At 71.7% G+C, this 57,314-nt stretch carries 49 protein-coding genes and 2 riboswitches (1 of these 51 only partly in view); of the genes, 15 read left to right on the top strand and 34 right to left on the bottom strand.

Annotated elements, in window-relative coordinates; genetic code table 11:
- Nucleotides 1-26: 26 nt before the first annotated feature.
- The 12 genes from ABGB17_RS16860 to ABGB17_RS16805 form a co-directional block, all read right to left on the bottom strand.
- The gene (locus ABGB17_RS16860; protein WP_347630418.1) at nucleotides 27-4,352 is read right to left on the bottom strand and encodes a caspase family protein; all 4,326 of its coding nucleotides are present in this window, start codon (nucleotides 4,350-4,352) and stop codon (nucleotides 27-29) included.
- 17 nt (nucleotides 4,353-4,369) lie between these two features.
- Nucleotides 4,370-4,753, bottom strand: a complete 384-nt coding sequence (locus ABGB17_RS16855; protein WP_347630415.1) for a hypothetical protein — start codon at nucleotides 4,751-4,753, stop codon at nucleotides 4,370-4,372.
- A gap of 203 nt (nucleotides 4,754-4,956) precedes the next feature.
- Nucleotides 4,957-6,564, bottom strand: a complete 1,608-nt coding sequence (locus tag ABGB17_RS16850) for an ABC transporter permease (protein WP_347630413.1) — start codon at nucleotides 6,562-6,564, stop codon at nucleotides 4,957-4,959.
- Nucleotides 6,561-7,481 carry an ABC transporter ATP-binding protein gene (locus tag ABGB17_RS16845; protein WP_347630411.1) on the bottom strand — a complete coding sequence of 307 codons (921 nt, stop codon included), beginning with the start codon at nucleotides 7,479-7,481 and terminating at the stop codon, nucleotides 6,561-6,563. The genes ABGB17_RS16850 and ABGB17_RS16845 overlap by 4 nt, the downstream gene beginning before the upstream one ends.
- Nucleotides 7,459-8,163: a helix-turn-helix domain-containing protein gene (locus ABGB17_RS16840; protein ID WP_347630409.1), complete on the bottom strand. Its 705-nt coding sequence runs from the start codon at nucleotides 8,161-8,163 to the stop codon at nucleotides 7,459-7,461. The genes ABGB17_RS16845 and ABGB17_RS16840 overlap by 23 nt, the downstream gene beginning before the upstream one ends.
- 71 nt (nucleotides 8,164-8,234) lie before the next feature.
- Nucleotides 8,235-8,744, bottom strand: coding sequence for a flavin reductase family protein (locus ABGB17_RS16835; RefSeq protein ID WP_347630407.1), 510 nt, complete (start codon nucleotides 8,742-8,744; stop codon nucleotides 8,235-8,237).
- Nucleotides 8,741-9,268, bottom strand: coding sequence for an NAD(P)H-dependent oxidoreductase (locus ABGB17_RS16830; RefSeq protein ID WP_347630405.1), 528 nt, complete (start codon nucleotides 9,266-9,268; stop codon nucleotides 8,741-8,743). The genes ABGB17_RS16835 and ABGB17_RS16830 overlap by 4 nt, the downstream gene beginning before the upstream one ends.
- Entirely contained in the window at nucleotides 9,265-10,617 is a 1,353-nt protein-coding gene (locus ABGB17_RS16825) for an LLM class flavin-dependent oxidoreductase (RefSeq protein ID WP_347630403.1), read from the bottom strand. The genes ABGB17_RS16830 and ABGB17_RS16825 overlap by 4 nt, the downstream gene beginning before the upstream one ends.
- Complete coding sequence (locus ABGB17_RS16820; protein ID WP_347630401.1) at nucleotides 10,617-11,564, bottom strand: ABC transporter permease; 948 nt, start codon at nucleotides 11,562-11,564, stop codon at nucleotides 10,617-10,619. Before ABGB17_RS16820 ends, ABGB17_RS16825 begins: the two co-directional genes overlap by 1 nt.
- Nucleotides 11,557-12,408, bottom strand: a complete 852-nt coding sequence (locus tag ABGB17_RS16815; protein WP_347630399.1) for an ABC transporter ATP-binding protein — start codon at nucleotides 12,406-12,408, stop codon at nucleotides 11,557-11,559. The genes ABGB17_RS16820 and ABGB17_RS16815 overlap by 8 nt, the downstream gene beginning before the upstream one ends.
- The gene (locus ABGB17_RS16810) at nucleotides 12,405-13,439 is read right to left on the bottom strand and encodes an ABC transporter substrate-binding protein (RefSeq protein ID WP_347630397.1); all 1,035 of its coding nucleotides are present in this window, start codon (nucleotides 13,437-13,439) and stop codon (nucleotides 12,405-12,407) included. The genes ABGB17_RS16815 and ABGB17_RS16810 overlap by 4 nt, the downstream gene beginning before the upstream one ends.
- A 343-nt stretch (nucleotides 13,440-13,782) precedes the next feature.
- On the bottom strand, nucleotides 13,783-15,123 hold the full coding sequence (locus ABGB17_RS16805) for a lanthionine synthetase LanC family protein (RefSeq protein ID WP_347630395.1): 1,341 nt from the start codon (nucleotides 15,121-15,123) through the stop codon (nucleotides 13,783-13,785).
- Nucleotides 15,124-15,192: 69 nt separating this feature from the next.
- On the opposite strand from ABGB17_RS16805, the gene ABGB17_RS16800 reads away from it, so the two are divergent.
- Nucleotides 15,193-16,185, top strand: coding sequence for a sulfotransferase (locus ABGB17_RS16800; protein ID WP_347630393.1), 993 nt, complete (start codon nucleotides 15,193-15,195; stop codon nucleotides 16,183-16,185).
- 43 nt (nucleotides 16,186-16,228) lie between these two features.
- Here the strand turns inward: ABGB17_RS16800 and ABGB17_RS16795 are convergent, their stop codons facing one another.
- Nucleotides 16,229-17,176 (bottom strand): hypothetical protein, encoded by a 948-nt coding sequence (locus ABGB17_RS16795; protein ID WP_347630391.1) that lies wholly within the window; start codon nucleotides 17,174-17,176, stop codon nucleotides 16,229-16,231.
- Nucleotides 17,177-17,346: 170 nt separating this feature from the next.
- Between ABGB17_RS16795 and ABGB17_RS16790 the strand changes: the two genes are divergently transcribed.
- Nucleotides 17,347-17,997, top strand: a complete 651-nt coding sequence (locus tag ABGB17_RS16790; RefSeq protein WP_347630389.1) for an MOSC domain-containing protein — start codon at nucleotides 17,347-17,349, stop codon at nucleotides 17,995-17,997.
- Between the two features lie 39 nt (nucleotides 17,998-18,036).
- A complete protein-coding gene (locus tag ABGB17_RS16785) occupies nucleotides 18,037-19,134 on the top strand; it encodes a serine hydrolase domain-containing protein (RefSeq protein WP_347630387.1) in 1,098 nt (365 codons plus the stop codon).
- A 21-nt stretch (nucleotides 19,135-19,155) separates the two neighbouring features.
- Here the strand turns inward: ABGB17_RS16785 and ABGB17_RS16780 are convergent, their stop codons facing one another.
- Both ABGB17_RS16780 and ABGB17_RS16775 read right to left on the bottom strand, forming a co-directional pair.
- Nucleotides 19,156-19,626: a hypothetical protein gene (locus ABGB17_RS16780; protein WP_347630385.1), complete on the bottom strand. Its 471-nt coding sequence runs from the start codon at nucleotides 19,624-19,626 to the stop codon at nucleotides 19,156-19,158.
- 23 nt (nucleotides 19,627-19,649) lie between these two features.
- Nucleotides 19,650-20,006: a hypothetical protein gene (locus ABGB17_RS16775; RefSeq protein ID WP_347630383.1), complete on the bottom strand. Its 357-nt coding sequence runs from the start codon at nucleotides 20,004-20,006 to the stop codon at nucleotides 19,650-19,652.
- A 365-nt stretch (nucleotides 20,007-20,371) separates the two neighbouring features.
- Here ABGB17_RS16775 and ABGB17_RS16770 point away from each other — a divergent pair, with 365 nt between their 5' ends.
- From ABGB17_RS16770 to ABGB17_RS16755, 4 genes are all read left to right on the top strand, one after another.
- Nucleotides 20,372-20,761: a pyridoxamine 5'-phosphate oxidase family protein gene (locus ABGB17_RS16770; RefSeq protein WP_347630381.1), complete on the top strand. Its 390-nt coding sequence runs from the start codon at nucleotides 20,372-20,374 to the stop codon at nucleotides 20,759-20,761.
- Nucleotides 20,762-20,960: 199 nt separating this feature from the next.
- Nucleotides 20,961-22,169 carry a precorrin-6y C5,15-methyltransferase (decarboxylating) subunit CbiE gene (cbiE, locus tag ABGB17_RS16765; RefSeq protein WP_347630379.1) on the top strand — a complete coding sequence of 403 codons (1,209 nt, stop codon included), beginning with the start codon at nucleotides 20,961-20,963 and terminating at the stop codon, nucleotides 22,167-22,169.
- Nucleotides 22,166-22,909 (top strand): precorrin-4 C(11)-methyltransferase, encoded by a 744-nt coding sequence (gene cobM / locus ABGB17_RS16760; RefSeq protein ID WP_347630377.1) that lies wholly within the window; start codon nucleotides 22,166-22,168, stop codon nucleotides 22,907-22,909. The genes cbiE and cobM overlap by 4 nt, the downstream gene beginning before the upstream one ends.
- A gap of 93 nt (nucleotides 22,910-23,002) precedes the next feature.
- Nucleotides 23,003-23,746: a cobalt-precorrin-6A reductase gene (locus ABGB17_RS16755; protein WP_347630375.1), complete on the top strand. Its 744-nt coding sequence runs from the start codon at nucleotides 23,003-23,005 to the stop codon at nucleotides 23,744-23,746.
- On the opposite strand, the gene cobJ is transcribed toward ABGB17_RS16755, so the two are convergent.
- From cobJ to cobG, 3 genes are read right to left on the bottom strand one after another with little or no spacing between them, the layout of a single operon-like run.
- Complete coding sequence (gene cobJ / locus ABGB17_RS16750) at nucleotides 23,736-25,235, bottom strand: precorrin-3B C(17)-methyltransferase (protein WP_347630373.1); 1,500 nt, start codon at nucleotides 25,233-25,235, stop codon at nucleotides 23,736-23,738. The genes ABGB17_RS16755 and cobJ overlap by 11 nt on opposite strands.
- Nucleotides 25,236-25,237: 2 nt before the next feature.
- Nucleotides 25,238-25,858: a precorrin-8X methylmutase gene (locus ABGB17_RS16745; RefSeq protein ID WP_347630371.1), complete on the bottom strand. Its 621-nt coding sequence runs from the start codon at nucleotides 25,856-25,858 to the stop codon at nucleotides 25,238-25,240.
- A complete protein-coding gene (gene cobG, locus ABGB17_RS16740; protein WP_347630369.1) occupies nucleotides 25,855-27,057 on the bottom strand; it encodes a precorrin-3B synthase in 1,203 nt (400 codons plus the stop codon). Before cobG ends, ABGB17_RS16745 begins: the two co-directional genes overlap by 4 nt.
- Before the next feature lie 11 nt (nucleotides 27,058-27,068).
- Nucleotides 27,069-27,277, top strand: a riboswitch (cobalamin riboswitch).
- Between the two features lie 29 nt (nucleotides 27,278-27,306).
- Here cobG and cobN point away from each other — a divergent pair.
- Nucleotides 27,307-30,981: a cobaltochelatase subunit CobN gene (cobN, locus tag ABGB17_RS16735; RefSeq protein WP_347630366.1), complete on the top strand. Its 3,675-nt coding sequence runs from the start codon at nucleotides 27,307-27,309 to the stop codon at nucleotides 30,979-30,981.
- On the opposite strand, the gene ABGB17_RS16730 is transcribed toward cobN, so the two are convergent.
- The 6 genes from ABGB17_RS16730 to cobF all read right to left on the bottom strand — a co-directional run bounded on the left by ABGB17_RS16730 (nucleotide 30,936) and on the right by cobF (nucleotide 36,969).
- A complete protein-coding gene (locus tag ABGB17_RS16730) occupies nucleotides 30,936-32,258 on the bottom strand; it encodes a cobyrinate a,c-diamide synthase (protein ID WP_347630487.1) in 1,323 nt (440 codons plus the stop codon). The two genes, cobN and ABGB17_RS16730, sit on opposite strands and share 46 nt — an antisense overlap.
- Nucleotides 32,259-32,292: 34 nt before the next feature.
- A complete protein-coding gene (cobO, locus tag ABGB17_RS16725) occupies nucleotides 32,293-32,895 on the bottom strand; it encodes a cob(I)yrinic acid a,c-diamide adenosyltransferase (protein WP_347630364.1) in 603 nt (200 codons plus the stop codon).
- A gap of 3 nt (nucleotides 32,896-32,898) precedes the next feature.
- Nucleotides 32,899-34,974 (bottom strand): VWA domain-containing protein, encoded by a 2,076-nt coding sequence (locus ABGB17_RS16720; RefSeq protein ID WP_347630362.1) that lies wholly within the window; start codon nucleotides 34,972-34,974, stop codon nucleotides 32,899-32,901.
- A 26-nt stretch (nucleotides 34,975-35,000) separates the two neighbouring features.
- Nucleotides 35,001-35,738, bottom strand: a complete 738-nt coding sequence (locus ABGB17_RS16715) for a CbtA family protein (protein ID WP_347630360.1) — start codon at nucleotides 35,736-35,738, stop codon at nucleotides 35,001-35,003.
- Between the two features lie 8 nt (nucleotides 35,739-35,746).
- On the bottom strand, nucleotides 35,747-35,935 hold the full coding sequence (locus tag ABGB17_RS16710; protein ID WP_347630358.1) for a CbtB domain-containing protein: 189 nt from the start codon (nucleotides 35,933-35,935) through the stop codon (nucleotides 35,747-35,749).
- Nucleotides 35,936-35,968: 33 nt separating this feature from the next.
- A riboswitch (cobalamin riboswitch) is annotated at nucleotides 35,969-36,099 on the bottom strand.
- A 120-nt stretch (nucleotides 36,100-36,219) separates the two neighbouring features.
- Nucleotides 36,220-36,969: a precorrin-6A synthase (deacetylating) gene (gene cobF / locus ABGB17_RS16705; protein ID WP_347630485.1), complete on the bottom strand. Its 750-nt coding sequence runs from the start codon at nucleotides 36,967-36,969 to the stop codon at nucleotides 36,220-36,222.
- Nucleotides 36,970-37,222: 253 nt separating this feature from the next.
- On the opposite strand from cobF, the gene ABGB17_RS16700 reads away from it, so the two are divergent.
- Entirely contained in the window at nucleotides 37,223-39,301 is a 2,079-nt protein-coding gene (locus ABGB17_RS16700) for a tetratricopeptide repeat protein (RefSeq protein WP_347630356.1), read from the top strand.
- On the opposite strand, the gene ABGB17_RS16695 is transcribed toward ABGB17_RS16700, so the two are convergent.
- Together ABGB17_RS16695 and ABGB17_RS16690 are read right to left on the bottom strand one after the other, a co-directional pair.
- Complete coding sequence (locus tag ABGB17_RS16695) at nucleotides 39,281-40,225, bottom strand: carbohydrate kinase family protein (protein WP_347630354.1); 945 nt, start codon at nucleotides 40,223-40,225, stop codon at nucleotides 39,281-39,283. The genes ABGB17_RS16700 and ABGB17_RS16695 overlap by 21 nt on opposite strands.
- 380 nt (nucleotides 40,226-40,605) lie before the next feature.
- Nucleotides 40,606-41,733 carry a hypothetical protein gene (locus tag ABGB17_RS16690; protein WP_347630352.1) on the bottom strand — a complete coding sequence of 376 codons (1,128 nt, stop codon included), beginning with the start codon at nucleotides 41,731-41,733 and terminating at the stop codon, nucleotides 40,606-40,608.
- Nucleotides 41,734-42,062: 329 nt separating this feature from the next.
- Between ABGB17_RS16690 and ABGB17_RS16685 the strand changes: the two genes are divergently transcribed.
- Together ABGB17_RS16685 and ABGB17_RS16680 are read left to right on the top strand one after the other, a co-directional pair.
- Complete coding sequence (locus ABGB17_RS16685; RefSeq protein ID WP_347630350.1) at nucleotides 42,063-43,415, top strand: BTAD domain-containing putative transcriptional regulator; 1,353 nt, start codon at nucleotides 42,063-42,065, stop codon at nucleotides 43,413-43,415.
- A complete protein-coding gene (locus ABGB17_RS16680) occupies nucleotides 43,412-45,178 on the top strand; it encodes a tetratricopeptide repeat protein (protein WP_347630348.1) in 1,767 nt (588 codons plus the stop codon). The genes ABGB17_RS16685 and ABGB17_RS16680 overlap by 4 nt, the downstream gene beginning before the upstream one ends.
- Before the next feature lie 294 nt (nucleotides 45,179-45,472).
- Here the strand turns inward: ABGB17_RS16680 and ABGB17_RS16675 are convergent, their stop codons facing one another.
- Nucleotides 45,473-46,435 (bottom strand): UDP-glucuronic acid decarboxylase family protein, encoded by a 963-nt coding sequence (locus ABGB17_RS16675; RefSeq protein ID WP_347630346.1) that lies wholly within the window; start codon nucleotides 46,433-46,435, stop codon nucleotides 45,473-45,475.
- Between the two features lie 278 nt (nucleotides 46,436-46,713).
- Here ABGB17_RS16675 and ABGB17_RS16670 point away from each other — a divergent pair, with 278 nt between their 5' ends.
- Together ABGB17_RS16670 and ABGB17_RS16665 are read left to right on the top strand one after the other, a co-directional pair.
- A complete protein-coding gene (locus tag ABGB17_RS16670; protein WP_347630344.1) occupies nucleotides 46,714-47,238 on the top strand; it encodes an HAD-IIIA family hydrolase in 525 nt (174 codons plus the stop codon).
- Nucleotides 47,235-48,173, top strand: a complete 939-nt coding sequence (locus ABGB17_RS16665; RefSeq protein WP_347630342.1) for a glycosyltransferase — start codon at nucleotides 47,235-47,237, stop codon at nucleotides 48,171-48,173. The genes ABGB17_RS16670 and ABGB17_RS16665 overlap by 4 nt, the downstream gene beginning before the upstream one ends.
- On the opposite strand, the gene ABGB17_RS16660 is transcribed toward ABGB17_RS16665, so the two are convergent.
- Together ABGB17_RS16660 and ABGB17_RS16655 are read right to left on the bottom strand one after the other, a co-directional pair.
- On the bottom strand, nucleotides 48,113-48,952 hold the full coding sequence (locus ABGB17_RS16660) for a hypothetical protein (RefSeq protein WP_347630340.1): 840 nt from the start codon (nucleotides 48,950-48,952) through the stop codon (nucleotides 48,113-48,115). The genes ABGB17_RS16665 and ABGB17_RS16660 overlap by 61 nt on opposite strands.
- On the bottom strand, nucleotides 48,949-49,479 hold the full coding sequence (locus ABGB17_RS16655; protein WP_347630483.1) for a divalent metal cation transporter: 531 nt from the start codon (nucleotides 49,477-49,479) through the stop codon (nucleotides 48,949-48,951). The genes ABGB17_RS16660 and ABGB17_RS16655 overlap by 4 nt, the downstream gene beginning before the upstream one ends.
- Nucleotides 49,480-49,971: 492 nt before the next feature.
- Between ABGB17_RS16655 and ABGB17_RS16650 the strand changes: the two genes are divergently transcribed.
- The gene (locus ABGB17_RS16650; protein ID WP_347630338.1) at nucleotides 49,972-50,118 is read left to right on the top strand and encodes a hypothetical protein; all 147 of its coding nucleotides are present in this window, start codon (nucleotides 49,972-49,974) and stop codon (nucleotides 50,116-50,118) included.
- A 248-nt stretch (nucleotides 50,119-50,366) separates the two neighbouring features.
- Nucleotides 50,367-50,714, top strand: a complete 348-nt coding sequence (locus ABGB17_RS16645; RefSeq protein WP_347630336.1) for an MmcQ/YjbR family DNA-binding protein — start codon at nucleotides 50,367-50,369, stop codon at nucleotides 50,712-50,714.
- 1 nt (nucleotide 50,715) lies between these two features.
- Here the strand turns inward: ABGB17_RS16645 and ABGB17_RS16640 are convergent, their stop codons facing one another.
- The 5 genes from ABGB17_RS16640 to ABGB17_RS16620 form a co-directional block, all read right to left on the bottom strand.
- Nucleotides 50,716-51,966, bottom strand: coding sequence for a hypothetical protein (locus tag ABGB17_RS16640; protein WP_347630334.1), 1,251 nt, complete (start codon nucleotides 51,964-51,966; stop codon nucleotides 50,716-50,718).
- 155 nt (nucleotides 51,967-52,121) lie between these two features.
- Nucleotides 52,122-53,366, bottom strand: a complete 1,245-nt coding sequence (locus ABGB17_RS16635; RefSeq protein ID WP_347630332.1) for an OmpA family protein — start codon at nucleotides 53,364-53,366, stop codon at nucleotides 52,122-52,124.
- Nucleotides 53,363-54,103, bottom strand: a complete 741-nt coding sequence (locus ABGB17_RS16630) for a hypothetical protein (RefSeq protein WP_347630330.1) — start codon at nucleotides 54,101-54,103, stop codon at nucleotides 53,363-53,365. The genes ABGB17_RS16635 and ABGB17_RS16630 overlap by 4 nt, the downstream gene beginning before the upstream one ends.
- Nucleotides 54,104-54,314: 211 nt before the next feature.
- Nucleotides 54,315-56,663: a hypothetical protein gene (locus tag ABGB17_RS16625; protein ID WP_347630328.1), complete on the bottom strand. Its 2,349-nt coding sequence runs from the start codon at nucleotides 56,661-56,663 to the stop codon at nucleotides 54,315-54,317.
- Nucleotides 56,660-57,314 carry the 3' portion of an AfsR/SARP family transcriptional regulator gene (locus ABGB17_RS16620; protein WP_347630326.1) on the bottom strand. Its footprint extends 371 nt past the window's final position, so the window shows 655 of its 1,026 coding nt (coding positions 372-1,026); the start codon falls outside the window, past its right edge; its stop codon occupies nucleotides 56,660-56,662. The genes ABGB17_RS16625 and ABGB17_RS16620 overlap by 4 nt, the downstream gene beginning before the upstream one ends.

The following is a 57,314-nucleotide window of genomic DNA, read 5'->3' as shown; positions in this document are numbered from 1 at the left end:
ACCAGGACGTGAAAGAGATCATTCGCTCACGGTCGTAGGCAGGTGGGCCGGTACGGCAGGTCAGGGATCAGCGCATCCCAGTCCCGTTCGGACAGTCCGCCGCCCGCGCGGGCGCATACGGCCGGCAGCAGGCGGCCGGGGCTCACGGGTACGGTCCGCGCCGTCCCTCGCGCGTCGACCGCGGACACGGTGCGGCCCCCGTCGTCGAAGGTCACCGCGAGCACGGCGCCGGTGAATCCGGTCACGGGTTCCCCGACGGGCCGGTGGGTGCGGGTGTCCCACAGACGCACGGTGGCATCCGCGCCGGCGGTGGCCAGCAGTTTCCCGTCCGGGGAGAACGCGGCGGCGACGGCCGTGTCCTCATGCCCGGCCAGTGGCGGATACACCGGCAAGCGGGTGGCGGGGTCCCAGAGCCATACCCGCGCGTCGACCTCGGCGGCGATCTGGTTCTCGCAGCTACAGTCGTTCTCCCCGCGCACGGCCAGCCGCGCCCCGTCACGGCTGAACGCCAACGGCTCGCTGCTCGCCTCTTGCTGGAACGGCAGACTCGTGTCACCCGCAGCGGGCCGCCACAGCCGGGTGGACGAAGGGTGACCGAGCGCGAGTACCTTACCGTCCGGGCTCCACACCATGGTCGTGATGACCACGTCGCTGGTCATCGTCCTTTTCTCCCGGTGGGAGACCACGTCCCACAGTCTCACCCTGTTGTCGGACATGGAGATCGCGAGGGTACCGGCGTCCACGGGATTGAAGGCGAGCGCGAGCAGCTCGACCGGATACTCGCCCTCCACGGGCACTTCGATCACATCTCGGACCCGCGCCGTCGCGACGTCGATCAGAGCGACCGCTGTGTCGGACCGTGGGACGGCGAGAGTGCGTCCGTCGGGGCTGAAGGCCATCGCGGGAACGACGACGTTGGTCCTGTCCAGACTCCGCCACTCGGTCTCCCACGGCCCGGGGACCGTACCGAGACGGCGGCCCACGCGATGGTCCCAGAACGTGACCGCGCCCGCGGTCATCGTGGCGAGCACCGCGCCGTCCGCGCTGTACCGCGCGCCCACGCTCGGGGCCTCCCCGCCGAGAACGGGTGGGCTCGTGAGCGCCGCCACGTCCACGACGCGCACGGTACCGTTCGTGTCTCCCATCATCAGCACACGGTCACCGGGGCCGAAAGCGAGGCTGATCGGTTCGAAGCCGGGATAGGAGAATCTCGCGAGAACCTCCAAGGTGACCGGGTCGCGCAGTTGGACGGAGAAACCGTCCGCGGTGGCCAGCACGGCGCCGTTGCCACTGAACACGGCCAGTTCCATGGCGTAGGCCTCTCCCTCGCCGCCGACGGGAGCGGTCCGCGGATCCGCGGGCCGCCGCGCGTCCAGCACCAGCACGCCGTCCTGCGCGGCGGCGAGAGCCACCCGGCGACCGTCGGCGCTGAGTGTCATGTCGCGCAGCACCAGTCCGCGGCGCGCGGCGCCCCTCCCGCCGGCGCCGAGACGGGCGACTCGTTCCCGCCGCGGCCAGAGACGCCACAACTCGACGTATCCGTCATCGGTGTACACGGCGGCGAGGTCACCCCGCGGGCTCACGTCGGCCCTGCCACCCGTAGGCATGCCCGCGACGGGTGTGAAGTCCGGTCCCGGCAGCACTCGCTCCTCGATTCCGGTGTCGGCGATCCGCGACCTGCCGTCATCGGCGAACCGGGGCAGCCGTCCAGGGAGGTCGTCGGTGCGGCGCCCGGTACGAGTGTCCCAGACGGTGTAGCGGCCCATCGTGTCCAGGAACCCGAGCAGGACCGTCCGCCCGTCCGTGCCCGGCACCGCGGACACCACCTGATCGGCCGGGACGCCGGCGAGCGTGGCGAGACGGCGACCGCCCGCCTCGTACAGGTGGGTGCCTTCCTGGTTCATCACCGTCATTACCCGCATGTCGGCGCTGTACGTGACCCGGCCACCGGGCGGCCTGGACACCGATAGCTCCGGCTGGGTCAGGGAACCGAACAGTGCCGAGTCGGTCTCCGCGCTCGCGGAGATGGAATGGGCGGCGACGCTCAGCCGCATCGCGGTGACCGGGTCGGATCTGCGTAGCTCGGTCGCGCGGGTGGCGACGTTCTTGGCCAAGGCCGTGTCGCGCTCGGCGTCGGCTCTGCGGCGGGCCGTCTCGGCGAGGGCGCCGAGGCCGAGGGTGAGGGCGAGCAGTACGGCGAGCGTGGCGATCACCTGGCCGCGGATACGGGCGCGACGGCGGGTGGCGAGCACGTCGGTGTCGCGGGCGCGCAGGCCCGCCTGGTGGAACTCGTGGGCGAGCGGGCTCAGCTCGCGCCCGGCGGTGTCGCGGACCCATGCGGCGGCGGCCTCCAGGCGGGGACCCCGGTCCAGCATGGCCGGGTGACGGCCCTCGCGGTCCCAGGCCGTGGCGGCGTCCTCCAGGCGTTGACGGACGAGCAGGCCGGCGCGGCCGGCGTCGATCCAGGCGCGCAGGCGCGGCCAGTGGCGCAGCAGGGCTTCGTGGGCGATCTCGGCGGTGCCGGTGCCCGCGGTCACCAGGCGGGAGTCCACGAACGCGGCGAGCACCTTGGCGGCGTGCCCCTCCTCGCCGTCCGGCAGGACCTCGGCCAGAGGGACCCGGCGGCGGGTGTCCTCGGTGCCGTCACCGAGGCGGACCATGCGGAGCAACACCCGGCGTGCCATGTCCTCGCCGTCCGGGCCGAGGCGGGTCAGGGTGTCGTCGGCAGTCTTGGCCAGGGCGCGGCTCAGGCCGCCGGTGGCGCGGTAGGCGGCGAGCGTGAGCACGGCGCCCTCGCGGTGCCGCCAGGTGGCGAGCAGCACGTGGGACAGCAGCGGGAGCGTACCGCCGGAATCCGCGCCGATGTCGTCAAGCAGCAGGTCGGCGAGCCCGTCCTGCAAGGTCAGGCCACTGAGCGCCGCGGGCCGCTCGATGACCTCCCGCAACTGTGCCACGGTCAGCGGCGGCACGACCTCAGGGCTCCGGAGCGCCTCCACCAGCGCCGGGTACCGCGCGCAGTGCCCGAAGAAGTCCGCCCGCAGCCCGAGCACCACGGTGACAGCCGTGCCCGCGTCCGAGGCGGCGCAGAGGGCGGTCAGGGCGCGGATGTACACACCTCTCTGCCTCTCGTCCTCGCAGACGGTGAACAGCTCCTCGAACTGGTCCACCAGCACGACGAGCCCCTCCGCGCCCGAGCCGCGCAACGCATCGGCGAGACCCTCAGCGGGGGAGCCGCCCTCGTCCAGGCGGGCGCGCAGCCGTGTCTCGTCGCCGCGCACGACGCCGGCGAGACGGTGGGCGAGAGCGCCGACCGGGTCGGTGCCCGGGGTGAGCACGACGCAGAGCGGGCGGGGGCCTGGTGCGCGGGACAGCGCGGGCAGCAGGCCAGCGCGCAGGACCGAGGATTTGCCCGAGCCGGACGGGCCGGTGACCACCACCGGGACGTCCGGCGACGCCGTGATACGGGAGAGCAACGTGGCGGTGAGCTCGTCGCGGCCGAAGAAGAACCGGGCGTCCTGTGGGCCGTAGGACGTGAGGCCACGGTACGGGCTGTCGCCGGTGTCCGCCGGGCCGGGTAGCGGCGGGGCGGCGGGCGGGTGGTAGGCGGCGTTGGCGGCGAGCACCTGGTGGTCCCCGAGGTCGGCGGCCTGCCGCCGGGGGCGGGGGAAGCCCTTGGCGGGCAGGGTGCGGGCCAGCGAGCGGTAGACCGCGTCCAGGGTCAGCTCGGGAGGGCCCGCCGGGTCGCCGTCCCTCAGCAGGGTGATCAGTTCACCGGTGAAGGCCGTGTGCGGGTGGCCGGACGGGGCCCAGGCGGGGCCGTCCCGCCCGGCCGAGGCCAGCAGGTAGGCGCCCGCCCAGCGCGTGCTGTCGAACGCGTCGTCGGCGGCGCTGCCGGTGACGCCGCCGGCCCGGCCCGCGAAGCAGCAGTCCAGGACCACCAGCACCAGCGGGGCCCGGCAACGCTGGGAAAGGGTCTCACGGACGTCCGAGTACGGCAGCGCCTGGTACCGGGCGCCGCCCGCGCCGAGGTCACGGGTGGCACGGGTGGCGAGGTGCAGCTCGTTGCCCGGGCCGGCCAGGCCGTGGCCGATGTAGTAGAAGACCATGACGTCGGTGGCCTGCCGCGCCGTGTCGTTCAGCGCCTGGGACAGGTCACCAGGACCGGCCGGGTCGAGCAGGGTGGTGAGCCCGCCGGGGTCGAGTTCGGCTCGACTGGTCAGGGCGTCGCCGAGGTCCGTGAGCGTGCGCGGGACCGCGTCCACCGGAGGCAGCCGCGACCCGGGGGCGGTCCGGCTGGAGCCCGCGAGGAGCACCCGGGCTCCGGCCGAGGCCAAGAGCGGGCCGGTCACCATCGGGCCTCCTTCCGGGCTCAACCGGTGGTGTCCTCGCCGGAGGTCAAAGACTTCTCTGCGACCTGTGCGACCCTCTTGGTGAGGTCGGCCAGCGCGGGCGCGTCGAGGGACTTCACGCCGGTGGCGGTGAGCTCGAACTCGTCGTCGCCGCGTCTGAGCCTTACCGTGATCTCGGCGGGGCGGGTCTTCAGCCAGGCGATGACGACGCCGGCGAGGGTCGCGACGGCGCCGCCGGAGCCCAGGGCGACGTGCAGGCCGTCCAGGACCGGGCCGAGGGCGCCGGGAGGCGGGGGGCGTTCGCGGAGAGAGGCCTGGCCGCGTAGCTCGGGTTCGCCGGTCAGCCACATGTACAGGTCGCGCAGATCGTCGGCGGGGCCGTCCGTCGTGATGAGCATGTCCATTACGTCACACCCCGCGCGCCGTGGACCATCGGGACGATTTCCAGTATTCCGCCGGACGGCACGCCGTGGCGATGATTCAGTGCAACGACTCCGTCACGCTCAGGCACTTTGTGGAGCTATGAGGCGTTCGTTGGCTGATGCACTTTTCGTGTTGCGCGCGGGGCCTCCGGCGGGGTGCCCGGCCGGGGCCGGGCACCCGGGTGTCACAGGACGGGCACGTCGCGGCGGCGCAGTGCGGCGAGCCCTGTGCCGGTGAGCAGGGCCGCGAGGGTCGCCAGCAGCACCAGCGGGGTGGCGGTCACCGTGCCGCCGGGCAGGTGGGGCACGTGGGTGAAGGGGGAGATGTCCAGCACCCACTGGTCCACCCCGATGGCGCCGCCGACCAGGCTGATCAGCAGGCACAACACGAGTGCCCCCCAGCTCACGGCGGCGGCGCGCGGCAGCAGGCCGAACAGCAGGACCGACACGGCGGTCAGCACCCACACCGCGGGCAACTGCACCAGCGCCCCCGGCAGCACCCGGGACACCTGGCCGGCGACGTCGCCGGCGCTCGCCCCGTAGCCCACCCCGAGGCCGAGCCCGGAGGCGACGAGCGCGGCGGCCGGGCCGAGTGCGGCGAACACCAGGTGGCTGCCCGCCCAGCGCAGCCGCCCCGCCGCGGTGCCGAGCAGCGGCTCGGCCCGCCCGGCGCTCTCCTCGGCGCGCAGCCGCAGCGTGGCCTGGATGCCGTACGCCGCCGCGATCAGCCCGAACAGGCCCATCATGGCGGAGAAGTAGCTGTCCACCAGGCCGGCGACGCCACCGAGTCTCGTCATGATGTCCTTCATCTCGCGGCTGTCGCCCATCAGGTCGCCGAGGCTGTCGGCGACGCCGCCGAGCAGCACGCCGACCACGGCGAACGTGGCGATCCACCCGGCGAGCAGGCCGCGGTGCAGCCGCCAGGCGAGCGCCAGCGGCGAGCGCAGCCCGGGCGCCGCCGAGGCGGGGCCGAGCCGGGACGGCAGCAGGCCGGCGCCGACGTCGCGCCGCGCGGAGAGCGCGACGGCCACCACGACCAGCAGCACGGAGACGGCCGCGGCGAGCACGCCGGGAGCCCACGTGTCGCCGCTGTACGGGGCGATCTTCTGTGCCCAGCCGATCGGCGACAACCAGGTGAGCCAGGACAGCGGCCCGTCGGACAGCGCGCTGACGTCCCCGGTCATGCGGAGCACGTACGCCACGCCGAGGGTGACGATGGCGAGCGCCCGTGCGCCGCCGGCGCTCTCGGTGAGCTGCGCGGCCACGGCGCCGACGCCGGTGAACACCCAGCCGCACACCGCGAACTCCAGGCCGAACAGCCACGACCCGGTGGCGGGCAGTCCCTGCCCGAGCATGCCGAGCGCCAGCACCACCCCGAGGACCGCGTTGGCCACCACCGTGGTGAGGACGGCCGCCGCGAGACCCGCGTGCCGTCCGACCACCGTGGCGCCGAGCAGCTCGCGGCGGCCGGCCTCCTCATCGGTCCTGGTGTGCCGGATGACGGTGAGGATGCTGAACAGGCCGATCATGACCGGGATGAACCCGGCACGCCACGCGGTCAGCTCACCGACGCCGGACCCCGACAGCGGGCCGTACAGCGCGATGAACCCGGCGTTGCCGGTGCTGGCGTCGGCGTACCCCTGGCGCGCCTGCGCCGTGGGGAACAGCTCGTTGATCGACGCCACGTACGAGACGGGGATCACGCCGAGCATGAGCACCCATATCGGTGTCAGCACGCGGTCGCGCCGCAGGATGAGACGGGCCAGCTTGCCGGTGCCCGTGAAGGCCTTCATCGGGCGGTCTCCGGTTCCCGTGCCGCGGCGCCGTCACGCTCGTAGTGGCGCAGGAACAGTTCCTCCAGCGTCGGCGGCCTGCTCACGAGGCTCCGCACGCCCGCGGCGGTGAGCTGGCGCAGCGCCGGGTCCAGCGCGTCGACGTCGACGTCGAAGCGCACGTGGCCGTCGTCGACGCGCAGGTCGTGCACGCCGGGCAACTCGGCGAGCCCGGTGACGGGCGCGGACAGCTCGGCGTCGATGGTGGTGCGGGTGAGGTGGCGCAGGTCGTCCAGGGTGCCGGTCTCGACGGCCCGGCCCTCGCGCACGATGGTGACCCGGTGGCACAGCGCCTCGACCTCGGACAGGATGTGGCTGGACAGCAGCACGGTGCGGTCCCCGCGGCGCAGCTCCTCACGCACGACCTCGCGGAACACCTCCTCCATCAGCGGGTCGAGCCCGGAGGTCGGTTCGTCGAGCAGCAGCAGCTCGACGTCGGAGGACAGCGCGGCGACCAGCGCGACCTTCTGCCGGTTGCCCTTGGAGTACGCGCGGCCCTTCTTGCGGGGGTCGAGGTCGAAGCGTTCGAGCAGCTCGTCGCGCCGCTTCTTGTCCAGCCCGCCGCGCAGCCGGCCGAGCAGGTCGATGACCTCGCCGCCGGACAGGTTCGGCCACAGCGTCACGTCGCCGGGCACGTAGGCCAGCCTGCGGTGGAGTTCGGTGGCGTCGGCCCAGGGGTCGCCGCCGAGCAGCCGGGTGGTCCCGGCGTCCGGCCGCATCAGGCCGAGCAGGATGCGGATGGTGGTGGTCTTCCCGGCGCCGTTCGGCCCGAGGAACCCGTGGACCTCTCCGGTCCGCACCGACAGGTTCAGCCCGTCGAGGGCGCGGGTGCGGCCGAATGTCTTGACCAAGCCCTCAGCGTGGATCGCCTCGGTCATCGTCGTACTCCTTCGGGCGCGCGGTGTGCCGCGCGCCTCCTGTGGGGGAACCATGCTGGAGCCGCTCCAGCGTGGCGTGCAGCTCCGCCGCGATCTCCGGGCTGAGCAGAGCGTGCGAGTAGAAATCCACCAGGCCCCGCGCCATGCGGACGTACCCCTCGGTCTCGCGGACGTCGGCACCGAGGACGCGCGACAGTTGCTCGTGCATGGTGAACAGTCCCATCTGCATCACCATCATCACGCCCATGTACGCCCGCGGGTCGGTGACGGTGATCCCCTGCTGGGCGATCCACTCCTCGCCCAGCCTGAGGTTGCGGTCGAACATCGCCGTGGCCCGGTCCGAGCCGTCCATCATCGAGCGCGCGAGATACCGCTGCAGCCGCATCACCGCCGGGTGCGTCTCGATCATGAACCCGGAGTTGATGTGCCCCTCCCGGAAGAGCTCCCCGCGGATCTCGTCCAGCCGGTCCATGGCGTAGGAGTCGCACGCGTCGCGCAGCGCCTCCTTGGAGCCGAAATGGTGGCGGACCAGCCCCGAGGACACCCCCGCCTCGGCGGCGATGTCCCGGATGCTGGCCCCGTCGATGCCCCGTTCGGCGAACAGGCGCAGGGCCGCGTCCCGGATGCGGGCGCGGGCCGTCAGGTCCTCCGCCGCGCGGTCACCGGACGCGCCTGCCACCATGCTCGCTCCACATCTGTACAGGTTCCTACTCGCATGTACAGCACACTATACACACGTGTAGCCCGTCGCTGTCAGCGGCCGTGCGGCATGAACCTCCCGAAACGCCCCCGGTGGTACAGCAGCGGATGGTCGGGCGTGTGCACCCGCGCGTCGGTGACCAGGCCGACGACGAGGATGTGGTCCCCGATGTCGAGGCTGGTGTACGGCGCGCACAGCAGGTGGGCGGCGGTGTCCCCGAGCAGCGGCGTGCCGAGCGGCCCCGGACGCCAGCGGGTGGGCGCCGCGAACCGGTCCACACCCGGGCGGGCGAACCTCGCGGCGAGCTCGGCCTGGTCCCCGGCCAGGATGTTCACCGCGAACTGCTCGGCCTCCTTGAGCCTGGGCCAGGTGGTGGAGTTCTGGTCGACGTAGAAGCACACCAGCGGCGGCTCCAGGCTGACCGACGAGAACGACGTGGCGGTCAGCCCGGCGGGGATGCCGCCGGTCTGCCCGGTGACGACGACGACCCCGGCGGCGTGCGCGGACAGCACCCGGCGGAACCGCGCCGGGTCCACGGCGGGGCCGGGGAGGATCTCGGTCATGCCCCGGCCCCCTGCCGCAGCCCCGCGGCGGCCACCTGGGGAGCCACCTGGTCGGCCCACTCGGCGAGCACCGCGTCCAGGTCCGGGATCTGCGCCTCCAGCAGCGCGAGCCCGGGGGTCGGCACGGTGGCGCCGAGCTCCAGCAGCAGTGGCCGCAGGTGCACCTCGACGGCCAGGGCGTGCCGGGGGTCGCCCATGACCAGCAGCGGCAGCGCGACGGTGCCGCGCAGCGCCCGCGGCGGCAGCCGGTCGGCGAACGCCTTGAGCAGCCCGGTGTAGGTGGCCTTGTAGGTAGGGCTCGCGACCAGCAGCACCCGGGCGCCCGCCACCAGTTCCAGCGCCACCTCCACCCCGGGCGACGGCGTGGGGGACAGCAGGTGCGGGCCGAGCGCCGACAGGTCCACCACCTCCAGCGGCTCGGTGAGCCCGGCGCGCCCGCCGACCACCTCCGCGGCCCGCAGCGCCACGGTGCGGGTCCTCGACCCCGGCCTCGGGTTGCCGATCAGCGCGACCAGGCCGCTCATGACGCCACCACGAGTTCCCGGTGCTCGCCGGCGCCGTCCTCACGGGCGAAGCGGGACGGGGGACGGTCAAGGCCGTAGTTCTCCCGCAGGGTGCGCCCGGTGTACTCGGTGCGGAACAGGCCCCGGGCCTGGAGCTCGGGCACCACGTGGTCCACGAACAGCGACAGCCCGTCGGGGAGGATCGGCGGCATGATGTTGAAGCCGTCGGCGGCGCCGTTCTCGAACCAGAGCTGGATCTGGCCGGCGATCTGCTCGGGCGTGCCCGCCACCACGCGGTGCCCCCGCCCGCCGGCCAGGCGGCCGAGCAGTTGCCGCACGGTGAGGTCCTCCCGGCGGGCCAGCTCGACCACCAGCCTGCGGCGGCTCTGCGCGCCCTCGGTCTCCACGCCGACGTCGGGCAGCGGCCTGTCCAGGTCGTCCTCGCCGAGGTGGATGCCGGTCATCTGGGAGAGCTGCGCCAGGCCGTAAGCCGGGATGATCAGGTCCTCCAGCTCCTTCTCCAGCCGCAGCGCCTCCCGCTCGGTGGAGCCGATGACCGGCGAGATGCCCGGCAGCACGACGACCTGCTCGGGCCGCCTGCCGTACCTGGCGAGGCGTCCCTTGAGGTCCGCGTAGAACTCCTGGCCGTCCTCCAGGGTCTGCTGCGCGGTGAACACGGCCTCGGCGTGCCGGGCCGCGAACTCCATGCCGTCCTGCGACGACCCGGCCTGCACGAGCAGCGGGTGCCCCTGCGGCGGCCGGGCGATGTTGAGCGGGCCGGTGACGCCGAAGTGGTCCCCGGTGTGCCGGATCGCGTGGATCTTCCCGGAGTCGGCGTACCGCCCGGCGTCGCGGTCGCGCAGGACGGCGTCGTCCTCCCAGCTGTCCCAGAGCTTGGTCACCACGTCGAGGAACTCGCCGGCCCGCTGGTACCGCGCGGCGTGCGCGGGGCGCTCGATGCCGAAGTTGCGCGCCTCGGCCTCGCCGGCGGAGGTGACGATGTTCCACCCGGCCCGCCCGCCGCTGATGTGGTCGAGCGAGGCGAACTTCCGCGCGACGTGGAACGGCTCGTTGTACGTGGTGGACACCGTGGCGATCAGGCCGACGTGCTCGGTGACCGCCGCGAGCGCGGCGAGCAGCGTGAGCGGCTCCAGCCAGCCGAGCGCGTTGTGCCGGACGTCCCCCTGCAGGGCGAGCCCGTCGGCGAAGAACACCGAGTCCAGCTTCCCGCGCTCGGCGATCGCGGCCAGCCGCTGGTAGTGCCGCACGTCGGTGATCAGGGCCGGGTCGGTGCGGGGGTGGCGCCAGGCGGCCTCGTGGTGGCCCACCCCCATGAGGAAGGCGTTCAGGTGCAGCGTACGACGGGACATCAGGTGGTCCTCCAGGTGGAGAAGCGGCGCTCGACGAGGAGCAGCAGCAGGTTGAACGAGAGGCCGACCACGGAGATCGTGATGATCCCGGCGTACATCTCGGGGATGCGGAAGCTGGCCTGGGCGTCGTTGATGAGGTAGCCGAGCCCGGCCTTGGCGCCGACCATCTCGGCGATGAGCAGCACGAGGATCGAGTACGCCCCGGCGAGCCTGATGCCGGTGAAGATGGTGGGCACGGCCGCGGGCAGGATGACCTTGCGGAACAGCGTGACCGGGCCGAGCCCCATGGACCGGGCCGACTTGATCAGCATCGGCTCCACGGTCTTCACGCCGCTGACGGTGTTGAGCAGGATCGGCCACGCGCAGGCGTACAGCACGAAGGCGACCTTGGAGGACTCGCCCAGGCCCAGGATCAGGATGAACACCGGCAGCAGGGCGATCGGCGAGGTGTTGCGGAACAGTTCGAGCAGCGGGGTGAGCAGGTCGGCCACCGGCTTGTACCAGCCGATGACGAGCCCCAGCGGGACGGCCAGCGCGATGGCGAGGCCGAAGCCGGACAGCGACCGGATCACCGACGCCTGGAAGTGCTCGGCGAGCTGCCCGCTGAGCAGCAGGTCGTACCAGGCCACCAGATCCTCGGAGAGCGGCGGCACGAAGACCCGGTCCACCACCCCGATGCGGGGCAGCGTCTCCCAGACGGCGAGCAGCAGCGCGATGGCCGACGAGTTGCGCACCGCCCGCGAGCCCCCGTGGCGCACGGCGCCGGAGAACCGGCGCCACGGCGACCGCCCGGCGGTCCGCGGCTTCTCGTCCTCCTCCGGCGCGGCGTCGTCGTCGGGCAGGTCGTACCAGTGGACGTCGCCGGGGTACTCCTCCGGTGTCCCCTCGCGGGGCCCCTCGGCGACGGCCACGTTCCGGCCCGCCTCCGCGGTGCGCGGCTCAGCCACGGCGGCTCACCACCTCACGCTTGGCCGTCGCCCCGGCGCCCTCCTCGCGCAGCAGCGTCCACACGTGGTGGCGGTACTCGCCGAACGCGGGGTTGGCGCGCAGGTCGCCGTCGCGGGAGTCGAAGTCGACGGGGAAGATCTCCTTGATGCGGCCGGGCCTGGCGGTCATCACCGCGACCCGGCGGCCGAGGTAGACCGCCTCGTCGATGCCGTGCGTGATGAAGACGACGGTCTTGCCGGTCCGGTGCCAGATGTGCAGCAGCTCCTCCTGGAGCGACTCGCGGGTCTGGGCGTCCAGCGCGGCGAACGGCTCGTCCATCAGCAGCACCTGCGGGTCGAACGCCAGGCTGCGCGCGATGGCCACCCGCTGCCGCATGCCGCCGGACAGCTCGTGGGGGTAGCGCTCGCCGAAGCCGGCCAGCCCGACCAGCTCCAGGTAGTGCCGGGCCCGCTCGGCCCGTTCCCGTCTCGGCACGCCCTTGGACTCCAGGCCGAACTCGATGTTGGCGAGCGCGGTGCGCCAGGGGAACAGCGCGTACTGCTGGAAGACGATGCCGCGGTCCAGGCCGGGCCCGGTGATCGGCGCGCCGTCCAGCAGGATCTCCCCGGACGTCGGCGTGGTCAGGCCCGCGACCAGGTCGAGCAGGGTGGACTTGCCGCAGCCGCTCGGCCCGACCAGCGTGAGGAACTCCCCGGCACGCACGTCCAGCGAGATGTCCGTCAGGGCGGCGATCGGCGTGCCGCCGTCCCGCACCGGGAACTCCTTGCGGACGTTCCTGATGGCGATCTTCGCCTCCGTCGCGCCCGGTTCCCAGCCGGTGACCTGGTCGAGGGTGGCGGTCATGAAACGCTCCCGTTCGCGTAGGGGTTGAACTCGTTGGTGTAGAGGTCGCCGAGCTTCACCTGGCCGGGGCGGATCTCGCCCTCGCGCTCCAACCAGTCGATCCAGGTCTGGAACTCGCTCTCGGCGATCACCCCGCCCTTGCCGGCGATGCCGGTGCTCTTCCAGAACCTCACCGCCCCCGCGTCCTCGTTACGCCCGCGCTCGGCGATGATCTGCTCGAACTTCGCGACCACTTCCTCGCGAGGACGGGTCTGCGCCCAGTCGACGGCCTTGGCGAAGCCCGCCACGAACGTCCTCACGGTGCCGGGGTCGCGGGCGATGAAGTCCTCGCGGAACACGACCGCGCCCGCGGTGAACGGCCCGAACAGCTCGACGTCGGTGAACAGCGGCCGCAGCCCGCCGCGCTCCAGCGCCTTGTCCTTGAGGACGCCGCCGAGCGTGCCGACGTCCAGCGTGCCCTGCCGCACGGCCTGCTCGGTGTTGACCGGCGGGACGACGACCAGCTCGACCTGCTTGATCTGCTCGGGGGTCAGGCCGTTGCGCTTGAGGTACTCCTTGATCACGGCCTCGTGGTGCGCGCCGAGGGTGTTGACGCCGATCTTCTTGCCGATCAGGTCGCGCGCGGTCCTGATCGGGCTGTCCTCCTTGACGTAGTAGCCGTTGAAGCTCTCCTTGTCGGAGCCGTAGTAGCCGATCACCCCCTTGATGGGCGCCTTCGCGGCCCTGAGCTTGATGATCGCCCCGTTGAAGGCGCCGCCGAAGTCGATCTGGCCGGTGGCGACGGACTGGATGTCCTGGGGTCCTGAGGTGGTGTTGCCGATCCACTTGAGTCTGACGTCACCGAGGTAGCCGAGGTCGGCGGCGAGCTCGGCGAAGGTGACCTGGCCGGCGTTGCCCTGGTAACGAAGTTCGGTCGCACCCGGGCCGCCGGACGCGGCGCCCTGGCCCGCGGCGGCGCCGCAGCCGGCCAGTACGGACGCGAGCGCGGCGGCCAGCGCGACGGGCAGCAGGGCGTGTCTGATTCTGATCACGGGAATTCGTCCTCACGGAGAACGGGCATGCTCGCGCGACCCGGTCGCGGGCCGGCGAAAGCACAGGGAACGGGCGTGGGCGGCGTCGGCCACGCGGGGGGAGAGGCGGGGCGGGGCGGCGTCGGGCCGCGCTCACTGCCCCGGGCGAGAAGAAGAGGACCGATCGGTGATCAACGACACTGCGCGGCGACGACGCGCCCGAAGTCGACGTACGGGCGCCGGGTCAGGTAAAGGCCCTGGCTCATGTCCTTCACGCTACGAGCCCGGCTCCGGTAAGTCAATATTTCCTACCTGATATGCATGAAATGGACGGATCGCGACTTCGGGTGGTGATCGTCCCGCCTCAGGAGCCGGGACGCCGCGCCAAGGCCGCCGGCACGGGGATGACCGGGAACGGGTTGTCCGGCAGCAGCATGACCGACCGCGACGGGTCCCCCCGGAGCGCGGCGTGCAGGTGGAGCAGTGCCGCCCCGATGCCGGCCGCCCCCACCATGTACCCGGTGTCGGCGGAGACCTCGGCGGGCCGGATCCGCCGGTACGCCTGCCGCCAGCGCAGGCCCCGGCCGTCGGGGTCGGCACCCGAGCCCATGAGGTGCTCGCCGAGCGTGCGCGCGAAGGCCAGGTACGCCTGCCGGCCGGTCGCCGACCACAGGCCGACGAACAGCTCGAGCAAGCCGGCCACGCCGCAACACTGGCAGGCGACGTCCCAGAACCCCGCCGTCCGCACCCACGGCACGCCGCTGGTCATGACGCCGTGCGCGAGCAGGTCGACCCACTCCTGGTCGCCCGGGTCGCCCGTCACCTGGTGCAGCTCGTGGAACATGCGCGCCACGCCGGCCGAGCCCGAGCAGAACCCGAGGTAGTGCAGCTCACGGCCCTGCGGCACGTGATGCGGCACGACCGCGCACCGGCCGCGCATCGTGCTCACCTGCCGCACGAACCCGGCGCCGCGCCGGGCGGCGGCGAGGAACCGCTCGTCGCCGGTGACGCCGTACAGCCGGGCCATGAGGAACGCCGTGCCCGCCGTGCCGGACAGGAAGCCGGGCGTGACCGCGTCCGCGGGCAGGTCGGGGCAGTCGCCGAACAGGTGGCCGGGCACCGCTGCCCCGGCGACACGCCTGCCCGCCTCGACGGCCACCTCCTCGTACGCCGGCACGCCGAGCACCGCTCCCGCGTGCAGCAGGCCGAGGATGACGCCGCCGTCACCGCGTTGCGCCGGGTCCCTGGACCAGCCCACGCCGTCGTCGAAGACGCGCACCCGGCGCACGATGTGGTCGGCGGCGGCCACGGCCGCGTCCTCCAGGGCGGCGTCGCCGAGCGCCCAGCCCGCCCGGGTGAGCGCGACCACCGTGCCGGTGAGGCCGTGGTACAGCGACAGGTCGGTCTGCCGCCGCCAGGTAGCGGCGAGGTAGCGGGCGCCGGCCCGCGCGTCGTGCAGGTACGCCTCGTGGCCGGTCGCCTCGGCGAGCTCCAGGAAGAAGAGCACGATGCCGGCCGCGCCCGCGTAGAGGGAGGCGGGTTCGGGGGTGCCCGCCGAGCGGCCGCCGGGGTCGGGGTTGGCCTTCCAGTGCCTGCCGTTCTCGTCGTCGACGGCCGCTGACCTGATCCAGCGGGCCGCCGCGATCGCGGCGCTCAACGGAGTCTCGGCGCGCCCGCCGCCTGGGCGGATTCGATCCGAACTCATGACCAGGATTATCCCATACATCTGGTAGGAATATAAGGTTTGTCGACTGGAGCGTTGGGAGGACCGTCGATGCCCTTTCCGGACTTCCTTGTCATCGGTGTACCCAAAGCAGGCACAACCGCCCTGCACGCCGCCCTTCGGCCCCACCCCGCGCTGTACATGTCCCCGGTGAAGGAACCGAAGTACTTCCTCACCGACGGCCCGCCACCGGCCAGGGGAGGCCCGGGCGACGCCGCGACCTACCGCGAGCACGTCTGGCGGCGCGAAGACTACGAAGCCCTGTTCGCCGGCGCGCCCCCAGGGGCACTGTGCGGCGAGTCGACACCTTTCTATCTCTACGACCTGAACGCTCAGCGACGTATCCACGACATTATCCCGCGGGCACGGCTCATCGCCATCCTGCGCGACCCGGTCGAGCGGGCCCACTCCAACTGGACGCACCTGTGGTCGGCCGGGCTGGAGCCGATCGGCGACGTGGTGCGGGCGTGCGGCGAGGACGAACGGCGCAAGGCCGCCGGATGGGCCCATTTCTGGCATTACCTGAGCCAGGGCCGGTACGGCGAACAGCTCGCCCACCTGTACACCCTGTTCCCCCGCGAGCAGGTGCTCGTCCTGCGGTACCGCGACCTGCTGCACGACCCGGCGCGCACCCTGGACCGGGTGTGCGGCTTCCTCGGCGTGGAACAGGGCCTGCTCACACAGATCCCGCGCGAGAACGTCACCGCCCAGCCCGAGCAGGGACGGCGCCACCAGGTGCTGTCGATGGCGCTGCGGGCGCTGGCCAGGGCCGGTCACCACCTGCCCGAGAGGCTGGCGCGGGCGCCGATCGAACGCATCGAGGGCATACTCCAGCACCAGGGCGCCCCGCGCCGCCCGCTCACCTGGGAACAGCGGCAGCGGCTGCTGCCCCACTTCGCCGAGGACATCGCGCTGCTGGGGCAGGTCACGGGCGAGGACTTCAGCGACTGGCTCGGCCCGCGCGAACGCTCCGGAGGCATGGTCGGCTCACGCCCGCCGGGTCAGCGGCAGGCGCGCAACGGCCGCCCCGGCCGTACGGCGTGACGGGGACACGCGTGACGGTGACTCACGTGACCGGCGTGACCGGTCAGCGCAGTTCGGTGCGCAGCTCGTGGGCGCCGTCGGCGCGGGTGTACTCGTAGTACAGCCGCGTGCCGCCGCCCGGCAGGTCCACGAGGTCGAGATACCGCAGGCCGCCGCCGCGATGGGGTGAGACGGCGAGCGGCGCCGTGCCGATGGCGGTCAGCGCGCCGGGCCCTGAGCCGACGGCCACGCCGGTCTTCTCCTCATAGTTCTCCGCCGCGTCGGCCCGGCCGTCGTAGAACGCCACGACCCGGTCACCGGCGAAGCGCACCGCGCTGACGCGCACGCCACGGGAGTCCCACTCGCCCGGACGGCCGCGCAGCGCGGTGCCCTGCCAGGTCCAGTCCAGGCCGTCGAGGCTGGTGGCGTAGTCGGTGACCATCTGGTCGGCCTGCTCGGGGTCGGCCAGCGGGTGGCAGGAAGCCCACAGGTGCCACACCCCGCCGTGCCGGACGATCACCGTGTCCTTGACGCCGACGCTCGCGTCGCCCGCGAGCACGGTGCGCCGGGTCGCCGGGTCGAAGCCCGCCGGGTCGTCGGCCTCCAGCACCTCGACCCGCCAGTGCTTGGTGCCGTGGGTGGCGCAGCTCAGGTACAGCCTCCAGCGCCCCTCCGGCGTGTGCACCAGCGTGGGGCGCTCCAGGGACTCGGCGTCCATCTCCTCACGGCGGATGGTCAGCAGGCTCTCGAAGTTCGTGCCGTCGGCGGAGCGGGCGACGGCGACCGCGTACCCACGGCCCTCGCCGATCGGCCGCCGCAGCCGGTACGCCAGGTAGATCGTCCCGTCGGACAGCACAGCGCTCGGCGCGCCCGCCCAGTGACCGTCGCCGGCCACCTGGGGGGAGATCGCGATCGCCGAGCGGTCGGGGGCGGGAAGCAGCGCGCCGAGGCCGGCGACGCTCGCGTCCTCGGAGACAGGGGTCACCTTGGGTAGCGGCTGGGCTAGGTTCACGGGTGTTCACTCCTCACGGTGTTGGCTCTGAGCTTGCCATACATCATTTCCTTCTTTACCTATTCACTTTACAGGAAATTACTCTCCGACGCCTGTGACGAGATCATGATCCACTTCTCGTGGCCGGATTAGGGAGTGCGCAGGGGGCCCACACTCGATAGCGTGCCGGTATGGGGGAACTCATATCCGTCAACCTCGCCGTGCCCCGGCACAACCCCGCGAAGGACACCGGGGTGACCGGCATCGACAAGCACCCCACCACCGAGCCGGTGCTCGTCCGGGCCCCCGGGCCCAAGGGCCCTGGGCTCGTGGGGGACCAGATCTTCGACGTCGCCCACCACGGCGGTGACGACCAGGCCGTGTACGCCTACGCCCGCGAGGACCTCGACTTCTGGGAGGCCGAGCTCGGCCGGCCGCTGACCGGTGGGGTGTTCGGCGAGAACATCACCACCCGCGGCCTCGACGTCACCGGGGCCCTGATCGGGGAACGCTGGCGCGTCGGCGAGCACGTCGTGCTGGAGGTCTCCAGTCCCCGCCTCCCCTGCGGCACGTTCGCGCACTGGATGGACGAGCAGGGCTGGATCAAGCGTTTCACCCAGGTCGCGCGGCCCGGAGCGTACTTCCGGGTGATCACACCAGGTGCGATCAGGGTGGGCGACCCCGTCGTCGTCGAGCACCGCCCCGATCACGAGGTCACCATCGGCGTCACCTTCCGCGCCGTCACCCTGGAGCCGGACCTCCTCCCCCTGCTGCCGCCGGTGGAGGCGCTGCCGAAAGCCATGCGCGAGCGCGCCGCCCGCCGCTCCGCCAAGAAGACGTGACCACGCCGCGGACCGCGCGGCCGGAAGGGAGTTCACCCGATGGGTGACGTGCAGAAGCGCGTGCAGGAAGCCGCGGACCGCCTCGTCGAGGACGGCACGGAGCGCGGGATCCAGGTGGCGGTCTACCGGCACGGTGAGCAGATCGCCGACGCCGTGGCCGGCGTGGCCGACCCCGCCACCGGACGCGTGGTCACCCCCGGCACCGTGTTCTACAACTTCTCGATCGGCAAGGGCGCCGCCGCGGCCGTCGCGCACATCCTCGCCGAGCGAGGGCTGTTCACCTACGACACCCCCGTCGCCGAGTTGTGGCCCGAGTTCGCGGCGCACGGCAAGGGTGGCGTGACGGTGCGCCACGCGCTGACCCACGCGGCCGGGGTGCCGGGCGTGCCGCCGGGCACCACCGTCGAGGGCCTGTGCGACTGGGACCGCGTGTGCGCCGGCATCGCGGCCGCCGAGCCCTGGTGGGAGCCGGGCACCCAGGTCGGGTACCACGCCTACACCTTCGGCTACATCGTCGGCGAGATCGTGCGGCGGGCCACCGGGAAGCCGATCTCCGTGGTGCTGCGCGAGGAGGTCGCCGAGCCGCTCGGCGTCGCCGATGAGATCTACTTCGGCATGCCCGAGTCCGAGCACCACCGGCTGGCTCCGCTGGAGGACGCCGAGAGCACCGGCGCGATGATGGCGAGCATGCCGCCCGACCTGCCGATGTTCAAGGCGGGCGGCCCCGAGTTGTGGCCGAGCGCCGCGCTCGGCAACCGCACCGACATCCTCGTCTCCGACATCCCCGCGGGCGGCAAGACCTCGGCCCGCGCCATCGCCCGCATGTACGCGGCGCTGCTCGGCGAGGTGGACGGCGTGCGGCTGATCTCCCCCGGGCGGCTGCGCGAGGTGTCGTCCCCGGCCGCCGAGGGCGTGGACGCGGTGTTCGGCAACGAGTCCCGCTGGGGCCTCGGCTACGCGCTCGGCCGCCCCGGCGCCACCGAGGACGTCCCTGGCGCGTTCGGCATGGCCGGCGCGGGCGGCAGCTACGCCCTGGCCGACATCTCCACGGGCACGGCGCTCGCCGTCACCAAGAACCGCCTCAGTCTCGATTTCTCCACCGTCAACCAGATCAGCAAGCTGGTCTTCGAGACGTGAGCCGGGGCGCCGGGGGCGCCGTCAGGCCGGGCAGCAACATTCCTCGTCGTCGTCCCGCTTGGTGACCGTGCCGGCGGCCTCGTCGTCATCGTCGTCCTCGTCGTCACGCGCGATCGCCTGCGTGTTCTTGACCTTGGACTTCTTCTCCTTCGGCGCCTGCACGATGACCTGCAACGTGACGTGACAGACCCGGACGTTCTTACACAGGGCGCTCTGCACGTTGGTGATGCCGCCGAGGTTCTCGGTGGAGGTGTGCTGGTTGCCGCGCTGGTTGGTCGGGCTGTTGACCTCGACGATGCTGCGGTTGCGTTTGCCGTTGCCCGCGGTGATGCTCCGCGGGTCGTCGCCGCGGGTGGTCGCGTGCCTGGAGTGCTTGGTGTGCTTGACGTGCTTGACGTGCTTCGCGTGGCGCCGTTCGTCTCTGCCGTCCGCGTTCGCGGGAGAGGCGGCGGCCAGGGCGGCCAGGCAACCGAGCACGGTCAGGGTGAGCAAGCCCCCCATGGTGCGTGGTCGTCTCATCTGAGCCTTTGACGGATCTTGCACACCCGGTGCGTCTTCTTGCAGAAGGCCGACTGGGCGAAGACCCCGCCGCCGATGGCGCTGTTCTCGGCGTGCTGGATGCCACTCAGGTGCGCCGGGCTGTTCCACTCCACGAAGACCTTGTTGCCCCTGCCGTTGCCGACCCGCAGCCGGATGGAGTGGCGGTCGTCGTGCTTGTGGTTGTGGTTGTGGGCCCTCGGCCGGCCCTGGGCCGTGGCGGCGTGCGCGGAGCCTCCCAGCGACACGGCTCCGGCGGAGAGGACGAGCGCCGAGACGACGAGCGCGGCCCGGCCTGCCCGGGCGGCCCGGCTCTCCCTGTTTCGCGAGTCCATTCGGTGTACACCTCGATCATCTCGATGCGGGCGACGCCGGCCCCGGTGACAGAGGGCTCTTACCCCGCTACTCACCGATCATCGCCCGGTTGATCGATCATGACCGCCGCGCTGACCGAGTCTTTGCCGTCCGCCGGGCACGGTGGACGGACCGGCGCAGGACTCCCCGCGAGGCACCCGTCTCGTCCTGCGCGCGGGCACGGTGCACGGCACGGCGCGCGCCGGGCAGACTCGGGCCGCATGACGGGCATGGTCATCGCCGACGGCCACCGCCTGCACCCGGAACGGTGGGGCGGCGACGGCCTGCCCCGGGGGTGACCTGACCCGTTACGATGTCCGGGGTTTCCGGTCGGGGAGGGGTTTGGGTGGATTTGACGGAGCGGGGCGCGGGCTTCGCGGCGTTCTGGCGGGAACGCCACCTGGCCACCCTGTCCACCGCCCGGCCCGGCGGCCCCCCGCACGTGGTTCCCGTGGGCGTGACCCTGGACCTGCCCACCGGCACCGCCCGCGTCATCACCTCGGGCACGTCGTACAAGGCGCGCCTGGTCGCGGCGACCCCGGGGATCCCCGTCGCCCTCTGCCAGGTGGACGGCCGCCGCTGGTCCACCCTGGAGGGCCACGCCGTCGTCCGCACCGCCCCCGGCGACGTCGCCGACGCCGAACGCCGCTACACGGCCCGCTACAAGCCGCCGCGCCCCAACCCGGCCCGCGTGGTCCTGGAGATCCAGGTCACCCGCGTCCTGGGCAACGTATGACGCCCACCGCCGCTCTCTCCCCACGCGAGCCCGCCCCACGCGGACCCGCCCCACGCGGACCCGCCACACGCGGACCCGCCACACGCGGACCCGCCACACGCGGACCCGCCACACGCGAGCCCGCCACACGCGCGGCCCGTGCCCGCCGGTGCCGGTCCACCGCCCCTGAACCGCGTGCGGCTCGCTCCAGGGACGCCCGGTGATCACCGTCGTGGGGATCGGCGCGGACGGCTGGGCGGGGCTGGCGGCCGGCTCCCGTGAGGCCGTGGCGGCGGCCGAGGTGCTCGTGGGGAGCGCGCGGCAACTGGAGCTGGTGCCGGCGTCGGAAGCCGAGCGGGTGCCGCTGCCGTCGCCGCTGCTGCCCGCGCTGCCGGGGCTGCTCGCGGCGCACGAGGGGCGGAAGGTCTGCGTGCTGGCGAGTGGGGACCCCATGTTCTTCGGCATCGGGTCCACCCTGGCGCGCCTGCTCGGGGCCGGGGCGCTGCGGGTGCTGCCGCACGTGTCGTCCCTGTCCCTGGCCTGCGCCCGGCTCGGCTGGCCGGTCGAGAAGGTGACCGCGGTCAGCCTGCTCGGCCGGCCCCTCGCGGCGCTGGCCGCCGAGCTGCGGCCCGGCGCCCGCGTGCTCGTGCTCGGCCCGGACGGCGACGCCCCCGCCGCGGTGGCGGGGCTGCTCACCGCGCGCGGCTACGGCGCGAGCACCCTCACCGTCCTGTCCGGTCTCGGCTCCCCGGAGGAGGCGCGCCTCTCCGGCACCGCCGCCACCTGGCCCGCCACCCCCGCCGCCGCCCTCAACGTGACCGCCGTCGAGTGCGTCCCCGACCCCGGCACCCGCCCGCTGGCCCGCGTGCCCGGCCTGCCCGACGACGCCTTCGACCACGACGGCCAGCTCACCAAACGCGACGTCCGCGCCGTCACCCTGTCCCGCCTCGCCCCCCTCCCCGGCGAGTTGCTGTGGGACGTCGGCGCCGGCGCCGGCAGCATCGCCATCGAGTGGATGCGCACCCACCCCGCCTGCGCCGCCGTCGCCGTGGAGAGCCACCCGGCCCGCTGCGCCCGCATCCGCCGCAACGCCGACACCCTGGGCGTTCCCGCGCTGCGCCTGGTGGAGGGCCGCGCCCCCGGCGCGCTGGCCGGACTCCCCGCCCCCGACGCCGTCTTCGTCGGCGGCGGCGCCACCACACCCGGCGTACTCGAAACCTCCTGGGCCGCCCTCCGCCCCGGCGGCCGCCTCGTGGTGAACGCCGTCACGCTGGAGTCGGAGGCCACCCTCGCCCACTGGCACGCCGCCCACGGCGGGGACCTGACCCGCCTGTCCGTCCAGCACGCGTCCCCCATCGGCGGCTTCACCGGCTGGCGGACGTCGATGCCGGTCACCGTCTGGTCCGCGACGAAGGGGGACATCTCATGACCGTGTACTTCATCGGTGCCGGTCCCGGCGCCGCCGACCTCGTCACCGTGCGCGGGCTGCGGCGGCTGGAGTCCTCCCCCGTCTGCCTGTATGCCGGCTCGCTGGTCCCGCCGGAACTGCTGGAGTCGTGCCCGCCCGGCGCCCGCCTGGTCGACACCGCGAACCTCACCCTGGACGAGATCGTCACCGAGCTGGCCGCCGCCCACCACGCCGGCCAGGACGTCGCCCGCCTGCACTCCGGCGACCCGTCGGTCTTCAGCGCCGTGGCCGAGCAGATGCGCCGCCTTGACACCCTCGGCATCCCCTACGAGGTCGTCCCCGGCGTCCCCGCCTTCGCCGCCGCCGCCGCCTCCCTCGGCCGGGAGCTCACCGTCCCCGGCGTGGCCCAGACCGTCATCCTCACCCGCACCGCCGCCCGCGCCACCCCCATGCCCCCCGGCGAGGACCTCCCGTCCCTGAGCAGGAGCCGCTCCACCATGGTCCTCCACCTGGCCGTCCAGCACATCGACGCCGTGGTGGCCGACCTCCTCCCCTCCTACGGCCCCGACTGCCCCACCGCCGTCGTCGCCCACGCCACCCGCCCCGACGAACTCATCCTGCGCGCCCCCCTGGCCGCCATGCCCGCCTTGGTCAAGCAAGCAGCCATCCGCCGCACCGCCGTCATCATCGTCGGCCGGGCCCTGTCCGCCACCCACTTCCCCGACAGCCACCTGTACAGCAAGACCCGCCCCCGCCCCTGACCCCTCGTACACCCCACCGTGACCCCTCGGACACTCCCGCCCTGACCCGCCCGTCCCCCCCGCCCAGCCGACTCCTGAAGGGACCACCCCCTCATGCCCCGCCGCGTCCTGATCCTCGGCGGCACCGCGGAGGCCCGCGCCCTGGCCGCCACCCTCACCCAGGACCCCGGCCTGCACGTCATCTCGTCCCTGGCCGGCAGGGTGACCAACCCCCGCCTCCCCGAAGGCGAGGTGAGACTGGGCGGCTTCGGCGGCCCCGACGGCCTGTCCGCCTACCTGACCACCCAGAACATCCAGGCCGTGATAGACGCCACCCACCCCTTCGCGGAAAAGATGACCGCCTCCGCCACCGAAGCCACCACCCGCACCCGCACCCCGTACCTGATCCTCCGCCGCCCCGCCTGGCACCCCACCCCCCAAGACCACTGGCACCCCGCCCCCTCCCTGACCACCGCCGCGGAAACCCTGCGGACATCCCCCCACCAACGAGTCTTCCTGACCACAGGCCGCCGCAGCCTCCCCGCCTTCACCCCCCTCACAACCCGCTGGTTCCTGGCCAGATCCGTGGACCCCCCCGACCTCCCCGTCCCCCCGAACGTCCACATCCTCCTGGCCAGAGGCCCCTACACCGTCCCCGGCGAACGACACCTCCTCCAGACCCACGACATCGACGTCCTGATCACCAAGAACAGCGGCGGCCCCCTCACCACCGCCAAACTCACCGCCGCCCGAGAGCTGAACCTCCCCGTGATCATGATCGAACGCCCCGCTCTCCCGGACGACGTCCCCCGCACCGAGACCGTGGAGGAAGCGGCCCGGTGGCTGCTCAGCCGGTAGCGGGGTACCGGCGCGGCGTGTAGACCTGGCCCTGGGGGGTCACACGGGTCTGGGTGGAGCCGATGATCAAGAGGCAGCGCATGTCGATCGTGGTGGGGTCCAGGGAGGCGAGGGTCGTCACGGTCAGTTGTTCGGCGGGGCTGCCTACCTGACGGCCTATGACCACGGGGGTGGTTCCGGGGCGGTGGGTGAGCAGGAGGTCGCGGGTGGCTTGCACCTGCCAGGTGCGGGTCTTGGAGGCGGGGTTGTAGATGGCGATGACGAGGTCGGCCTGGGCGGCGGCGGTGAGGCGGGACGCCACCACCTCCCAGGGCTTCAGGCGGTCGGAGAGGGAGAGGACGCAGTAGTCGTGGCCCAGGGGGGCGCCGGCGCGGGACGCCACGGCTTGGGCGGCGGTCAGGCCGGGGACGACGCGGACGGGGACGGATTCGTACCTGTCGTCGGCGGCGGCTTCCAGGACGGCGGTGGCCATGGCGAAGACGCCGGGGTCGCCGGAGGAGACCACTGCCACGTGGGCGCCTGACAGTGCCAGGTCCAGGGCGTGTCTCGCTCTCGCCGCCTCTTCGGTGTTGTCGGTGCGGTGGCGGGTCTGGCGGGGGTTGGGGGGGACGCGGTCCACGTAGGGGGCGTAGCCGACCAGGTCGGTGGCGGCGGCCAGGGCGTCCTGGGCTTCGGGGGTGAGCCATTCCCGGCCGGCGGGGCCGAGGCCCACCACGGTGACCTCTCCGGGGGTGGGCTCTTCCTGCCGCGGCGGATCGGGGGCGGGGCGCTGGTCCAGGGGGCTCGGGAGCAGGGCCAGGGAGAAGTACGGGACGCCGGCGGGGTCCACGTCCTTCAGGGGGGCGAGGCGCTCGGCGGGGGTGGTGGCGCGTTCGACGTACCAGGCGTCGTCCAGGCGGCCGGCTTCGGCGAGGGCGTCGCGGACCTTCTCGAAGGTGCGGCCGAGTTTCAGGACGGCGGCGGAGTCGGTGGTGCGCAGCTTCTCGGTGAGGACGTCGGCGGGCAGCGTGCCGGGCAGGACGGTCAGCGTCTCCTCGTGCTCCACGAGCGGGCGCCCGAGTACGGCCGAAGCGGCGCTGACCGAGGTGACGCCGGGCACGACCTCGGTGGGGTAGCGGTGGGCGAGGCGCTTGTGCATGTGCATGTAGGAGCCGTAGAAGAGCGGGTCGCCCTCGCTCAGCACGACCACGGTGCGGCCGGCGTCCAGGTGCGCGGCCAGGCGGGTGGCGCATTCGGCGTAGAAGTCGTCGAGCGCGCCACGGTAGCCGCCGGGGTGGTCGGTGGTCTCGGTGGTGAGCGGGTAAAGCAGCAGCTCCTCCACCTGGCCGTCCCGCATGTACGGCAGGGCGATGGAGCGCGCGATGCTGCGGCCGTGCCGCGCGGCGTGGTAGGCGATGACGTCGGCCTCGCCGATGAGCCTGGCGGCCTTGACCGTCACGAGTTCCGGGTCGCCGGGACCGAGGCCGACGCCGTACAGCCGTCCCGTCATGCTCACTCCGCCTCGCTCGCGACGGCGTTGACCGCCGCCGCCGTCATGGCACTGCCGCCCCTGCGGCCGTGCACCACCAGGAAGGGCAGACCGCTCTCGGCGAGGGCCAGCTTGGACTCGGCCGCGCCGATGAAGCCCACCGGGACGCCGAACACCGCCGCCGGACGCCCCGCTCCCTCCTCGACCAGTTCGAGCAGGCGGAACAGCGCGGTGGGGGCGTTGCCCACGGCGACGACCGCGCCGTCAAGACGGCCCCGCCACAGTTCGAGCGCGGCGGCGCTGCGCGTGGTGCCGAGGCGCGCGGCGAGCTCCGGCACACCGGGGTCCCCGAGCGTGCACACCACGTCGTTGCCCGCGGGGAGCCTGCTCCTGGTGACGCCGGCGGCCACCATCATCGCGTCGCACAACACCGGCGCTCCCGCTTTCAGCGCGGCGCGGCCCGAGGCGACGACGTCCGGCGACCAGTCGAGATCGTCCACCAGGTCGGTCATGCCGCAGGCGTGGATCATGCGGACGGCCACGGCGGCGACGCCGGTCGGCAGGCCGGCGAGGTCCGCCTCGGCGCGGATGGTGGCGAACGAGCGCCGGTAGATCTCCGGGCCGTCGCGCAGGTAGTCGTTCACCGTTCCCTTTCCGGAGCGCCGCCGGGGACGGCGGGCTCGATCCTGTATCCGGCCCCGGTGGCCACGTACTGGAGCACCGGCCCACGGGGCAGCCCGCAGCGGCGTTCGCACCCCGACCAGTGGACGGGCGCGCCGCCGGGCTCGGTGCGGCCGGACACCCAGCGGGTCACGTCCTCCTGGACGTCGGCGAGCGCCTTGGCGCAGCCGGGACGGCCGGCGCAGGCGGACACGCCGGTCCACGGCGAGGCGGGGTCACCGACCAGGCCGGCGGCGGTGAGCGTGCGCGCCGCCTCCCCGGCCCGTTCCCTGGTGAGGTCCGGCAGGACGACCGTGCGCCACGGGGTGAGCCGCAACGGGCCGCGGGAGACATCGGCCAGGGCGTCCGCCTGGCGCGCGGTGAGCCGCCCGAGGGGCACCACGACCTCCAGCGCCATCCGTCCGTCGCGCTGCGGGAGCGGCCCGGCACCGGCGACCCGGGGCGGCGGGTCCACCCACCGCGCGGCGCCGTACGCGGCGGTGTCCAGACGGGCGGCGACGCGGGCCGGGCCGTCCTCCAGGTCGGCGACACGCCAGGCGCCGCCCTGCGCGTCCCGCTCGGCGAGGAACGCCTCGGCGGCGGCGATCATCAGGGGGACCGGATCGGCGGTGGCGAGACCGGGGTCCGCGCCGGCCAGGAAGACGACTCCAGGTGTGTCGTCGTCCCCGGACGCGGCGTCCGGGACGAACGTGACGTCCGCGCCGAGGCCCGCCACGTCGCCCGTGCCGTCGTCCAGGGCGAACAGGAAACGGCCCGGCAGGTCCGCCAGGGCGGGGTGCGCGCACAGAGAACGGTCCAGCCGCGTCACCAGGGGGTCGGTGTCCACCAGGCCGGACAGGCCCCGGCCGGCGAGGGGCGAGGCCACGATGTTGCGCACACGTTCGTGGGTGGCGGACGGCAGCAGGCCGGCGGCGGCCATGCGGGCGGCGAACTCAGGGGCGGAGCGCAGGCCGCGGACCTGGACGTTCGCCCGGGACGTCAGCTCGACGACGCCGGAGCCGAGCGACTCCGCGCACGCGGCGAGCTCGCGGAGCTGCGCGGGGGTGAGCGCCCCGCCGGGGACGCGGACCCGGGCGAGCGGGCCGTCGGCCGCGGTGTGCACCTGAAGTGCCCCGGGACACGCGTCCGGCGCCGCATGTCCGGAAAGGTCACCTCTGCGCACGATGAGATAGTAATGCCAGTTCTTCCGATGGTCTCGGGGGCGTAATCTCCTCGGTAGGCGATGGCGGACGGAGGAAGCCGGTGCGAAGCCGGCGCGGTCCCGCCACTGTGACCGGGGAGCGACCCCCGCCGTGAAGCCACTGCCCGGCGACGGGTGGGAAGGCCGGGGTGAGCGTCGATCCGGGAGCCAGGAGACTCCTGCCATCGCGACACCTGCGAACGGGGCGAGGACCCCGAGGGAGGACGCCTCATGGCGCCGTCACGGCCCGCGATCCTGCTGTTGTCCACGTCCGACACCGACCTGCTGAGCGCCCGGTCGAGCGGGGCGGCGTACCGCCTCGGCAACCCGGCGCGGCTGGCCGCCGACGACCTGCCCGCCCTCGTGGAGGACACCGATCTCGTCGTGGTCCGTCTCCTCGGCGGGCGCCGCGCCTGGGAGGACGGCCTGGACCACCTGCTCGCCGGGCCGCGCCCGGTGGTCGTGCTCGGCGGGGAACAGGCGCCCGACGCGGAGTTGATGGAGCTGTCCACGGTCAGCGCCGGCACCTGCGCCGAGGCGCACGCGTACCTCGCGCACGGCGGCCCGGCCAACCTCTCCGAGCTGCACGCCTTCCTGTCCGACACCGTGTTGCTCACCGGCCGCGGCTTCGCGCCGCCCGAGGCCGCGCCGTCCTGGGGCACACTCCCGCGCACCGCCGCCCGCGACGACGGCCCGGTCGTCGGCGTGCTGTACTACCGGGCGCACCACATGGCGGGCAACACCGCCTTCGTCGAGACGCTCTGCCAGGCCGTCGAGGACGCCGGTGGCCGCCCGCTGCCCGTCTTCTGCTCCTCGCTGCGCACCGCCGAGCCCGCACTGCTTGACACGCTGCGGGCCGCGGACGCCCTGGTCGTCACCGTGCTCGCCGCGGGCGGCTCCCGCCCGGCCACCGCGGGCGCCGGGGGCGACGACGAGGCGTGGGACGTCGGGGCGCTCGCCGAGCTGAACGTGCCGATCCTGCAGGGCCTGTGCCTCACCACGAGCCGGCGCGACTGGGAGGAGGACGACGACGGCCTGTCCCCGCTGGACGCCGCCTCCCAGGTCGCCATCCCCGAGTTCGACGGCCGCATCATCACGGTGCCGTTCTCGTTCAAGGAGATCGACGAGGACGGCCTCACCGTCTATGCCGCCGATCCCGAGCGTGCCCGGCGGGTCGCCGGCATCGCCGTGCGGCACGCGCTGCTGCGGCACGTCCCGCCCGCGGGGAAACGGCTCGTCGTGATGTTGTCGGCGTACCCCACCAAGCACGCCCGCATGGGCAACGCCGTCGGTCTGGACACCCCGGCGAGCACGGTACGGCTGCTCGCCCGGCTCCAGCGGGAGGGCTACGACCTCGGGGACGGCTTCCCCGGGGTGGCCGAGCAGGACGGCGACGCGCTCATCCACGCGCTCATCGCGGCCGGCGGGCAGGACCAGGAGTGGCTCACCGAGGAGCAGCTCGCCGCCAACCCGGTGCGGATCCCCGCGTCCGCCTACGCGCGGTGGTACGGCACGCTGCCCGCCGGCCTGCGCGAGGCGATGGAACGGCACTGGGGCCCGCCGCCCGGCGAGCTGTTCGTGCACGACGGTGACATCGTGCTGGCGGCGCTGCGGGCGGGCAACGTCGTGGTGATGGTGCAGCCGCCGCGCGGCTTCGGGGAGAACCCCATCGCCGTCTACCACGACCCGGCCCTGCCGCCGAGCCACCACTACCTGGCGGCCTACCGCTGGTTGTCGGCGGAGTTCGGCGCGCACGCCATGGTGCACGTGGGCAAACACGGCAACCTCGAATGGCTGCCCGGCAAGTCGGCCGGCCTGTCGGCGTCGTGCGGCCCCGACGCGGCGCTCGGCGAGCTGCCCTTGGTGTACCCGTTCCTGGTGAACGACCCCGGCGAGGGCACGCAGGCCAAGCGGCGGGCGCACGCCGTGCTGGTGGACCACATGGTGCCGCCGATGGCCCGCGCCGACAGCTACGGCGACATCGCGCGGCTGGAGCAACTGCTGGACGAACACGCCACCATCGCGGCGATGGACCCGGCCAAGCTGCCCGCCATCAGGGCGCAGATCTGGACGCTCATCCAGGCGGCCCGGCTGGACCACGACCTCGGCATGGAGGACCGGCCGCACGACACCGAGTTCGACGATTTCATCCTGCACGTGGACGGCTGGTTGTGCGAGGTCAAGGACGCCCAGATCAGGGACGGCCTGCACGTGCTCGGCGTACCCCCGCACGGGGCGCAGCGGGTGGACCTGGTGCTGGCGATGCTGCGTGCCCGGCAGATGTGGTCGGGCACCCACACCCTGCCCGGCCTGCGTGAGGCCCTCGGCCTGCGCGAGGACGGCGGCGCGTCCCTGGCGGCCGTGGACGCCGCCGAGGCGCTCGCCCGCGCGCTGGTGGAGGGCATGGAGGAACGTTCCTGGGAGCCGTCGGCGGCACCCGAGGTGGCCGCGGCGGTGCTCGGGCCGGCGGGCAGGGACGCACCCGGGACGCCGGACGTGACCGGCGCGAGCACGCCGGCCGGCGCGGCGGTGCCCGGCGCCGCGGACCCCGTGCTGGTGGAGCGCATCCTCACGTTCGCGGCCACGCAGATCGTGCCGCGGCTGGCCCGCACGACCGACGAGATCGACAACGTGCTCGCCGCGCTGGCCGGGCGGTACGTGCCCGCCGGGCCGAGCGGCTCACCGCTGCGCGGCCTGGTGAACGTGCTGCCGACCGGCAGGAACTTCTACTCCGTGGACCCGCGCGCCGTGCCGAGCAGGCTCGCGTACGAGACCGGCCAGGCCATGGCCGAGTCCCTGCTGGCCCGCTACCGGGCCGACACCGGGGACTGGCCCCGCTCGGTCGGCCTGTCGGTGTGGGGCACCAGCGCCATGCGCACCGCCGGTGACGACGTCGCCGAGGTGCTCGCGCTGCTCGGCGTGCGCCCGGTGTGGGACGAGGCGTCACGCCGTGTCACCCGCCTGGAGCCGGTCCCCCCGGCCGAGCTCGGCCGGCCGCGCATCGACGTCACCGTGCGCATCAGCGGGTTCTTCCGTGACGCCTTCCCGCACGTGGTGGCCATGCTGGACGACGCCGTGCGCATGGTCGCCGCGCTGGACGAGCCGCACGAGGACAACTACGTGCGCGCCCACGTGGACGCCGACCTGACCGGGCACGGCGACGGCCGCCGCGCCACCCTGCGGGTCTTCGGCTCCCGCCCCGGGGCGTACGGCGCGGGGCTGCTGCCGCTCATCGACAGCGGCAACTGGCGCGACGACGCCGACCTCGCCGAGGTGTACGCGGTGTGGGGCGGCTACGCGTACGGGCGCGACCTTCCCGGGGTGCCCGCCCGGCAGGACATGGAGACCGCGTACCGCCGCATCGCCGTGGCCGCCAAGAACGTGGACAGCCGCGAGCACGACATCGCCGACTCCGACGACTACTTCCAGTACCACGGCGGCATGATCGCCACCGTCCGCGCGCTGACCGGCGCCGCGCCCGCCGCGTACATCGGCGACAGCACCCGCCCCGACGCGGTGCGCACCCGCACGCTGGCCGAGGAGACCTCACGGGTGTTCCGCGCCCGCGTGGTCAACCCGAACTGGCTGGCCGCGATGCGGCGGCACGGCTACAAGGGCGCGTTCGAGCTGGCCGCGACCGTGGACTACCTGTTCGGCTACGACGCCACGACCGGGGTCGTCGCCGACTGGATGTACGACAAGCTGGCCGCGACGTACGTCCTGGACCCCGTCAACCAGGAGTTCATGGCGAAGTCCAACCCGTGGGCGCTGCACGGCATCGCCGAACGCCTGCTCCAGGCCGCCGAGCGGGGCATGTGGCAGCATCCCGACCCGGACGTCCTGCGCGACCTCCAGGAGGTCTACCTCAAGAGCGAGGGCGACCTGGAGGACGACACCAGCCGCTGAGCCAGCACGGGCGCCCCCGCCCAGTGCAGGTGCAGGTACGTCGCCGTGAGGAGCGCGTCACCGAAGCCGTCGCCGCCGCCGTCCCAACGCAGCAGCGGCTCCCCGGCGGCGGTGACGCGTGTCCGGTGGAACTCGTGCCCCCGGTACGCCTCGCCCTCCCGCGTGAGCAGCGACGCCCGGCCGGCCACCGCGTCCCGGTACCCGAGCGCGAGCCGGGGCGTCATCGCGGCCGTGGCGGGCAGCCGCCCGCACATCGGCACCCCGTCGAGGCTGCGGCACAGGTAGAGCAGCCCCCCGCACTCGGCGGCGATCGGGCCGGGGAACGCGGCCACCTGCTCCATGAGCCGGACGTTGGCCGCGAGCCGCTCCGCGTGCACCTCGGGGAAGCCGCCCCCGACGACCAGCCCCCCGGTTCCCTCCGGCAGGCTCTCGTCCCGCAACGGGTCGAACACCGCCACCTCGGCCCCCGCCGCCCGCAGCAGCTCGACATGCTCGGCGTACCCGAACGTGAACGCCGCCCCTCCGGCCACGGCCACGACCGGGCGCCCGGCCGTCCGCTCCGCGAGTTCCCCACCGGGCTCCCAGGGATGCCCGTGCAGCGGCGGGGCGGTGCGGGCCAGGCGCATCAAGGCGGGAAGGTCGCAGGAGCGGGCGATCAGGTCGCCGAGGCGGCCCACCGCGGCCACGGCGTCGGCGTGCCGCTCGGCGGCGGGCACCAGGCCCAGGTGTCGGGAGGGGGTGAACACCGCGTCGTCGCGGCGGATCGCGCCGAGCACGGGGACACCCGTGCGGGCCAGCGCGGACCGGCACAGGTCCTCGTGCCGGTCGGAGCCGATCTGGTTGAGCACGACGCCCGCCACCCGCACCCGGGGGTCGAACGTCGCGAAGCCGTGCACGACGGCCGCCACGGACGTGCTCTGCCGGGCGGCGTCCACGACCAGCACCACCGGCGCGTCCAGCAACCGGGCCACGTGCGCGGTGGACGCGAAACCGGTGTCCCCCTTGCCGTCGAACAGCCCCATGACACCCTCGACCACGGCCAGGTCGCACCCCGCCGCCCCGTGCAGGAACAACGGGACGATCCGCTCCTCGCCCACCAGCCACGGGTCGAGGTTGCGCCCCGGCCGGCCGGTGGCCAGCGCGTGGTACCCCGGGTCGATGTAGTCCGGCCCCACCTTGTGCGGCGACACCCGCGTCCCCCGCGCACGCAACGCCGCCATCAGCCCCGTCGCCACCGTCGTCTTCCCGCTCCCGGACGACGGCGCGGCGATCACCAGGCGGGGTACGGTCACGCGGCGCCTCCCTGGCGGGTCACCACTCGATGCCCTTCTGGCCCTTCTGGCCGGAGTCCATGGGGTGGCGGACCTTGGCCATCTCGGTGACGAGGTCGGCGGCGTCGAGCAGGGGCTGGGGCGCGTCGCGGCCGGTGATGACGACGTGCTGGGTGCCGGGCCGCCCGGCCAGGGTGGTGAGGACGTCGTCCACGTCGATCCAGCCCCATTTGAGGGGGTAGGTGAACTCGTCCAGGACGTAGAAACCGTAGGTCTCGGCGGCCAGGTCACGTTTGATCTGGGCCCAGCCCTCGCGGGCGTCGGCGGCGTGGTCCTGCTCGGTGCCGGGGCGGCGGATCCAGGACCAGCCCTCGCCCATCTTGTGCCACGTGACGGAGGAACCCTCGCCCGACCGGCCCAGCACGGTGAGGGCACGCTCCTCGCCGATGCGCCACTTGGCGGACTTCACGAACTGGAAGACACCGATCGGCCAGCCCTGGTTCCACGCGCGCAGCGCCATGCCGAACGCCGCGGTGGACTTCCCCTTGCCGGGGCCGGTGTGCACGACGAGCAGCGGGCGGGTGCGGCGCTGCCGGGTGGTGAGGCCGTCGTCGGGGACGAGGGCGGGCTTGCCCTGCGGCATGAGTCAGACCGCCTTCCGGTGGTCGCGGACCATCGAGCCAAGGTCGGCCAGGGAGTCGAGGGGGACGGCACGGGCACGCAGCCGGGCCGCGAGCCGTCCGGCCAGGCCGAGACGCACGGGGCCGCTCTCGCAGTCGACCACCACGCCCGCGGTGCCGGCCAGCGGGGCGGCGGCCCTGTCCACGTCACCGCCAGCGGTGGCGCGGCCGTCGGTCACCACCACGAGCAGGGGACGCCGCGCCGGGTCGCGCAGCCGTTCCACCCGCAGCACCTCGGCGGCCCGCAGCAGCCCGGCGGCGAGCGGCGTACGTCCCCCTGTGGGCAGCGAACGGAGCCGCGCCGCACCCACCTCCACCGAGGAGGTCGGCGGCAACGCCAGCTCGGCGCCCGCGCCGCGGAAGGTGACCAGGCCGATTTTGTCCCGCCGCTGGTAGGCGTCCAGCAGCAGGCTCAGCACGGCGGTCTTGACGGCCGTCATCCGTTTGCGCGCGGCCATCGAGCCGCTGGCGTCCACCACGAACAGCACGAGATTGCCCTCCCTGCCCTCACGGACCACCACCCGCAGGTCGTCCGCCCGCAGCAGCAGTCCCGGCCCGGTACGGCCGCGCTCCCGCTGGTGCGGCGCCGCGGCGAGCAGCGTGGCGGTCAGGTGCACGGTACGCACCCGCCCGTCCGGCACCGTGGCCCCGGTGGTGCGGCCACGCGGCGTACGGGCCCGCGACCTGCGTCCGGCCGCCCCTTCGCCGAGGCCCGGCACGGTCAGCACGGGCACCTGGTACGGCGCGGCCACCCCGGCCACCCGAACGGCCTGGCCGCCGTCCCCGGGGCTCTGTCCCTGGCCGTCGTCCTGTGGCCCGTCCCGGCCGGCCTCGGTGCCGTCAGCTCCCCGCCCGTCCCGGCGGCCCCCGGTGCCGTCCGCTCCCCGTCCGTCCGGGCCGCCCTCCGTGTCGGCCGCTCCCTGACCGTCCGGGCGGTCGTCCGTGTCGGCCGTTCCCTGACCGTCCGGGCGGCCGTCCGTGTCGCCGTCACCTGGAGGCAGGCCACCTCCGTCCGGCGGGTCGCCGGGGTCGTCGTCCCCCTGGGAGAGCAGTTCCTCCAGCAGGTTCTCGTCCAGCCCCGGCGCGTCGAACGGGTCGCGGCGGCGGCGGTGCGGCAGGGACAGGCGGGCGGCGGCGCGGACGTCGGCCGTGGTGACGGTGTCGCGGCCGTGCCAGGCGGCGTGCGCGATCGCGGTGGTCGCCGTCACCAGGTCGGCGCGCAGGCCGTCCACCTCGAACCCGGCGCACACGGTCGCGATCCGCCGCAACTGCGCGTCGGGCAGCCGCACCTTGGCCACGTCCCCCCTGGCCCGGGCGATGCGGGCGGCCAGCGCCTCCTCCTCGGCGGCCCAGCGGGCGGCGAACGCGGCCGGGCCGGCGTCGTGGGCGAGCCGCCGCCGCACCACCTCGGCCCGCTCGTCCGGGTCCCGGGAGGCCTTCACCTCCACGGTCAGCCCGAAACGGTCGAGCAACTGCGGCCGCAGCTCCCCCTCCTCGGGGTTCATGGTCCCGACCAGCAGGAACCGCGCCGCGTGCCGCACCGACACGGTCTCCCGCTCGACGTAGCAGGTGCCGAGCGCGGCGGCGTCCAGCAGCAGGTCCACGAGGTGGTCGTGCAGCAGGTTGACCTCGTCCACGTACAGCACACCCCGGTGCGCGGCGGCGAGCAGCCCCGGCTCGAACGCCTTCACGCCCTCGGTCAGCGCCCGCTCCAGGTCGAGCGACCCGACGAGCCGGTCCTCCGACGCCCCCACCGGCAGCTCCACCAGCGCGGCGGGCCGGGTACGCGCCCCACCGGCCCCGTGCGGACCGTCCGGGCAGCCGGGGTCGGGCGCCGCGGGGTCACAGGAGAAGCGGCAACCGGTGACCACGTCCACCGGCGGGAGCTGCGCGGCGAGCGCCCGCACGATGGTGGACTTGGCGGTCCCCTTCTCCCCGCGCACCAGCACGCCGCCCACGCGGGGCGACACGGCGTTGAGCACCAGAGCCAGCTTGAGGTCGGACAGACCCACGACCGCGCTGAACGGATAGGTGACGATCACAGGACCTTCCGGTCGGTCGATACGGCTCAGCGGGCTGACGGCACGGCCACCGGCAACCGCCGCGCGGCCCGGTCGCAGGCGTACCCGAACAGCACGCCGAAGGCCGCCCAGAACACCAGTTGGGTGCCGAGCGAGGACAGCCGGAACTCCCACAGCAGACTGGCGGGGAACCCGGCCGGCACCTCGTCCACCCCCGGCAGCAGCAGCCAGGCGGCGACCACCGGCACGAGGAACGCGCCCCCGCCGGACAACCACCGCCCCCAGGGGCCGCCGGTGACGCGACGTGCCGTCCCGACGGCGACCGCGACGGACGCCAGCCCCACCAGGACCATGATCACGTAGAGCACCGTGCGCCCGTTGATGGTCTCCGGATCACCGACCGCCGGAGGATTAGCCGGATATTTCAGGAAAGGCACCAGCACGATGGCGACGAACGCCGTCCCCGCCGCCGCCAGGGCGAGCCCGCCGTCCGTCCGGGGCCCGACCCGGCCGCGCAGCCCCGCGAACACCAGGGCGAACACCCCGCCGATCGCCAGACCGTACAGCCCGGTCGCGAGGAACAGCCCGGCCTTCTGCACCGGCCTGCTCACCACCGCCCCGTCGCCGTGGTCGTGCCCCCCGCCGTCCTCGTGCGCGGCGGGCGCCTTCTCCAGGGCGACGGCGCGGTCCACGTACCGCTCTCCCACCGCGAAGGCGAAACCGCCCGCGACCACCCCGGCCAGCAGCCCGAGCAACAACCCTCGCACCAGAAGTGCGCGAATCACCCCGGCCCCTAGTGACACGGAACGCCGAGCAAGTGCCGGCCGTCGTGCATGAGCTCGTGCAGGAACGGCCCCGCCTGCGAGAGCGCCCCGTTGTCCATCAGCACCAGGTAGGCGACCACCAGCAGCAGCGGCACCCCCACCAGCAACCACGGACGGAGACGGGGAAACGGAACAGTGGTAGTCGTGATGCCACTCACGGCGATCCTCCTCGGGGATGACGCGTCCCATCAGCTGAGGTCACAGTCGCCGAGCGACCTGGCTCCCGGGATCGACGTCCCGGATACAGTGGCGCGTCCGCACCGGCATCTCACCGGATTTCCCTCGGACAACCGTGAAATCCCCCGGAACGTACCTTTTCTCCTCCCCCTCGTCAACTCCCCCCATCCACGAAGATCGTCACCAAAAGTCCCATCCAACGCCCTCATCCTGAGCACTCGTCCACACCACGAACTCCCGCCCCCAGCACCACATCCCCCCGCCCCTACTCCGTCGGCTCCCGCCTGCGCAGCAGATACGTGTCCATGATCCACCCCTTGCGCTCCCTGGCCTCCGCCCGCACCTCCCGGATACGTTCGCCCACCTCCTCCACCGCCCCCGAGACGAGGATCTCGTCCGGCGTCCCGAGGTACGCCCCCCAGTAGATGTCGAACCCCGACACGCCCCCGAACGCACACCGCGCGTCCAGCATCACCACCACGTCGTCCACATCCCCCACCCCCTCGGCCTCCAGCCGCCGCCCCGTGGTGATGTGCACCGGCCGCCCCACCTGCGTCAAGCTCGTCCGATGCCGCGCCGTCAACGCGGAGACACTGCTGATCCCCGGCACCACCTCGTACTCGAACGCCACCACCCCCCGCCCGAGCACCTCCTCAAGAATCGCCAGCGTGCTGTCGTACACCCCCGGATCCCCCCACACCAGCACCCCACCCGTCTCCCCCTCCCCGAGCTCCTCCCCGATGAACCGCTCGAACACCTCCGCCCGCCGCGACCGCCACTCCTCCACCGCCCCCACATACCCGACGGCCCCCCGATCCCGCTCCGGATCCCGCACCTCCACCACCCGGCACCCCCCTCGCCCGTACTCCTCGACCATCCACCGCCGCAACCGCACCAACTCGCCCTTCACCTCCCCCTTGTCCAGCACGAAGAACACATCCACCCGCCCGATGGCCTTGACCGCCTGCAACGTCAGGTGCTCCGGATCCCCGGCCCCGATCCCGATGACCAACATTCGCTTCACACGCCGAAGTCTGCCGCGTCATGCCCCAACCGGCATCACGAGCCCGTCACCTCGGACCGAGGCCCACGCACCACCAGCACTCGTTCCTCGGCGGTATCTTTGCCATAACCTCGGCGCTGAAGCCAAATGGCCTGATATTGAGTACTTGTGCCCACATGTGTTGTGGGTTGCCGAGACTTACTGAGCGAGACCCACCGAGGCGATCATCGATTCCCATCGTGGAGAACGCGGCTCCAGCGACCACGTGAACGATTTGAGCGGCACCGTTGACGGCCCTCTCATCCAGGCACGGGACGTCCATGGAGGAGTCCATCTGCACCACCTGGCACTGGCGTTGCCCACCCCCGCGCAGCTTCCGCCGAGCGGAGTCCTTATCGGCCGCGGAGAAGAACTCGCCGCTCTGGACGCCCTTTGCTCCGGCGACTTGGGAATCCCCCGTATCGCCGTGGTGAGCGGCCCCGCCGGCATCGGCAAGACCGCGATGACACTGCACTGGGCGCACCGGACCCGCAAGAACTACCCGGACGGCCAGCTCTACGCGAACCTGCGCGGCCAGTCCCCGGACGATCCTATGGAGCCGGCCGAGGTTCTCGGCCGCTTCATTCGCGCTTTCGGAATGCCCGCCGACCGCATCCCCGGCGGCCTGGCCGAACGAGCTGCCCTTTACCAGTCTCTGGTGGCCGACCGCCGCCTGATCGTCGTACTCGACGACGCCCTGTCCACCGACCAGGTCCGCCACCTCCTCCCCGCATCCGCCGGAAGCGTCACCCTCGTCACCAGCCGCAAGCGCCTCGCCGGTCTCCACTGCCACGGTGCCAAAGGCATCCAGCTGGACGGCCTGAGCCCGGAATCGGCCCTTGAACTCCTCCGCCACACCATAGGAGACGACCGCGTACAGGCCGACCCACCCGCCGCCCGTGCCCTGGTGAACCTTTGCGCCCGCTCTCCCCTGGCCCTCTGCGTGGCGGCCGCCCGCCTCGCCACCCGCCCTCGTTGGCCTCTTGCCGAAATGACGGAAGCCCTCACCGAAGTACACCGGCGCCTGCTCGAACTTCCCCTAGAGGGCAACATGCCGATCCACGCCGCCCTGACTCTCTCCTACCGGGGCCTGCCCCAGGCTGCCGCCCGCGCCTACCGTCTCCTAAGCCTGCTTCCTGGGCCCACATTTGACTCCAGGACCGCCGCCGCGGCCCTGAATCTCCCTCGCACCCAAACCTGCGACCTCCTCGGCGTCCTGATAGACGCCAACATGCTGGACGACTCACCGGAAAGCGGCCACCGCTTCCATGACCTGACCCACCTGCACGCGAGTGACCTCGCAGAGCACCACGATTCCGTCGAGGCCCGTGAGGCTGTCCTCCGACGGACGATCTATTGGTACCTCACCACAGCATGGGCAGCGAGCCGCACCGTGATGCCGTACCGCCTTGCCTGGCACTCCGACGTGCCCGCGCCCGCGGAGCCCCTCACCTTCGCCGCCCCCGCGCAGGCGCTCGACTGGCTGGAGCAGGAATTCGGGAATCTGCGAGCAGTGATCCGGATCGCGACCGGCTTGCGCATGTTCCGCAGCGCGTGGGAACTGGTGGACGCGCTGTGGACCCTGTTCAGACATCGCGGGCATCTCGCCGAGCGGCTGAAGGTCGAGTACATGGGAGTCCACGCAGCACGAGAGGACTGTCACCCTCACGGCGAGGCGAAAATGCTGGACCGCGCCGGTCTGGCCCTGCGCGCCCTCGGCAGGACGGACGAGGCGGCGGAGCACTTCGCACAGGCGCTGAGGATCTGGGTCCATCTCGGCGACCGAGGGCGGATCGCCGACAGCCAGCGCAGACTTGGGATGGTAGAGATGGACCGGGACCTGCCCGAAGCGGCCGCCGCGCTCTTTCGGAAGGCCCTGGACGACTCCTGTGATCTGGGCGACGTCCGCAGGACAGCCCTCTTCACGTGCGACCTGGCCGAAGCCCTTCTTCGCGGCGGGGACGAACAAGCGGCCATCGGACATCTCACCGAGGCGCGCCAGCTGCTTGAGTCCGTGAACGACCGGTATAACCAGGCCCGGGTGCTGATCCTGCTCGGCCGCGCACGCTCGGCCGAACCGGAGACAGCGGGCGCGCTGCTCAACCAAGGTCTCCGTACGATGCACGACCTGGGATCAGTGAACGGTCAGATACAGGCTCTGGAGGCGCTTGGTGAGCTGGCCCTGCGCCAGAACCGGCTGCCTGAGGCATACCGCCACTTCCTCCAGGCGCAGGACCTGCTCACCGAGCTCGGCGCCCGCAGCGACCGGCTGGCCGAGCGTCTGTCACGACTCGGTAACGGGTGAGTCGCCGTCCACAGCCACGTACGGGCCATGCGCCGCCACCAGCGCCGACAACTCCTCCCGAGTAAGTGAGACCGTGACCGGCGCCCGGTCCCCGATCTTCCAGCCCGCATGCGTCACCGCGTACCGTGCCGCGCGTACCGGGTCGCCGTCATCGCACATGTAGTGCAGGAATGTGGCGAACATCGCGTCGCCCGCCCCGGCGGTATTGATCACCGTGCGCGGAGTGACGGCGTCCACCCGGATGCGGCGCCCATCCCGCATCGCCACAAGCGCACCTTCGGCGCCGAGCCCGACTCCCACGACCGCGCACCGCGGGTATCGGCGCAGCAGCCCGAACGCCCAGTCGTCTGGGCGGCACGGCAGACGCTCGTGACTGCAGAAGACGATCGTGGCGGCCTCTAGCCACGGCCGGTTGTAAGGGTCGCCGAGATCGGAGATGAGGTGCGCGTCCACAGCGATGGGCACCCCCAACCCGGCGGCGCGTGGCACCAGTTCGCGGACGAACTTGGCGTTGGTGAGGACGAGCAGGTCGGCTTTTCGAGCTTGCGCCTCGAACGTGGCTGGTGGGTAGCGGACACCGTTGACAGGTTCCAGGCAGGGAAAACCCATGCGGCGGCCGCCGGGACCCGCCAGCACCACTCCCGCCGACGAGCGCTCGCTCTCCACGACCCCCGGCCCGTACAGACCGAGCCCCCCGAGTTCGTCCCTGATCACGGCACCGAACAGATCCCGCCCGACCACCGAGCACAACCGCACGTCGTCCCCCAGCGTCCGCAGGACCCGCGCGATGTGCCCCGCCGCCCCGGAAACACCGGCGGCCGACCAGCGCGGCGTGCTGATGGACGCGTACGGCGGCGGCAACTCCCGCACGCCGAGCGTCATGTAGAAGCTGACCACCCCGGCCACCACAATCGTGCGTCCCATCGCCCCTACCTCCGCACCAGGCCGCGGACACGGACCGTTGTGACGACCCGCCCGTCACGCGGCCCGGCCACGTGACCATGTCTGCGCCGGCACGCGGCGATCTCACAGTCCGGGTACCTGTCGAGCACATACGCAACCCTGCCCGCCCGGAACGGGAACACTTCCCTGGCCTGCCCGATCAGCACTTCCGCGAAGCCGCGCCATCTCTCCCCGGCCCTGTCCCGTTGGGCGAAGATATGCGTGCCACCGAACGTCCGCACTCCCGGGGGCGCGCCACGCAACCCGCCCATGACACTGAGCATGACCAGATGCGGTTCCCCCAGTGGCCCTTCACGCGCGATGACGAGTTTCTTCCACATGTCTGACTCCGTTTCGACGGTCTACTCGACCAGGAAAGGCGGGGACGCCGGGCCGGTCGCCGGGGTGGCCGCGGGCTGCCGGAGGTGCAGCAATCGGTACATGAGCCGCCGCATATTGCGGTCGAACCGTCCGGGCGCCGACGTGATGTTGTTCGCGACCTCCCGGTACCGCTCCGGCTCCAAATCGGCGGCGGCCCGGCGCAGCTGCGCGTGCAACGACCCACGTCGGGACACACGCGGCGCGAACGAGGCCAGGTGGTTAGCGGGGGATACCGGATCCACCTCGGACCTGGAGAAACCGGCCAGCAAGATCGGAACACCGGTGACGGTCCCGTACAGGGTCACCGAACCGTGGTCACCGATGATCCAGTCCGCGGCGGCGAGCACGGTCTCCCAGTGCGCGCCCGGCGGCACCAGGCTGAGTCCTCCGCGCAGGCAGTCGGCGAGCCATGCCCTCATCTGCCAGATGCCGTGCCCGAACCACACGTTCGGATGGAACAGGGCCACCACCCGGTACTCCTTGGCGGGCAACTCGGCCAGCAACCGCGCGTACAGCTCCGAGCGCCGCCCGAACAACGACCCGGGGCCCCACGTCGAGGTCACCACCACGAGCTTCTGGTCGTGCCCCACCCCGAGCGCCTGCCGGTACAACGCGCGGTGCGGCAAGCTCCTGATCAGCCTGTCGTAGGAGAAGTCCCCCACCACCTCGGCGACCGCCAGAGCCTCCGGGCACGACTTGCCGAGCCGCTCCACGTGAGATCGGTGCTGCAACGCGATCGCCGCCGGCAACAGCGCCCCGTCGTGCATCAACCGCTGCGCGTCCAGCCCGTACGGCGACCGCTCACCGGCGACCACGGCACCGTCCCGGCGGGCCGGCATCTTGTTGAACCCCGCCCCGTGCGACATGACGACCACCGGCGCGTGCACCTCGTGCAGCCCCCCGAGACTCGCCGCGACAGCGAGATCGAACCGCTGCCGAGTAGCCTCCTCCCACGGCAGCGCCATGGCCCCGAGCCCTCTGATGAATTCCCGCACCCCATTGCTGAAGACGTCCGGAGCCGCCGTGAAAATCACCTGGATCCGAAGATCGGACTCCACCAGCCGCACCGCGTCCAGCAACCGCTGCCCCGACGTGACCGTGTGCACCACGGCCAGCAAATTCGTGCAATCCCGCCGCGTCACCCACCGCCGAGCATCAAGCCCGACCGGCACCTTGCTCCATCCATGACCAGACATGCCGACTGTTCAACCCCCCTAGCTCCCCACTTGACCTCCAGGACGAGTCCCCCTCGCCCCCTTGATTCGATGTTCTATGGAGAACCTTGCGGAAAACCTTGCGGCAGTCTGGCCGCTGGAGGACGATTCGCACATATGCGCGAACAAGTCGACACCCATGTTTCTGAGGTTGACTCTGGATTTGACAGTTATTTCAGTGAAAAATATGGACGAGGGAACCAGGCTCCAGGAAAGGGGCTCGAATGGAGTTCCGGATCCTCGGCCCCGTCGAATTCTGGGCCGGCGGGCAGCGCCATGACCTGGGGTGGGCCCAGGCGCGCCTCGTTCTGGCCATCATGCTCATGAACCCCGAACGGCCCATATCCACGGAATCCATCATCGGCAAGGTGTGGGATGATGATCCGCCAAGTAATGCCCGTGACCTTCTCTACCCCGTCGTACGCCGACTGAGGGTGCGTCTCGATGAATTCCGGTCGGACGTGCGCCTGGTAACCCACGCCGGCGCCTACATTCTCGAGACCGACCCCGAAAACATCGACTACCACCGGTACCGCGCCCTCCATTCCAAGGCTCGCTCGATGGCGCAGCTCCCGGACGTGGAGTCCGCCACGCGGCTCTACCGTGTGGCCGCCTCCTTGTGGCGCGGCGAACCGCTGTCCGGCCTGTCCGGCACGTGGGCGAGCCGGACGCGCATGACGATCGAGGAAGTCTTACTGGCCGGGACCGTCGCCCAGCACGAGTTCGAACTCCGGCACGGCCGGCACGCCGACCTGGTGCCCACGCTGGCCGACCTGACCCTCCGACACCCCCTAAATGAGAAACTGGTCGGCCTGCTCATGGAAGCGCTCTACCGCGGAGGGCGCCAATCCGAGGCTCTCGCCGCCTTCCGCGATCTCCGTCGGCGACTGGTCGACGCCGAAGGTACCGATCCCGGTCCGGAGCTGATCGCCTTGCGTGATCGCATTCTCAACGCGGATCCGTCCCTGTTGGCCGGCCGGCGTCCACCCGCCGAGAGTCCCCCGAACAACCTCCCCCGCGACAACAAGACCTTCACCGGCCGTACGGACGAACTGAGGCGACTGATCGGCGGGCCGGCCGGCCACAAGGGCACCACGGTGATCACCATCGACGGCATGGCCGGGGTAGGCAAGACGACCCTGGCCATCCACGCGGCACATCGGCTCGCGGACGCATATCCCGACGGCTCGCTCTACCTCGACCTGCACGGCCACTCGGCCGAGCACGAATCAATGGAGCCGGCGACCGCGCTGGCCCGGCTGCTGCACTACTTCGGCGTTCTTCCCGCACGTGTGCCGAGCGGCCTCGACGAGCGGGCGGCACTGTGGCGCACAATGGTCGCCCGGCGCAAGGTGCTGATCCTGCTCGACGACGCGTCAGGGCACGAGCAGGTCAGCCATCTCCTGCCGGGAGGTTCAAGTTGCCTGGTCATTGTGACCAGCAGGCAGCGGCTGACCGGACTGGACGGCGTGCGGTCCGTCTCTCTGGACGTCCTGCCCCCGAAGACGGCTCGGTGTTGTTCGGCAGGGTCGTCGGATCGGATCGAGCTCTGCCACCGGAAGATGTGGCCACCGTGACACGTCTGTGCGGCAATCTGCCGCTCGCGATCCAGTTGGTCGGCAACCGGCTACGGCACCTGCCCGCGTGGAGTGTGGCGGATCTGGCGCAGAAGCTCGCCCGGAGCCGTCGCCTGACCGAGATCCGTGCGGGGAACCGCGCTCTCGTCGCGGCCTTCGACCTCTCTTATCACGGGCTCGACTCCACCCAGCAGCAGGCGTTCCGGCGCCTTGGACTGTATCCCGGCGCCGACATCACCCCCGAGAACGCCGCCGCTCTATTCGGCGTGAGTCAGGTCGAGGCCGAGAAACGTCTGGAGGAACTGCACGATCATCACCTGATCGCCGAACCCCGCCGGGGCAGGTACCGCTTTCACGACCTCATCGCCGACTACGCCCGCCTGCTGGCTGAAGACGACCCCCAGACCATCCGCGCGGAAACACAGCGACGTCTCTTCGACTTCTATCTGGCGGCTGCGCGCGCCGCCGACCGGCTGATGTTCCCGTACCATATGCCGCTGATGCCCGACCTCAGTGACCTGCCCGAAGTGAGCGGACTGTTCGACGACCAGGACAGCGCCATTTCGTGGCTCAACACCGAGTTGGACAACATGCGGGCCCTCATCCGTTATGCCGCCACCCATGGATGGCGCAGGCACTCCGCCACCCTCCCGCACGCCCTCAGCCGTTATCTCGACCTGTGGGGCCACTGGGCCGAGGCCGCCGCCCTGCACCGCGACGCCCTCGTCGTGTGGCGGGAACTCGGCGACCCAGCGGGGGAGGCGCTCGCGATGGCCGACCTCGCTCGAATGTGCTGGCGAACCGCTCAGTACGACGAGGCGCTACGCCTCGCGTCGGAGGCCCTGGCTCTCCAGCGGGCCCGAGGGAACGAACATGCCGTAGCGGACCTGCTCGAGCAACACGGCCTCGTGCACTGGCACCGTGCCGAGTACGACGTCGCCCGCGACTACGCCGAGAAGGCGCTGGACCTCCGCGGACGCCTCGGCGACCGCCGCGGCCAGGGCGCCGCACTCAACCTGATCGGCATCACTCTCTGGCATCTGAGGAACAACGCGGCGGCCTCCCAGCGCCTGCGAGAGGCACTCGCGCTCTACCGACAGGACGGGGATCGGCGGGGACAGCAGGTCGTTCTCACCAACATCGGCGACATCGAACTGGAACTCGGCCACGCCGCGAAGGCGCTGCGTCACTACGAAGACGCCAGGGCCATGGGACCACATCTCGGCGCGCAACAAGCCACGTTGCTGAACAACATCGCGAACGCGTACCAGTGTATGGACCGTTACACAGAGGCTCTCGACCATTATCGCGACGCCCTGGCTCTGTACCAGAGGACCGGTGACCGGCGGTCCGAGGCGGATGCTCTGAACAACATCGGCCGCTGTTACACCCGGATGGGCCGTGACGACAGGGCGCTGATCCATCACCAGCAGGCGTTGCGGATCGCGGTTGAGATATCCGAGCGTTATGTGCAGACCCACACCCTACGTAATATCGGAACGATCCATCATCGAGCACAGCGATACGATTCCGCACTGGAACATTACCGTTCGTCACTTGAGCGAGCCAAGGAAATCAGCGACATTCGCCAGGAAGCGGACACTCTCCGGGATATCGGCATAACGATGTCCAGCCTCGGCGACGTGCGTGAGGCACGGGCCCATTGGCGCCAATCCCTCGCACTGTTCGAGCAGTTGGGCCTACCCGAGGCAGCGGTGGTCCAAGAATATCTGTCTGGAATCGACAAGGCGACAGGCTCCTGACGCGAGCCGGACTCACGGCCGGTTGATGTGGACATGTCAGCCCATGTCGCACTCACGGAGAATGTCGGATAACTTCCACCTCGACCCGCGAACGCTGCTATGATCACAGCCAGAACCGCGGGATATCTCATGGCTGTTCACAAAGGAGTGAAATGGCTAGGCGTTCAGACGTTTTCCTTGGCATGTTCATTATCTACGTTCCCCGCCCGAGAGGCGTTCAGTAGATATATGAGCCCACCGGGCGGATATAGATCGAGGGGCGGGACACCTGGTGTCCCGCCCCTCGTCATGAGGTCAACGCCGGGTCGTTGCGCGTTCCCGGCCGCCATGGAGATACGCGTCGAACCAGTCGATGGTGCGGCGGAGGCCCTCGATCGGGGCGATTCGGGGGTGCCAGTTCAGGTGGCGTTGGGCGAGGGTGGTGTCGGGGCGGCGGACGGCGGGGTCGTCTTGGGGGCGTTCTACGTAGTGGATGGGGGAGGTGGAGCCGGCCAGGTCGCGGATGGTCTCGGCTAGTTGGAGGACGGACATCTCTGAGGGGTTGCCGATGTTGACGGGGCCGGGGAAGTCGCTGTCGGTGAGGGCGAGGATGGCGTCGACTGTGTCGTCCACGTAGCAGATGGAGCGGGTCTGGGTGCCGTCGCCGGTCACGGTCAGGGGTTCGCCGTTGAGGGCTTGGCGGATGAAGGTGGGGATGGCGCGGCCGTCGTAGGGGCGCATTCTCGGGCCGTAGGTGTTGAAGATGCGGGCTATGGCGGTGTCGGTGCCGTGGGCGGTGCGGTAGGCGGTGGTGAGGGACTCCGCGAAGCGTTTCGCCTCGTCGTAGACGCTGCGGGGGCCGACCGGGTTGACGTTGCCCCAGTAGGTCTCGCGCTGGGGGTGTTCCAGGGGGTCGCCGTAGACCTCGCTGGTGGACGCGAGGACGAAGCGGGCGCCCTTGTCCTTGGCGAGGCCTAACGCGTGCAGGGTGCCGATGCTGCCGACCTTCAGCGTTTCTATGGGGTAGCGGAGGTAGTCGAAGGGGGACGCGGCGGAGGCCAGGTGGAGGACCGTGTCCACCTCGCCGGCTACGTGGACGAAACCGGTGATGTCGCATTCCACCAGGCGGAAGGGGGGGCGGCCGAGGAGGTGGGAGACGTTGCGGGGGGAGCCGGTGAGGAAGTTGTCGATGCAGATCACCGTGTCTCCGCGGTCAAGCAGGCGCTCGCACAAGTGGGAGCCGAGGAACCCGGCGCCTCCGGTCACGACGATCCTCATTCGGGCCTTCCTTCCGCGATAGTGACGCCGGCGTGCTGGCCGGTCGGCACGGGTTTCGTCCCCGGCACGCCTGGCGGGAGCCACCGTGCGGTCCTCGATGGACCGGAAGAAGCGCAGGAGTGTCAGGTGGCTCCTGGGCATGGGAGAGATATCCGACTACCTGGAGGAGGTGCCTTCAAACAAGCCCTGCGGCGGGTCAGGAGAGCGCGGGGCGGAGAGCTGGGCTTTATTACGGAAAGTAGTTGTTAGTCACAGCTTCGGCGGGGTATCGGAGCCCGATGCCGATGAATGCCCGGCCCGCCGCGGTGCTCTTCGACCGGGACGGGACCCTGATCGTCGACGTTCCCTACAACTCCGACCCCGCCCTGGTGCGACCGGTCCCGGGGGCCAGGGAGGCGCTGGACCGGCTGAGAGGGGCGGGGGTGCCGATCGGCGTGGTGACCAACCAGGCGGGGGTCGCGAAGGGGCTGATCGGGGAGGACTCCCTCCGGGAGGTGAACATGCGGGTCGAGGAGCTTCTCGGGCCTTTCGGCGTGTGGGCGGTGTGCCCGCACGACGACGGTGACGGGTGCGACTGCCGTAAGCCGCTGCCGGGGCTGGTGCTGCGCGCGGCGGCGGCGCTCGGGGTCGCGCCGGCGGACTGCGTGGTGATCGGGGACATCGGCAGGGACATGGGGGCGGCCCGGGCGGCGGGGGCCCGCGGCATCTTGGTGCCGACGCCGGTGACGCTGCCGGAGGAGGTCGCGGCGGCGCCGGAGGTGGCCGCCGACCTGACGGCCGCGGTGGACGCGGTGCTGCGATGAGGATCCTGCTCTGGCACGTCCACGGGTCGTGGACCACGGCGTTCGTCCAGGGTGGCCACGACTACCTGGTCCCGCTGGTTCCCGGCCGGGGACCGGACGGGCGCGGCCGGGCCCGCACGTACCCGTGGCCGGAGCCGGTGCGCGAGGTGCCGTCCGACCGGCTGCGCGAGGAGGAGCTCGACGTCGTCGTGCTGCAACGGCCGCACGAGATCGAGCTGGCCGGACGCTGGCTGGGCCGCCGCCCGGGGCTGGACGTGCCGGCGGTCTACGTGGAGCACAACACCCCGGCGGGCGACGTGCCCCGCACCCGCCATCCCCTCGCCGACCGGGACGACATCCCCCTGGTGCACGTCACCCACTTCAACGACCTCATGTGGGACGCCGGCCGGGCCCCTTCCCGCGTCGTGGAGCACGGTGTCGTGGACCCCGGCCACCGCTACACCGGCGAGTTGCCCCGCGCGGGCGTCGTGGTCAACGAGCCGGTCCGGCGCACCCGGGTCGCCGGCACCGACCTGCTCCCCGAGTTCGCGAGGGCCGCGCCGCTGGACGTGTTCGGCATGAAGGTCACCGGCCTGCCGTACGGCACGTTCGAGGACCTCCCGCAGCACGCGATGCACGCCGAGCTGGCCCGCCGCCGCGTCTACCTGCACCCGTACCGCTGGACGTCCCTCGGCCTGTCCCTGATCGAGGCCATGCTGCTCGGCATGCCGGTCGTGGCCCTGGCCTGCACCGAGGCGGTGGAGGCCGTGCCGCCCGAGGCGGGCGTCGTGTCCACCAGGCTCGCCACCCTGACCGCCGCGCTGGCGTCGTTCATCGCCGACCCGGCTCTCGCCGCGCAGACGGGCAAGGCGGCACGGGCCGCCGCGCTGAGCCGTTACGGCCTCGCGCGTTTCCTCCAGGACTGGGACGTGGTGCTGTCCGAGGCGCGCTGGTAGAGCTCGGTCAGCGGGGGCAGCTCGCCGCTCGGGACGGTGAGGCGCAGGCCGTCCTCGCCGAGCGACCCGACGGCGGACCACGGCACGTAACGGCTCCCCCGGTGCAGGCGGCGGATGATCGTCCGGACCAGCAGCGGCGCCTGGCCGCCCGGCCCGCGTTCGTACCCGAACAACTGGCCGGTGTGCCGGGGCACCACGACGAACCCGGCCACCTGGAACGCCTGTCCCGCCTCGCCGAGCAACGGCCCGTCCTGACTCAGCCGCACGTCCGCCACCTGGCCGGCCGTGTCGCCTGTCGCGTCGGTCACCGTGAGCCCGATCAGGCGGCTGAGACGCCCGCGGCCGGGGGTGACCTCGCCGGCGCGCTCGTGCCGCGGCGCGGGACCGGCGGTGACCGGCCCGCTGCCCGGGATGCGGGCGACGATGTTGTCCCTGGCCCACCGCTCCAGCGCGGGGTGGCCGAGGTCGCCGCCCACCTGGACCGCGCTGCCGATCGCGGACACCAGCGTCATGGGGATGCGCCGCGGCGCGGGATCCTCCTCGGGACGCAGCAGCCGCGTGACGGCGGTCATCAGGGCGCCCGGCACGCCGCCGACCCGGGGCCCGAGGGCCAGCGGCCCGTACAGCAGGGCGGTGACGTACGGCCGTCCCTGCTCGCCGAGGGCCGTCTCCAGGTCGTCCACCTTGCACACCAGGCGCCCGTCGCGGGCCCGCACCACCTGCCGGTCCAGCAGGTGGAGCTGGGCGTGCAGGGTCCTCGCGGTCTCGGGAGCGGTCATTGGCCCGCCTTCGTCGCGATCATCAGCGGCACCGCGGCCACGGCGACCACCAGCAGGATCACCATGTAAACGGTGCCGAGCGTGTTGGCGAACCGGCCGTTGACCTGGTCGCCCATGTAGTCAGGGTCGTTGGCGATCATCAGCACCGGCAGGTACGTCAGGGGCAGGGCCATCGCGGAGAAGATCAGCGAGTACTCGGTCACCTTGATCGGGTCCACGGTGGTGAGCACCAGCGCGACGGCGACGATCGTGACCACCAGCACCACCACGTGGAACCGGGAGGCGTCCCGCGGCCGCACGAACTTGCCCCACTGCCGGCCGAAGTACTGGCTGATCGTGTACCCCGAGGACAGCGCCGTCTCCAGGGTGGCCCCGAAGGTGGCGGCGAACACGCCGAAGATGACCAGCGCCAGCCCGATCTGGCCCAGCCCGAGGCCCACCGGCAGCAACATCTGGTCCAGCGAGTCGACGTCCACGCCGGCCGGCAGGAACACCGTGGCCGCGCAGGCGGCGAAGGCCAGGGACAGGAACCCGCCGAGCGGGAAGCCGCGCGGTCTGGTGCGCCAGCGTGCCCCAATCGGGCCCGAGCTGCCACACCGCGACGGCGAACACCACCAGGGCGAGGCCCGCGAGCCCGAACACCCGCTCCATGGTCTCGAACCGCACCCGCCACATCACCAGCCACGCGACCAGCCCGACGCCCGGCACCCACAGCAGGTAGTCGATGCCGGTGGCCAGCTCCAGGGCCAGCGCGGCGCCGCCGATCTCCGCGGCGAGGGTGAGCACGTTGATGAAGAACGACGCCCCGAGGTTGGCCAGCCCCGCCCGAGGACCGAGCCGTTCCCGCACCAGGTCGAACACCGGCCGCTGCGACGCCACCGCGATGCGCCCCGACATCTCCGCGAACAGGCAGATGCCGACGACCCCCACTCTCCTCGACCAGCCGCAGCCGTCGCGCGATCTCCTCCAGCTCACGCCCGGCCGCGGCGGGGTCGCGAAGGCCGTCCCTCCTGACGTGGGTGAGCAGGTCCTGGGCCTTCTCCTCCGCCTCGGAGGTCAGGTCCGTGACCTCGGCGCGCAGCCGGTCCGCCCCGCCGACCGCCAGCCGCGTCAGCTCCACCGTGGACGCCGCCGCCTCCGCGGTCGCCGCGGCCTTCAGCTCGTAGTCCCGCTCGCCCCAGGCCGGCGCCACGCACCCGCTCAGCGCGACCATCATCGCCGCGGCCGCGACGGCCCGGCGCCTCACACCCGTCCCCGCGACAGGAAGTACGCGAGCACCCCGAGCATCGCGATTAGCTGCCCCCACGCCAGCAGCAGCACCAGCCCCTCATCCAGCACGTTTTTCCGCCTGCCCCGGGAGCAAGCAGGCATGCACCTCGCCGAAATGTCACCCTCACCTGGTACACCTGGACCCATGGGCGTCACCATCGACGAGTTCCTCGACATCCTGGACAGACTCCCCGAGGTCCAGCAGGTCCCCGGCGGCGACTGGACAGCGCTGAAGGTCCGCGGCAAGGGCTTCGGCTACCTGTGGGAACGCACCGAGACCGTCGGCTTGAAGGCCACCATCGACGAGCAGATCGCCCTCGTCGCCGAACGCCCCGACGTCTTCGAGAAGCAGTTCACCACCGACCGCTTCGGCTGGGTCGTCGTCCACCTCACCAAGATCGCCCCCGACGAGCTCACCGAGCTCGTCACCGAAGCCTGGTACCTCACCGCCCCCAAGTCCCTGGCGGACACCTACGAGTTCCCCGCTCCCTGAGTCAGTTGCCCGGACGAGCCCTGACGGTGGCAAGGCTTACCGTACGGACTGGAGGCTCGGGCACCTCGGTGAGCTGCCGGACGAACTCGTTGTCGAGCTCCTGCTTGCGCGCCCAGAGGTCCTCCGGACCCTCGTCAGTGATGAGCCTGCAGATCTCATGGAGGGGCCCGAGTTCAGGCCGGGGTTGCGGCACGTTCTCGAACTCGGGCAGAACCACATCCTCTTCTGTTCGTTCTGGGCCGACCAATTGCGCCACGGGGAGCGGGGTCACGTTACCGGCGCGGCGGTGAAGTGCGCGGGTCCGCAGGATGTACACCTCCCACGCGGACAGCATCTTGAGCCGGAGCACGCCGACCAACTCGTCGCGGAGCGTCCGCATGTCGCTCCACGCCGACTCGTATCTCCTGATCAGCCGGTCCGCCCGCCGCGCCTGCCAGTGATACGCCATCCGCCGCATAGCGAGCCGACGACGCGCGACACCGGCGCGTTCCGCCACGGGATCATCCGCAGCGATCTTCGTCACGATCGCTCCGATGGAAAGCATCAATATGAGCATCACGACCGACGGAAGCGGATACCCGTCCTCAGGCGGTGTGGGGTTCAACGCCCGCAGCGCGGCCCATATCGCGACCACTGCCAGCACGAAACCGACGAACACGATCGGCAGCGACCACCAGATCAGACGGAGCAGCCGCCCCCCACCCCGGCCGACGGCATAGCGGGCGCGTGTCAGGAACCCGGCACTCTCAGGAAGCGACGGCGCCGGTCGGAACGCCCGCTCTCGCCACGCGTGAAGGGGCGAGAGAAGGAGCACACTGCTCAGCGCAAGCACGACCGCCAGCACCACACCGGGGACAAGTGGCACAAACGTCTCCCACAATCCGCCGTGCCGGCCGGTCTCGGCATCACCCGTGTAGGAGGTCAGGTAGCGGAAAACCTGAGTGAAGTACCAGACGTCGAAAGCACCCACCACGACGATGACCGGCCAGCGGATGGCGCGCAACCAGAATGGCCGTCTGCCACCGAGGGCGGCCCTGGCGGTCGCGGCGCGGTACTCGGACGCGGCTTCGGCCACCTTTTCGGCACGTAATCGCACTCTCATCATGGCGAGGTGCCGGTGGGCACGACCGTGCGCGTCCATGGCCGCGTGCCGGCGCTCGGCGAGCCGTAGATCGCCGCGCACGGCGTCGTATCCCGAGTGCACCGCGGCGAGCAACGAGCGCATCTCCGTGTTGTCGATCTCGGTGGGCATGCGCTCGTCCGCCTCTTGTGCCGCCGTGACGGCATCGCGTAGACCGCAGGCACACCCATGGGCGCATGGTGGGACAGGCCCCTCAGCGGGGAGCCGGGGAGAAGGATGACTCATCAGATCCTCGATCAGGTTTGGGCAGACGAGAAGTCACACGATCAGTGGTAGACGACGATCTCTACGCGGCGATTACAGGCCATGGCGCGCAGGTCAGGGACGCCGTTCCGGTACTGCGGTTCGCAGCGGGGCTTACGCTCACCGAAACCGATCGCCGTCAGCTTGCGTACACCTCTGGTTCTGAGAGCGGACACCACAGCCTTGGCCCGCGCGGTCGACAAGACTTGGTTGTGATCTGGTGTGCCCTGGGCGTCTGTGTGGCCGCGCACCACGATCTTCCGATAATCGAAACCGTCGATATACGCCATCATCTTGTCGATAGCGTCCTGCGCCCGGACGGCCAGACGTGCGGAGTCGACATCGAACAGCACCGACTCAGGGGCGGTGATCACCGCTGGGTTCACTCCCCTGTCGATTTTGACGCTGGGCATCTCCACCGCGGGATCGGCGGGGGGCCGCACGTCCGGGCCGACTTCGCTCTGGTCCGGTGCCTGCGATCTCGGAGGCACGCACCGCGCGCCCGTCGCCGCGCACAATCGTGACCAGAGTTCCACCAGCCAGACCCGATGCGGTGTGCGCACATCCGGCCACCCGGACGCGGGCTTACCTATGCCGATCAGGCGGACCTGGACGTCCTTGCCGAGACGCGGGATCTCCGGACCGCACGCCCGCACGATGCCCGAGATCGCGCTGTGGTCGCCGATGGGGGCGGCCCGCAGGTCGGCGCATCCAGTGTTGCCGAGGCCGTCCGTGGCGATGACGATCTGCTTGTCGCCCTCGGCACCGCCGAGTTCGTTACCGGCCTCCGACAGCGCGCGAAGGATGTCCGTCCCTGCCCTTGCCGGTGCGATGTCGAACGCCTTTCGTAGTTCCTTCTCGAGGCACTCAGGGACCTTTTCGGCGTCGTACTGGCTCCGGTATTCGTTGGCGCTGGCTCCAGGAGTCACCTTCTTGCCACTCCATTCGACGTCGCCACCGAAAACGCCCCACCGCACCAGCGTCTTCTTGTCGCGCGGCAGCGACGGGCCGACCAACCCCGCCCAGTCCTGTCTGCGCCGCGTTCCCGCCCCCATCGAGACGGCCGAAGCGGAGTTGTCCGCCAGGATCACGAGCATGTGCCGCTGCTCCGCCTCGTCCTTCGGCTTCGTGAGGAGTTCCCCGCACCGGCTCCTGCCAGCCGTGTTCCCCCCGGCGTGGTCCGGCCCGAGGAAGGTCGAACAGCCGCCCAGCGTCAGGACCGCCACCCCGGCACTGAGGATCCGCACCGCCATCGTCCCCGTGCTCATGGCGTTTCCTCCGCGTTCGGCGCCGTCCCGAAGAGGGAGTCAGGACCCGGCGTCGGCAGAGGCAGCCCCAGCAGTTCGTACGTCCGCCTCAAGGCCGAATCGCTGGCGACCGCGAACTCAAGCAGATCCAGCCGGTCGTGTCCCGACGCTACCTGTGCGACGGTCCCGACCAGCCCTCGCGCCTCCTCGCGCCTGTCCTCGCGCATGCTGAAGAGCAATTTGAAAGCGAGATCAGGCTGCTGGGCGAGGCTCACCGCGTACGGCGTCTCCCACTCGGCGAGTCCGGCCGTGATGAAGTCCCGCCAGACGATCCGGAGATCGCCGAGGCGCCGGGCGGCGAGTTCGCTCAGGTCGTAACGAGCCTCTTGCTTGAGCTGGTTCTCGACGAACGGACGCTGCAGATCACGGATCACCGGGTCCATCTGCACTCGTACACGCGGGGTGCAGTTGAGCACCACGCCGTCCTCGTCCGGTGTGGCCGCGAGTTCGCCGTTCACGGCCCGGAGGATCGCCGCGGCGACCGGTCCTTCCGCTTCATCCGGCCGGAACGGCAGGAAACCGCGTGCCACGGGGCGCGCGGCTGCTTTCAACTCCGCCAGCACACCGGGGACACGAGCGGTGATCTTCGTTCTCAACGTCTCGTCGGAGAGCGTGCCCGTCGCGCACCAGCACATCTCGACGTTCACCGTGAGTTCGTAGACATCCCCACGCGCGGGTGTCGTGAACGTCTTCTCCACCGTGTGGTGAACCGTGCGGCGCGTGTCGAGTGCCGGTGGCGGCGCCGACAGGTCGGCCGGGACGTAGGAGCGGCCTCGCAAGGCGGCCCAAACACGTGAAAACCATTGCCGGGCCCCTCGGCGTGGACGCGAGGGATCCGGGGCGGACAAAGACATGAGAGTTCCCTTCTTGTATTAGTCGGCGATCATGGACTCGATCGGCGGCAGAGAGTCAGCGGAGTGACGAGGGCACGACGCTCAGCCGGCGCCCTTGGCGGAACTCCCAGAAATCGATGTGGAACCGTAGGCTGCGCACCCGCGCCGCGTCGGCCGGGGAATCTCCGGCGGCGATGTCGCTGAGCAGCCGGCGCACCGATGCTTGGGCTGCCGTCACGGATCGGTCGGCGGGCGAACCCGCTTCGTCCAGCGCCGCCGGCACGACGGTCATCCGGTCCTCGATCTCGGGCGACGAGCGCCCGGCTGACTCGGCGAGCAGCACCAGGCGCCGCAGCGCCTCCCACGCTCCCACCCGCTGATGCTCGGGAAGCAGCGCGTTGCGCCAGAGCTGAGCCACATCACCGCGGAAACCGTGCCGCTCCTCGGCGATCTCCATGAGCAGTGGCCGGTACGGGAGTTCTCCTCGCTCCCTACTCAGGCGGACCAGGCATTCCGCTGCGCATCGCCGCCAGCGCCACAAAGACAGGCGCGTCCAGGTAGCCAGCTCACGGATCACCTGTTCATGGGCGCCGGCCAAGAACATGTCGAGGATGGCCTTTTGCACGATATTGGCCAGCTCACGCTCGGCCCGGTCGGCGCCGCTCCGCTGTCCATCGGCAGCGGACAAACGGCCACCGGCGATCCGGCGCATCGCCTGAAGCGCCGACTCGGGGTACTCCGCGCCGAGGAATGTCCCGTACGTCGCCACGCCCGCTGCCTGGAGACTCGCCTGCTGGCTGCGCACCCAGTCGCGGACCATACTCTGCACCCGGCGGGCGAATCGGCCATCATCAGCCAGTGCGAGGGCCTCAAGCGCCCAGGCGACCGCTTGACGGGTGCGGAACCTCCCGTCCCTCGCCCATTCCTTGAGCACCTCTCTCTTGATCACCTCGAAGTCGTACGTGGCGAGCTTCGCCATCGCTTGTGCCGCCTTGACCCGCACCTGCACGTCGGGATGGACAGCCAGTTTCTTCAGCCAATCCAGAAGTACGTCACGCATTCCTACGTGGTCTTGCCACGCCGTCTCCAAGACCTTCGCGACCAAGCGCGGATGGACGAGATGCACGGTTCTTCCGGCGCCCGCGCCGGTGCTGCGGACCACCACCGAACCGGACCATTCACCGATCGGCTTGTCGAACCGGCCGGTCGAGTCGTCACCATCCGACTGGTCGTCCGCCGCCTGGAGCTTGGCGAACCTCAGTCTCTCCCTGGCCACGGTCCCGACGGTCAACCCGTCGAGCACGGCACACGTCACGAGGAAGGTTCGCGAACCCTTGCCCGCCAATTCCTGGCGGATCCGTTCCTCCAGCGCTGGGAGGTCGCGATGCGCCAGCACGGCATCAGCGTCATGGCCGTTGTCACAGCCGTCGGCCAGGTCCCCCGCGAGGGCCGCGGCCTCGTACGGCGACCTGCATCGATGCGACTCAAGCTGGACAGCGGGATGCGCGAGCAGCGCGCTCACTTGGTCCGGCCGTAGTCGTACGGACAGATGCCGCTCCAGCACCTCCACGGGCCGCGGCGGAATATGCCTTACCAGGTTGTCGGCACCCATGGAGGTGGTCTCCGCCGGGGTATCTGCGACGACGACCAAGACGCTGCGCCGCTCGGCCAAGGTCCGCGCGGTCGCGTTGAGCCAGGCGAGTCCGGGTGCCGCCTCACCACCGTCCAGGAGGAACACCAGGCCACCGTCCTTCGGCACCGCGGCGTCATCGAACGACGCGAGCGGACCTTCCATGACGTGCACCCGCCCGTCGAGTCCACCGCCGTCCGGCGCTACCCACGCGGCCACCGCAGCCAGCGCCGTGGTGGTTCTCCCGGTGTCCGGCGACCCGAGCAGGGTCTGGGCCGGATCGTCGGCGAACCCGTCCAGCAGTGCCCGGTAGGAGGAGGACTGCGCGAACGTGCTACGCAACTTGCCCATAATCCGGGTGGGCAGGGGAGCCGCACGGGAACGGCGTGATCCCTCCCCCTGGAGGAACAGCATGTATTTGGCTTGGTAGGCGCGTGCCTGGTCACCCGCCATCAAGGTGGTGAACGCCGGACCGTCTCCCTTCGCCCAGGATTCCCCGAACATTCTCCGGAAGCCCGCGACCCTGGTGTCCAGGGCGACCTGCTCGCTGTCTTCGCGTTCCTTCTCCGCCAGGTGGGCCTCGTCGGGATCGCTGTCCTGTAGTGGCGGGTCCTCGTCGTCATCCTCGGTGGGCGGTGGCCGCTTGTCTCTCCCGTCGCGATCCGTCGTCCCCTCCTGCCTGGGCTCGTCTGCCGGAGGGTTCGCTGGGTCCCCGGTGCCTTGTGAAGCATCGAGGTCCCAAGGAGGCGGATCCGTCTGCCCCTCTCCCGCTCCCGGCGTCTCCTCGGCGGTCACTCGTCCTCCACGACCCTGTGGAAAACCTGCTTGTACCCGGCCTGGTAGATGTGGCTGTGCGTACCGGACTGGAGATTGTTGAATACGGGGCTGTATTTCTCGCCGTCCGGCTCCGGCTCATCCGCCGCCGGGCCTCTCTCCGGCGAGTCCGCCCGCTGCCCCCGGTTCTGTTCTTGCCACTTCTCGTGCGTGTGTTTCTCTTCCTCGGCCTCCGGCTTTTCTTCAGTGAACGGGAAACGGGTGTCGGCCATGGGAACGTCCTTCGCAAGGTCGAGATCGGGATTGTGGTCCATGACGCGATCACGCAGGTTCTGCAGCTCCTCTTTGGGAGGGACCCCCAATTCCTTCAGCGCCCTGGCCGTGAGCCGGTATGCCTCCAAGGCGTCGGTCTGCCTTCCGTCGCGGTAGAGGGCGAGCATCAGCAGGATGGCGAGGTCTTCGTCCGCGCGCCCATCGGCGTCGTGCAACGTGATGAGTTCGGGGAGTACCTGGGCGTGCCGACCGAGCCGCAGTTCGGCCCGCAGGCAGCCGATGATGGCGTCGCGGTGCGCCATCTGCAGGCTGTGGCGGTGATTGTCTATGGATCGACAGGCCGGAAGGCCCGCCAACGGCTGAGGCTTCAGGCGGCCGGGACGCATTCCCCATTCACCG

This window comes from Sphaerisporangium sp. B11E5 (genome assembly GCF_039871875.1).
GTDB lineage: Bacteria > Actinomycetota > Actinomycetes > Streptosporangiales > Streptosporangiaceae > Sphaerisporangium.
Note: the sequence above shows the minus strand (reverse complement) of the source record. Positions and strands in the feature narration are given on the sequence as shown.

Bases quoted from the DNA above. Each gene is read 5' to 3' on its own strand.
- ABGB17_RS16860 (WP_347630418.1), bottom strand. From the start codon at position 4,352: ATGGTGACCGGCCCGCTCTTGGCCTCGGCCGGAGCCCGGGTGCTCCTC.
- ABGB17_RS16855 (WP_347630415.1), bottom strand. From the start codon at position 4,753: ATGGACATGCTCATCACGACGGACGGCCCCGCCGACGATCTGCGCGAC.
- ABGB17_RS16850 (WP_347630413.1), bottom strand. From the start codon at position 6,564: ATGAAGGCCTTCACGGGCACCGGCAAGCTGGCCCGTCTCATCCTGCGG.
- ABGB17_RS16845 (WP_347630411.1), bottom strand. From the start codon at position 7,481: ATGACCGAGGCGATCCACGCTGAGGGCTTGGTCAAGACATTCGGCCGC.
- ABGB17_RS16840 (WP_347630409.1), bottom strand. From the start codon at position 8,163: ATGGTGGCAGGCGCGTCCGGTGACCGCGCGGCGGAGGACCTGACGGCC.
- ABGB17_RS16835 (WP_347630407.1), bottom strand. From the start codon at position 8,744: ATGACCGAGATCCTCCCCGGCCCCGCCGTGGACCCGGCGCGGTTCCGC.
- ABGB17_RS16830 (WP_347630405.1), bottom strand. From the start codon at position 9,268: ATGAGCGGCCTGGTCGCGCTGATCGGCAACCCGAGGCCGGGGTCGAGG.
- ABGB17_RS16825 (WP_347630403.1), bottom strand. From the start codon at position 10,617: ATGTCCCGTCGTACGCTGCACCTGAACGCCTTCCTCATGGGGGTGGGC.
- ABGB17_RS16815 (WP_347630399.1), bottom strand. From the start codon at position 12,408: ATGACCGCCACCCTCGACCAGGTCACCGGCTGGGAACCGGGCGCGACG.
- ABGB17_RS16805 (WP_347630395.1), bottom strand. From the start codon at position 15,123: ATGAGTTCGGATCGAATCCGCCCAGGCGGCGGGCGCGCCGAGACTCCG.
- ABGB17_RS16800 (WP_347630393.1), top strand. From the start codon at position 15,193: ATGCCCTTTCCGGACTTCCTTGTCATCGGTGTACCCAAAGCAGGCACA.
- ABGB17_RS16790 (WP_347630389.1), top strand. From the start codon at position 17,347: ATGGGGGAACTCATATCCGTCAACCTCGCCGTGCCCCGGCACAACCCC.
- ABGB17_RS16785 (WP_347630387.1), top strand. From the start codon at position 18,037: ATGGGTGACGTGCAGAAGCGCGTGCAGGAAGCCGCGGACCGCCTCGTC.
- ABGB17_RS16775 (WP_347630383.1), bottom strand. From the start codon at position 20,006: ATGGACTCGCGAAACAGGGAGAGCCGGGCCGCCCGGGCAGGCCGGGCC.
- cobM (WP_347630377.1), top strand. From the start codon at position 22,166: ATGACCGTGTACTTCATCGGTGCCGGTCCCGGCGCCGCCGACCTCGTC.
- ABGB17_RS16755 (WP_347630375.1), top strand. From the start codon at position 23,003: ATGCCCCGCCGCGTCCTGATCCTCGGCGGCACCGCGGAGGCCCGCGCC.
- cobJ (WP_347630373.1), bottom strand. From the start codon at position 25,235: ATGACGGGACGGCTGTACGGCGTCGGCCTCGGTCCCGGCGACCCGGAA.
- cobN (WP_347630366.1), top strand. From the start codon at position 27,307: ATGGCGCCGTCACGGCCCGCGATCCTGCTGTTGTCCACGTCCGACACC.
- cobO (WP_347630364.1), bottom strand. From the start codon at position 32,895: ATGCCGCAGGGCAAGCCCGCCCTCGTCCCCGACGACGGCCTCACCACC.
- cobF (WP_347630485.1), bottom strand. From the start codon at position 36,969: ATGTTGGTCATCGGGATCGGGGCCGGGGATCCGGAGCACCTGACGTTG.
- ABGB17_RS16695 (WP_347630354.1), bottom strand. From the start codon at position 40,225: ATGGGACGCACGATTGTGGTGGCCGGGGTGGTCAGCTTCTACATGACG.
- ABGB17_RS16685 (WP_347630350.1), top strand. From the start codon at position 42,063: ATGGAGTTCCGGATCCTCGGCCCCGTCGAATTCTGGGCCGGCGGGCAG.
- ABGB17_RS16675 (WP_347630346.1), bottom strand. From the start codon at position 46,435: ATGAGGATCGTCGTGACCGGAGGCGCCGGGTTCCTCGGCTCCCACTTG.
- ABGB17_RS16670 (WP_347630344.1), top strand. From the start codon at position 46,714: ATGCCGATGAATGCCCGGCCCGCCGCGGTGCTCTTCGACCGGGACGGG.
- ABGB17_RS16665 (WP_347630342.1), top strand. From the start codon at position 47,235: ATGAGGATCCTGCTCTGGCACGTCCACGGGTCGTGGACCACGGCGTTC.
- ABGB17_RS16660 (WP_347630340.1), bottom strand. From the start codon at position 48,952: ATGACCGCTCCCGAGACCGCGAGGACCCTGCACGCCCAGCTCCACCTG.
- ABGB17_RS16645 (WP_347630336.1), top strand. From the start codon at position 50,367: ATGGGCGTCACCATCGACGAGTTCCTCGACATCCTGGACAGACTCCCC.
- ABGB17_RS16640 (WP_347630334.1), bottom strand. From the start codon at position 51,966: ATGCCCACCGAGATCGACAACACGGAGATGCGCTCGTTGCTCGCCGCG.
- ABGB17_RS16635 (WP_347630332.1), bottom strand. From the start codon at position 53,366: ATGAGCACGGGGACGATGGCGGTGCGGATCCTCAGTGCCGGGGTGGCG.